Below are 57671 nucleotides of genomic sequence, written 5' to 3' on the forward strand. Positions count from 1 at the left end.
GGGCCAATGCGTGAAAGCGTAAAAAAAGCACAAATACTCAGGAGCACTCTCAATTATGTTTAAGAATGCATTTGCTAACCTGCAAAAGGTCGGTAAATCGCTGATGCTGCCAGTATCCGTACTGCCTATCGCAGGTATCCTGCTGGGTGTCGGTTCTGCAAACTTCAGCTGGCTGCCAGCCGTAGTTTCTCATGTGATGGCGGAAGCAGGCGGTTCTGTTTTTGCTAACATGCCTCTGATCTTCGCTATCGGTGTTGCGCTGGGCTTCACCAATAACGACGGTGTCTCCGCGCTGGCTGCCGTGGTGGCCTACGGCATCATGGTTAAAACCATGGCTGTGGTTGCACCGCTGGTTCTGCATTTACCTGCTGAAGAGATTACGTCTCAACACCTGGCGGACACCGGTGTTCTGGGCGGTATTATTGCCGGTGCGATTGCAGCGTACATGTTTAACCGCTTCTATCGTATCAAGCTGCCTGAGTATCTCGGCTTCTTTGCGGGCAAGCGTTTCGTGCCGATCATTTCTGGTCTGGCCGCGATTTTCATGGGCGTGATCCTCTCCTTCATCTGGCCACCGATCGGTTCCGTTATTCAGACCTTCTCTCAGTGGGCGGCTTACCAGAACCCGGTTGTCGCGTTTGGTATCTACGGCTTCATCGAACGTTGCCTGGTGCCGTTCGGTCTGCACCATATCTGGAACGTTCCATTCCAGATGCAGATTGGTGAATATACTAACGCTGCAGGTCAGGTGTTCCACGGCGATATCCCTCGTTACATGGCAGGCGACCCAACTGCAGGCAAACTGTCTGGCGGCTTCCTGTTTAAAATGTACGGCCTGCCGGCTGCTGCGATTGCCATCTGGCACTCTGCGAAGCCAGAGAACCGTGCGAAAGTGGGCGGCATCATGATCTCCGCCGCGTTGACCTCGTTCCTGACCGGTATCACTGAGCCGATCGAGTTCTCCTTCATGTTCGTTGCGCCAATACTGTACATCATTCACGCGGTACTGGCTGGCCTGGCGTTCCCAATTTGTATCCTGCTGGGTATGCGTGACGGTACGTCCTTCTCTCACGGCCTGATCGACTTCATCGTCCTGTCGGGCAACAGCAGCAAACTGTGGCTGTTCCCTATCGTGGGTGCAGGCTACGCTGTTGTTTACTACACCGTCTTCCGCGTGCTTATCAAAGCGCTGGACCTGAAAACACCGGGTCGTGAAGAGGCGTCAGAAGAGACGAAAGCGGGCGCGACCAGTGAAATGGCGCCAGCGCTGATTGCTGCATTCGGTGGCAAAGATAACATCACTAACCTGGACGCGTGTATCACTCGTCTGCGCGTGAGCGTTGCTGACGTCGCAAAAGTTGACCAGCCTGGCCTGAAGAAATTAGGCGCAGCAGGCGTAGTTGTTGCAGGTTCTGGTGTTCAGGCAATCTTCGGTACCAAATCCGATAACCTGAAAACCGAAATGGATGAGTACATCCGCAACAGCTAAGTGGTGAGCAGGGGAGACTAAGGCAGCCGAATGGCTGCCTTTTTTACTGGCGACGCACACAAAAAAGGGAGCCATTCGGCTCCCTTGTCCATCCTTGACCCATCAGAACTGATAGCTTGCGGTTACGCTAACGTTACGCGGATCGCCGTAAACCAGCGCGCCCTGAACGTTGGTATCATAGGTCTTATCAAACAGGTTATTCAGATTACCCTGTACAGAGAAATTCTTCGTGACCTGATAGCGGGTAAACAGATCGACCAGCGCGTAGCTGCCTTGTTTAGCGCGCCAGGTGCCGTAAGGCGTTGCAACATCGCTGTAGACACTGTTTTGCCAGTTAACGCCACCGCCTACTGTGAGCGCAGGCAGAGCAGGCAGACGATAACGGGTAAACAGCTTAACCGTAGTGCGCGGTAGGTACGGGTTGACGTCTTTTCCGTCGCTGTCCTGGGCAATAAAGCGTGTTGCGCCAAAGGTCATCTGCCAGTTATCGGTCAGCGCGCCGTTGAGTTCAAACTCCACGCCTTTACTCACGGTGCCGTCGGCGCCTTCGTACGCCGTATCGGTTGAACCCTGAATGATGCGCCCGGTGCTTTGCGCGACATTATCCTGCTCAATACGGAAAATCGACAGGGTGGTGGTCAGGCGGCTATCCATCCAGTCTGACTTCAGGCCCACCTCGTAGTTATTGCCGGTAATGGGATCAAGATATCTACCGGAACTGTCGCGATAGTTCTGCGGCTGGAAGATAGAAGTATAGCTGGCGTATGCCGACCAGTTATCATCAATGTCGTAGACGAGTCCCGCATAGGGCGTGGTATGGTTTTTCTCCATGCCATAGGTCAGCGTGTCGATGCTCCAGTGGGTATAGCGGGCGCCAAGGATCAAATGCAGCGGGTCAGCTAATGAAATACGTGTCGCAGCGTACAGCGATTTCATGTTGGTTTTGTCGTCCTGAGCCAACGCCTGAGATCCCCACTGAGTTTCCGGGAAACGCCCATCGTAATCGTAGAAACTACCGAACTCATCGGGGTAGACGTTGGCCCACGCGTTAGTGTAGCGGTTGGTTTGACGGCTCAGGCTGCCGCCGACCATGACGGTATGCTGGCGACCAAAGAGATCGTATCCGCCATCGGCAAACAGATCGACAGCGTCGACTTTACGCTTACCGCTGTTCCAGCCCGTTCCGCCAATATAGCCATAGTCAGGACCATAATTTGAATAAGGCCCGACCAGCATCCCCGTGGATTTATCCACGTAAGCATCGAGATACAAGGCTTTGCTGTCGAATTTCGCTTCGGTATGGGTGGCATTAAGGGTGGCCTGCCAGCTATCGGCAAAGCGCTGTTTGAAGGTGGTGAATACCTTATTGAACTCTTTGTCGTTGTAGGCCCAGTCAGGCGCAGTGCTGTGTGAGCGATCGTAGTGCCTTACGCTACCGTCGGTATTCCAGCGCGGTAAGCCGCCCCAGGTTTGGTTATTAACGTCAATGCGTTGATACTCATAACCTGCTGAAAACGATGTGGTATCGCCCAGATCGGCATCGATAATGCCTGAGAAGAAGGTTCGTTTTTGATTGTAGTCATCGAGCCATGAGTCGTTATCCTGGTAGCCCGCTACGATACGACCACGCATATTGCCATCGTCCGTTAACGGGCTTTGCAGATCCATAACGTAGCGCTGTTTATTCCAGCTACCGTACTCCGCAGAGAGATTACCTTTAAACTCGTGACTGGTAGCATGTTTTCGCACCATATTGATGGCAGCAGACGGGTTACCCGTTCCGGTCATCAAACCGGTTGCGCCACGTACAACCTCCACGCGTTCGAAAAGAGCCGTATCAGAGGCAGCATCACCCAAATTCCAGCGTGATTCAAAGTAGGTCGGGATGCCATCAATCATGTAGTTGTCTATCTCGAAACCACGTGAGTAATAGCTGCTACGATCGGAATCGGCGGTGTTTTTACTGATCCCCATCGTGTTATCCATCACGTCTCCCAGCGTCTGTAACTGCTGGTCTTCCATGCGCTGTTGGCTAACGATAGTGACGGATTGCGGGATATCGCGCTGAACCATCTGCATTTTAGTGCCGATGGTCGTGGTTTTAACGCTGTAATCCTGGTCGCTGGATGATTCTGACGGAGAAGTACCGTCGACGACGAGTGTTTCCTCGTTTGTCGCGGCGAAACTTGCAGTAGGCATCAATGCCATAGCAATGCAGGCTGCCAGCAACGAAGGTGTTGCGACAGGCTGGCGTTGCCCATCCCTGGTGTGATTAATGAAAGACATCATCAAACCCTTTCTGAATGGTGAAAGTTGTGTGCATCAGTCCCGCGAGTACGGGCTGAGGTCGTTTTCTATGTTTAAAATGCGCATGAAAATGCAAATGCGAAATATACGCATTGTGATTAGCGCTGTAAACAGATGTTTCAAACGTAAATGAAATTATGTTTCAACGGTTTTACCCATGAGAGCGGTCACTCTCCAGCCAGCTAATGAGGAATAAGGAAAGAAATCGAGGGATAAAGTTGAAAGGACAAGAGAAACTCGCTCATACTCTTCAGTTGTGTCACACAATTGCACAGGCGTTTATTATAGAGCGGACGCATCACGCCAGATTAAACAAAAAAGGAAAAGGTCATGGCTGAAGAAACCATTTTCAGTAAAATTATTCGCCGCGAAATCCCGTCGGATATCGTCTATCAGGATGAGCTGGTGACGGCTTTCCGCGACATTTCACCTCAGGCACCGACGCACATCCTTATTATTCCCAATATTCTGATTCCTACCGTCAATGACGTAAAAATCGAGCATGAAGTGGCGTTAGGTCGTATGCTCACTGTGGCCGCGAAAATTGCCCGGCAGGAAGGGATTGCGCAGGACGGTTACCGTCTGATCATGAACTGTAATCACCACGGTGGTCAGGAAGTCTATCATATCCACATGCATCTTCTGGGTGGCCGTCCACTGGGGCCGATGCTGGCACATAAAGGTCTTTAACATGTTTCGTGGGCGTATTGCAGCGCTGGTAATAGCAATGATGATGGTTGGGTGCAGTGCGCGTCCTGCAATCCCGGTCAGCGATGAACAGACCCTGGTGATGGAGGCCACTGTACTGGCCGCAGGTATCACGGCAGAGCAGCCTGTGTTAACCATCAGTGAAATCCAGTCTTCTGCTTCTTCTACGCTCTTTAACGAAAGAAACGAGCCAGTGACGGTGCACTACCGTTTTTACTGGTATGACGTAAGAGGCCTTGAAATGCATCCACTTGAAGCGCCACGAAGCGTCACCCTTCCGGCCGGTAAATCGGTAACGCTCTATGGCAGCGCCAACTATTTGGGCGCACATAAGGTGAGACTTTATCTTTATTTGTAAGGGGTGAATCTTGATTAAAAATATGAGCCGTTATGCGCTCGTGACGGCATTTGCACTTTTTTTAGCCGGGTGTGTAACCCGTACCGATCAACCCGCACCTGTCGATGAGGTAAAACCGGGCACTGAGCAGCCCACTCAGCCGTTGCCAACCGTACCGTCCTTACCGTCGATTCCGGCACAGCCTGGCCCGATTGAACATCCGGATCAAACGTCCCAGCCAACGCCGCGCGTGCGTCACTATGACTGGAACGGTGCAATACAGCCGATGGTGAGCAAAATGCTGCAGGCACAGGGCGTCACCGCGGGCAGCGTGCTGCTGGTGGATAGCGTAAATAACCGGACTAATGGTTCCCTGAATGCCGGGGAAGCGACGGATACGCTACGCACTGCGCTGGCTAATAACGGTAAGTTTACGCTGGTCTCAGCCCAGCAACTGGCGATAGCAAAACAGCAACTGGGTCTGTCGCCTCAGGACAGCCTCGGTTCGCGCAGCAAGGCGATGGGTCTTGCCCGCAACGTTGGCGCGCAGTACGTGCTTTACTCTAACGCCACCGGCAACGTGAATACGCCAGCCCTGCAAATGCAGCTGATGCTGGTTCAGACAGGCGAGATTATCTGGTCAGGTAAAGGTGCCGTTACGCAACAATAACCGCCCACGCGAAGTGATCCTGTCGCGTTATTTTCCGCAATATCGTCTTATCGCGCCGCAGGCCCACTCCGGGCTTGGCGGCGCGAGCGCTATTATTGCGCAGGGCGAGCAGCGTCTGGTTCTGCGCCATCATCACGATCTCCGCGCGCCAGCGTCGCATTTTCGTCGTCAGTTTCGCGCTCTCAAACGACTCCCGGCCGATCTCGTGCCAAAGCCTTCTTTTTATCGACAGGGCTGGATGGCCGTGGACTTTCTTGCGGGCGAGGTCAAAAACGACCTGCCGGAAACGTTACCCCTTGCCGCTATGCTGTATCATCTGCATCGTCAACCCCGCCTGGGGTGGCGGGTCACGCTTTTGCCGTTGCTGGAACAGTACTGGCAGCAAGCCGCACCGGACAGACGAACGCCGGAGTGGCTTGCCAGGCTAAAACGCCTGCGTAAAGCGGGAGAGCCGCGGCCATTACGGCTTTCACCCTTGCATATGGATGTTCACGCCGGAAATATTGTCCATACCGCAAGCGGGCTAAGGCTTATCGACTGGGAATACGCAGGCGACGGGGATGTGGCGCTGGAGCTGGCGGCGGTGTGGGCAGATAACGGCGTGCGCCAGCGGCTCATTGACGATTATGCAGCCCTTGCGAAGCTTAATGCGGACCGCCTGACACGCCAGGTGAGGCGCTGGCGACCCTGGGTATTAATGCTGATGGCGGGCTGGTTTGAAGTCCGCCTGCAGCAGTCGGGTGACAAACAATTTATCGCGCTGGCAGATGATGTCTGGCGTCAGTTACATACCAAAGGATAAGAGAGGTTCGTGTGGGTCCAGTCATGTTGGATGTCGAAGGGTTTGAGCTGGATGCGGAGGAGCGCGAAATTCTGGCGCACCCGCTGGTGGGGGGCTTAATCCTGTTTACCCGCAATTATCACGATCCGGAGCAGCTGCGTGAACTGGTCCGCCAGATCCGTAGCGCATCGCGCAACCGTCTGGTGGTGGCCGTCGATCAGGAAGGCGGACGCGTCCAGCGTTTTCGCGAAGGCTTTACCCGCCTGCCGGCAGCGCAGTCGTTTCATGCGTTATTAGGCAAGGAAGAGGGCGGTAGGCTGGCCCAGGACGCGGGCTGGCTGATGGCCAGTGAGATGATCGCCATGGATATCGACATAAGCTTCGCGCCCGTGCTGGACGTAGGGCATATCTGCGCCGCGATTGGAGAACGCTCATACCATGAGGATCCGTGCACTGCGTTGGCGATGGCGACCCGTTTCATTGACGGTATGCACAATGCGGGAATGAAAACCACCGGTAAACACTTTCCCGGCCACGGCGCAGTGACCGCGGATTCCCACAAAGAGACACCGTGCGATCCGCGCCCTGAGGCGGATATACGCGCGAAAGATATGTCGGTATTCACGTCGCTGATTAGCGATAACAAGCTGGATGCCATTATGCCTGCGCATGTCATCTATAGCGACGTCGACGCGCGCCCGGCCAGCGGCTCCCCGTACTGGCTGAAAACGGTATTGCGCCAGGCGTTGGGCTTTAACGGCGTCATTTTTTCCGACGATCTGTCGATGGAAGGGGCGGCGATAATGGGCAGTTACGCACAGCGTGGTCAGGCGTCGCTGGATGCAGGTTGCGATATGATCCTGGTCTGCAATAATCGTAAGGGTGCCGTCAGCGTGCTCGATAACCTGTCGCCGATCAATGCAGAGCGTGTTACGCAATTGTATCATAAAGGTTCATTTAGCCGTCAGGAGCTGATGGACTCGGCGCGCTGGAAAGCGGTTAACGCTCAGCTTGAAGCACTGAATGAGCGCTGGCACGCACATAAAGCCAGCCTGTAAATCTTTTGAAAGGCGTAGCGTGGTGATAAGACAATGATCATCTATTTACACGGTTTTGACTCAAACAGTCCTGGTAATCATGAGAAAGTCATGCAACTGCAGTTTATCGATCCGGATGTACGGTTGATCAGTTACAGCACCCGCCATCCGAAGCATGATATGCAGCATTTACTCAAAGAAGTGGACAAGATGTTGCAGTTGAATGTCGACGAACGTCCGCTGATTTGTGGCGTAGGTCTGGGCGGGTATTGGGCCGAGCGCATCGGGTTTTTGTGCGATATACGCCAGGTTATTTTCAATCCTAATCTGTTCCCGCATGAGAACATGGAAGACAAGATCGACCGCCCTGAAGAGTATGCCGACATTGCGACGAAATGCGTCAGCAACTTCCGGGAAAAGAACCGCGATCGTTGTCTGGTGATCCTGTCTCGCCATGACGAAGCGCTCGATAGCACCCGTTCCGCTGAAGAACTGCATCACTACTATGAGATAGTCTGGGACGAAGAACAGACCCATAAGTTCAAGAGTATCTCCCCGCATCTGCAGCGCATTAAAGCCTTTAAAACGCTGGGCTAAACGGCAGCGTTTACTGGCTCAAACCCGGCCGTTAACGCGTGCCGGGTTTTCTTTTGTCCAGAATTGTCTACTTTTAAGCCATCAAAACTTGATGCATGTCAATTTTGGTATGACCAATGCGCCTGACGTGCTATTCTCAATTCACCTGAATGGTTTCAGTTCTGTAACCTATTGTTAATTAAGGGTTATTATTATAACTTTTAATTAACAATTGGTTAATAATTTGAGGGGGTCACGTTGACTACGCCATTGAAAAAGATAGTGATTGTCGGCGGCGGTGCTGGCGGGCTGGAGCTGGCTACACAGCTAGGTAAAAAGCTGGGACGCGGTAAAAAAGCCAAAATTACGCTGGTGGATCGTAACCACAGCCACCTGTGGAAGCCGCTGCTGCACGAAGTAGCGACCGGCTCGCTGGACGAAGGCGTGGACGCGCTGAGCTATCTGGCGCACGCGCGCAATCATCATTTCCAGTTCCAGCTGGGTTCAGTGGTCGATATCAACCGTGAGAGCAAAACCATTACGCTTGCCGAGCTGCGTGATGAAAAAGGTGAACTGCTGGTCCCTGAGCGCAAGCTGGCGTATGACACGCTGGTGATGGCGCTGGGCAGTACCTCGAACGATTTCAATACCCCGGGGGTGAAAGAGCATTGCATCTTCCTTGATAACCCGCACCAGGCGCGCCGTTTCCATCAGGAGATGCTCAATCTGTTTCTGAAATACACCAATAACCTTGGTGCGAATGGCAAAGTGAATATTGCCATCGTCGGCGGTGGCGCCACAGGCGTTGAGCTCTCTGCTGAATTGCATAATGCGGTTAAACAGCTGCACAGCTACGGTTACAAAGGGTTGACTAACGACGCGCTGAACGTGACGCTGGTTGAGGCAGGGGAGCGTATTCTCCCTGCGCTGCCACCGCGTATCTCCGGCGCGGCGCACAGCGAGCTGACCAAACTGGGCGTTCGCGTTCTGACCCAAACCATGGTCACCAGCGCAGATGAAGGCGGCCTGCATACCAAAGAGGGCGAGTATATTGAAGCCGATCTGATGGTCTGGGCTGCGGGTATTAAAGCCCCTGATTTCATGAAAGATATCGGCGGTCTGGAAACCAACCGTATTAACCAACTGGTGACTGAACCGACGCTGCAGACGACCCGCGATCCGGATATTTATGCTATCGGTGACTGTGCTTCCTGCGCGCGTCCGGAAGGCGGATTCGTGCCTCCGCGTGCGCAGGCAGCGCACCAGATGGCGAGTCTGGTACTGCACAATATTCTGGCGCAGGCCAAAGGCAAACCGATGAAGGCTTATGTCTATAAAGATCATGGTTCACTGGTGTCGCTCTCCAACTTCTCCACCGTAGGTAGCCTGATGGGTAACCTGATGCGCGGGTCAATGATGGTAGAAGGGCGTATTGCCCGTTTCGTGTATATCTCTTTATACCGTATGCACCAGATCGCGCTACACGGCTATTTCAAAACCGGGTTGATGATGCTGGTCGGCAGGATCAACCGCGTGATCCGCCCACGCCTGAAGCTACACTGATCTTCTTTCCCTCCGGGCTCTCCGGAGGGTTTTTAGCATTTCATGCTATCGATATGCTGATCGGTGCTTAAGAGTTCTCTTAAACAACCATCTTCTCTTCTCTGTGTCCGCTTTTTGAGCCTTTTTCTGATTGGCGAAACCCATTCCTGATTGCAAAATTGTTACTAATAGCAACAAAGGAGGAAGTCCCGTGAATAAATCAATGTTGGCGGGTATAGGGATTGGAGTTGCGGCTGCGTTAGGTGTGGCTGCCGTTGCCAGTCTCAACGTGCTTGACCGTGGCCCACAGTATGCTCAGGTCGTGTCCGCTACCCCAATTAAAGAAAGTGTTAAAACACCCCGTCAGGAGTGCCGTAACGTTGCGGTGACGCATCGTCGTCCGGTACAGGATGAGAACCGCATTGCCGGCTCTGTTCTGGGGGCGGTGGCGGGGGGCGTGATTGGTCACCAGTTCGGCGGTGGTCGTGGTAAAGACGTTGCGACCGTGGTCGGCGCGCTGGGCGGGGGCTATGCCGGTAACCAGGTGCAGGGCGCTATGCAGGACAACGACACCTACACCACGACGCAGCAACGCTGTAAAACCGTCTATGATAAGTCGGAAAAACTGCTTGGCTACGACGTGACCTATAAAATTGGCGACCAGCAGGGCAAAATCCGCATGGATAAAGATCCAGGCACCCAGATCCCGCTGGATGGTAATGGTCAACTGATACTGAATAACAAAGTGTAAAAAAGACGTTCTCTGAATTTAGCTCCTCACGCGCTCAGGCTGAGGAGCTTTTTTTTGGCGGATAACCCGTCCTTGACGTCAAATTTTCAGCAGTTCAGGCCAGAGACGCATTGTGGTTTGGGTGATGCTTTGCAGCTTTTCAAGCGTAGCCCCTTCACGGGCGCTGATCGACATCCCTTGCAAAATACAGCTCAGGTATTGTGCCAGCGCCTGCGGCTGGCAATGCGCCGGGAGCTCCCCGCGCTGCTGACGCTTAGCGAGGAACATCGCGAGCGTCTCTTCCTGCATGGCATGGCGGGATTTCACCGTATTGGCAATCTCTTTAGAGGAGGCCGCAAGCGTGGCGGAGGTGTTGATCATGAAACAACCCGCAGGCGTGTCTTTACTGGTGTAGCAGGTGGCGATGGCACTGAAATAGTCGCGTAAAGCAAGCTCAACCGTTTTTTCTTCACAGAAAAGTTGTGCTTCGTGTTGGGCCGCAAACCGCAAGATGTATCTGTCCAGCACCGCCCTGAACAGCCCCTCTTTGTTGGTGAACTCCGCATACAGCGTCGGCGCTTTGGCGCCGGTGGCTTCTACCAGATCGGAAAGCGAGGTCGCTTCATACCCATGCTGCCAGAAGAGCGTCATGGCCTTATCAAGCGCTGCATCTCTGTCGAACACTTTTGGCCGGCCACGGCTTTTCTTAGCGCAACGCGTGATGTCGGTTGTCATGTGCCGTAGGTCCTCCGTTGTTTTGTTGAATAATCATTATAAAAATAAACGTCAACCATCACCAGCGCTGATTGATGAAAAATAAATTAATCGTATGCATATGAAAAATAATGAAATTTAAATTAATATAATGATCGTTATAAAAATACATTGACGTGTGATATGGATCACCTTTATCATTTATGTATCGATCGTTAATTAAATCAATAACGACCTTAAATTCATCTGCCTGAAGGTATAAAAACATGAAAAACGTAAAAACTCTGATCGCTGCGGCTGTACTAAGCTCGCTGTCATTTGCAAGCTTCGCCGCTGTTGAAGTGCAATCTACGCCGGTTGAACAGCATAAAGTCGGGACGATTTCCGCAACTGCCGGGACTAACCTGGGCTCGCTGGAAGAAAAGTTGGCGCAAAAAGCCGACGCCATGGGGGCGAAATCCTTCCGCATCACGTCTGTGACGGGTCCTAATACCCTGCACGGTACCGCTGTTATCTACAAATAAGCCTAGCTAAACCCTCATTAAAGCCACTGCAAAAAAAACGCCCTGCTGCTGCGGGGCGTTTTTGATTGTGTTTTAGAAGGAGTGGTGAACCTGTGTGAAATGTCGCGTGACGTCTGTTGGCATGCCGGACCGCGCCGTCATCGCGCGCTCCATAACCGCTCCGTCTGTGCCGGGGTTAGTTTTGAAACTCACCATTGCCGCATTCAGGTTAATTGGCAACGTTTGCGGATCATCTCCGATGTTTTTCGATAACGGCTGGTGGATTTCAACCAGGCGTACTCCGCCAGGCTCTTCTGAGACCTTGATCGGTGTGTTAATAATATTGACCTTTGTACCCAGCGCCAGGACGTTGTAAAGCTTTTTGATATCGTCATCGCGCAGACGGATACAGCCTGAGCTGACGCGCATACCGATGCCGAAATCAGCGTTGGTGCCATGCAGGAGATAAACACCACCGTATGCGGCGAGACGTATCGCATGCTGCCCCATAGGGTTATCCGGGCCCGCCGGGACCACTGCCGGCAGATCTATACCCTGGGCTTTATAGCGGGCACGAATATTGGCAGTCGGTGTCCAGGTTGGATTTGCACGTTTCTGCGATACGGTCGTCACCATGGTGGGCGTGAGCGTGTCGCCGCCCAGTTGACCAATTCCGATAGGGAAGACGGTCACTTCATGTTTATCCGGCGGGTAATAATAGAGCCGTAGCTCGGCGAGGTTAATCACCAGCCCTTCACGCGGCGCATCCGGCAAAATTGCCTGCAGCGGAATGGTCAGCACGCTTCCGGCCCGCGGGACATAAGGGTCAACGCCAGGGTTCGCCTGCAGCAAGGCAAGGAATCCAACGTTATATCTTTTGGCAATTGCTTCCAGCGAACCACCATTGTTTTCAACCACATGAAAACGATTTTGCCCCACCACGTTGCTGCCAGGCGGAGGGAGCGGCCAGGTATTTGCGCGAGCAGGAAGCGCAATCGCCACCGCGGCTACCAGCGCAAACCACGTTAACCAGCGGGTAAAACGGATAGAGGTCATTATCACCATGTCCATATAAATATTAAGGTTATTGTTATATAAGGAATTATAGCCATTATGGCTAATGTGCGTGTCGGGAAGAGGGGGTGAAGTGCAAAGAGTTTGTAAATTGTCGTCCCCGGCGGCCGGGGACGACAGGGCAGATCAAGCGATGGCGTTTTCTTCAAGCTGATGCATAAAGTGACGCACCCACTCCATACGCGTTTTGCGCTCCGCCAGGTCCTGGGTAAATTTCAGACGCGTTGGTCCATCCAGACGGAAGTGCTGCGGTTGTTTTTGCAGTAAGCCGATCAGCCACACCGGGTTGACGTGGTTTTTCTCCGCGAACTCAATCATGCCGCCTTTTTCATTGCCTTCGAGCTTACGGATCCCCAGTGTCTGCGCCTGCTGGCGCAGTCGTGCGATATCCAGCAGATTTCTCGCCGCATCGGGCAACAGCCCGAAGCGGTCGATCAGCTCAACTTTGATCTCTTCCAGCTCGTTTTCGTTTTTCGCACTGGCAATACGTTTATAGAATGACAGACGGGTATTCACATCCGGAATAAAATCATCCGGCAGCAGAGAAGGCATGCGCAACTCGACTTCCGTCTGTTGGCTGGTCAGGTCCTCCAGTGAAGGCTCACGCCCGGCCTTGAGAGCATCGACCGCATTCTCCAGCAGTTCCATATACAGCGAGAAGCCGATGGTTTCCATGGAACCGCTCTGGCCTTCGCCCAGCAGTTCACCGGCGCCGCGAATTTCAAGATCGTGCGTGGCCAGCGCAAAGCCCGCGCCCAGGTCTTCCAGCGAGGCGATCGCTTCCAGACGTTTTTGCGCGTCGGTGGTCATTGCCTTGGGATGCGGCGTCAGCAGCCAGGCATACGCCTGGTGATGCGAACGCCCGACGCGTCCACGCAACTGGTGAAGCTGCGCAAGGCCGAAGTGGTCGGCACGTTCAATGATGATGGTATTCGCCGTCGGGATGTCGATCCCGGTTTCAATGATGGTGGTACAGACCAGCACGTTAAAACGCTGGTGGTGGTAATCGTTCATTACCCGTTCAAGCTCGCGCTCGCGCATCTGCCCGTGACCGATCGCAACGCGCGCCTCCGGTACCAGCTCCGCCAGTTTATCCGCCGCTTTCTGAATGTTTTCCACATCGTTGAAGAGGTAATAAACCTGACCGCCGCGCAATACCTCGCGCAGAATAGCCTCGCGCACCACCAGGGGATCGTACTCGCGCACAAACGTTTTTACCGCCAGGCGACGTGCCGGTGGCGTGGCAATGATAGACAGATCGCGCATGCCGCTCATCGCCATATTCAGCGTACGCGGGATAGGCGTCGCGGTCAGGGTCAGAATATCGACGTCGGCGCGCATCGCTTTGATGCGCTCTTTATGGCGAACGCCGAAGCGATGTTCTTCATCAACGATTAACAGCCCCAAATCTCTCCACTTAACGTCGCTTTGCAGCAGCTTGTGCGTCCCGATCAGAATATCAACCTTGCCCTCGCTGGCCTGGTGCAGAATCTGCGACTGCTCTTTGGCGCTGCGAAAACGTGACAGCATCTCAATGCGCACCGGCCAGTTGGCGAAGCGATCGCGGAAATTGTCAAAATGCTGCTGGGCGAGGAGAGTCGTTGGCACCAGCACCGCAACCTGCTTGTTATTCTCCACCGCAAGGAAGGCGGCGCGCATCGCCACCTCGGTTTTACCAAAGCCGACGTCACCGCACACCAGCCGGTCCATCGCCAGCGGCTGGCACATGTCGCTCAACACGGCATTGATAGCCTGCGCCTGATCCGGGGTGGTTTCAAACGGGAAGCTGTCGCAGAACAACTGATACTGCTCTTTATCATGCTTAAAGGCATAGCCCGCTTTGGCCGCTCGCTGGGCATAGATATCCAGCAGCTCGGCGGCCACATCGCGTACCTTCTCTGCGGCTTTCTGACGCGCGCGCGCCCAGGCGTCACCGCCCAGTTTATGCAGCGGGGCGTTGTCTTCCGCTCCGCCCGCGTAGCGGCTGATCAGATGCAGAGACGACACCGGCACATAGAGTTTGGCGTCATTGGCGTAGGTCAGCATCAGGTATTCCGCTTTAATGCCGCCCGCTTCGAGCGTGGTCATCCCCTGGTAACGCCCGACGCCATGTTCGAAGTGCACAATCGGCTGACCCGGGTGCAACTCCGCCAGGTTGCGGATCAACGTGTCCGGGTTGATGGTCCGGCGGCTGTCCTGACGGCGGCGCGCCACGCGTTCTCCCAGCAGGTCGCTTTCGCAAATGAACGCGAGGTTATTCAGCGTATCCACAAAACCGTGCTCGGCGGCGCCAATCATCAGGTAGCGGCCCGTACCGATGGCTTCGCTTAGCTGCAAAATGCGCTTCGGCGCGACTTTGATGCGCCCCAGTAGTTCGCTCAGCGCTTCACGGCGGCCTTCACTTTCCACGGAAAACACCACCGGGCCGGTAAAGGATTCCAGGAACTTACGCAGGTTATCCAGAGGCGATTTTTGCTGTGCCTGAACGGCAAGATCTGGCAGTTTCTGGAAGGCCAGGTTGGTATTAGCGGCTTTGTCGGCAAGGCTCTCCGTTTTGAGCTGAATGCGCGGCCAGCGTTTAAGCTCTGCGTTCAGCTCGTCGGTACGCAGCCATAACGTTTCCGGAGGTAACAGTGGACGCATCGGATCCACGCCCCGATTCTCAAAGCGGGCGCGAGTATCGCTTTCAAAGCGGCTGGCGCTGGCGTCGGGATCGCCGGTATTCACGATAAGCGTATTCGCCGGGAAGTAGCTGAAGAGAGCAGGCAGCGGCTCGTTAAAGAACAGCGGCTGCCAGTATTCGATCCCCGCCGGCAGCGTACCTTTGCTCACCTGCTGATAAATATGTTCCGCGTCGCGTTTTACGTCGAACCTGTCGCGCCACTGGCTGCGAAACAGCTCGATGGCGGTTTTATCAGTCGGAAACTCATGGGCGGGCAGTAAATTGATGGATTCCACTTCTTCCAGCGTGCGCTGCGTATCGGCGTCAAATACGCGCAGGCTGTCGATTTCATCATCAAAAAAGTCGAGGCGATACGGCTGGTCGCTGCCCATCGGATAGAGATCCAGCAGTGCGCCGCGCGTCGCATACTCGCCATGCTCCATTACCTGATCGACATGACGATAACCGGCGCTGTCCAGCTGCGCGCGCAGGGCGTCGCGCGACAGCCGCTGCCCTTTTTTCATCACCAGCGCATGACCGTGCAGGTAGTTGTGTGGGCACACGCGCTGCATCAGCGTGTTCACCGGTACGATCAGCACGCCGCGCTGCAGGGTCGGTAATTGATAAAGCGTCGACAGGCGCGAGGAGATGATCTCCTGGTGCGGGGAGAAGCTGTCATAAGGCAGCGTTTCCCAGTCGGCCAGGCTGAAGACCCGATTATCGGTGAACTGCCGAATTTCATCGTACAGGCGCAGGGCATTTTGCATATCCGGGGCAACCAGCACCACCGGGCCCGGATGGCGCTCTGCGATTTCTGCCACCAGCGTGGCGCACGCCGCGCCCGTGAGTTCGCCCAGCTGGCGCTGGTCGCCCGCTTTGACGGGCAAGGAATAACGATAGTGTTCAGGCATGGCTATGTCAGAGTCTCTTAAGGATATACCCACAGTATTGGGGCATATTACTGATACGCAATGTCTTTATTATCCTTGATCGTTTTCCATAAGCAAACCGGAACCGCACAGAGGGGAAATTTGCCCCCGTAAGGGGGCAAGGAGAGCGTTAGCGGGTGGCCGGAGCCGCAGAGGGTCGGGTCGGCGGGGAGAAAAAGAGGTCGCCGAACAGCGCCGTAGAGATTTTACGCATGCCAAGGCCGGCAAGGGTACAGACCAGCAGGCTGACAAACGGATAGATAACGATCAGCGTTAATTCCGCCCAGACCGGCCAATATGCGGCATTCATTTCCGCAATCAGGAACAGACTGAAGGCCTCAATCAAAATTCGATGGGTGGTGTAAATCGCGATGGTATTCGATCCAATAACGTTAAGCAGGTTGCCGGAACGAACGGCATAACGCTGCTCAATGCTATAGAAAAGCTTCATGATCGCGACAATCGACAGCAGAGAGAGCAGGAGCGGGACGTTAGCGAACCACAGCGCCACCGAGACAATGCCAAAGGCGACCACCGCCAGCCACAGGCGACGCAGGTCGACTCCTTTCATCCATGTCATTAGCTGTGCGCCATACCACGCGCCCATGCTGTAATAGATCATATTGCGCACCACGCTGTTCATGCCCCACCACGGTAGCGGCACAACGTTAATGGTTACGCTCGCTACCGCCAGCAGGCCCAGTACCGGCAGCTTCCAGCGGCTCAACAGTTTACACAGCGTGAAATAGACCAGCAGGGCGTACAAATACCACAGGCTGGTGCTGGCGGTGAGCATGCCGCGTAAAAACCCAGAAATGGAATCGGCATAGGCCGCGTTTGACGAGGTGGCCAGCACACGCTCAGGGGCAAGCCAGGCATTGAGATGACTGAGTGCCTGCCACTGCAATACGCCCCATAGCGCCAGTACCCAGAGGATGCTCCAGATGCGTTTGTCGACGCTGGTGCGCCAGTTCACCTCGTCAATATAACGCCGGATTAAATAGCCCGAGATAAAGAAAAATACCGGCATGCGAAACGGTGCGAGATAAAGATTAAAATAGACCCAGCATTTGGCGAGAAGGCCAGACAGGGGGTGTTGCAGCCCGCTAAGGTGCGGATAAAACGTAATCACCGAGTGGTAAATCACCACAAGGCAGATGCACAGACCTTTTATCTGATTAATCCATAACGCTTTTTGTTTCATCGGTAGCCAGGACCTATTGTCATAAACGAAAGCGCTATTGTTCTTAAACGAAACCGGGATGTAACGGGTAACAGTCTGTATCAGGCGGTTTTTCGGAAAAGGTGGAGGGTGCGCGCACAGTGATCGGCAAGTAGTACCTTGATGTATCTGATTTTTTCGGAATAATGATTACCAAAGCTTACGGTTTCAGTCATTTACGCTTAACGGATTCGCTTATATACTCGTGGGTCTGCTATCAGCAACCAGACGGATTTCATGTACCAACCTGTCGCACTCTTTATAGGCTTACGTTACATGCGTGGGCGCGCCGCGGACCGCTTCGGTCGCTTTGTCTCCTGGCTTTCGACTATTGGCATTACGCTTGGCGTGATGGCGCTGGTGACGGTGCTTTCCGTCATGAATGGCTTTGAGCGCGAGCTGCAAAACACTATTCTGGGGCTGATGCCGCAGGCCGTTCTCTCATCAACCAGCGGTTCCGTTAACCCGCAACACCTGCCTGAAAGCGCAGTGAAGTTACAGGGCGTCACGCGTGTTGCGCCGATAACGACGGGCGATGTGGTGCTGCAAAGCGCCCGCAGCGTGGCCGTTGGCGTGATGCTGGGCATCGACCCCGCTCAACACGATCCGCTGACGCCATTTCTGGTCAACGTTAAGCAAACCGATCTGCAGGCCGGCCAGTACAACGTTATTCTGGGTGAGCAGCTTGCCGGACAGCTTGGCGTCAACCGCGGCGACCAGCTTCGCGTGATGGTGCCGTCTGCCAGCCAGTTTACCCCGATGGGCCGCCTGCCGAGCCAGCGTCTGTTTAATGTGATAGGCACCTTCGCGGCAAATAGTGAAGTGGATGGGTATCAGATGCTGGTCAACATTCAGGATGCTTCACGCCTGATGCGCTACCCGGCTGGCAATATTACCGGCTGGCGGCTGTGGCTTGACGCTCCCCTGAAGGTGGACACCCTCAGCCAGCAAACCTTGCCGGAAGGAACTAAATGGCAGGACTGGCGCGATCGTAAGGGCGAGCTGTTCCAGGCCGTGCGCATGGAAAAGAACATGATGGGGCTGCTGTTAAGCCTGATCGTGGCCGTCGCCGCGTTTAACATTATCACCTCGCTTGGCCTGATGGTGATGGAAAAACAGGGCGAAGTTGCTATTTTGCAAACGCAAGGGCTTACGCCGCGCCAGATCATGGCGGTATTCATGGTCCAGGGGGCCAGCGCAGGGATTATCGGTGCGCTGCTCGGCGCGTCGCTGGGCGCGCTGCTTGCCAGCCAGTTGAATAATTTAATGCCGATCATCGGTGCTCTGCTGGATGGCGCGGCGCTGCCGGTGGCGATTGAGCCGCTGCAGGTAGTCGGTATTGCGCTGGCCGCGATGGTCATTGCGCTGCTTTCTACGCTTTATCCTTCCTGGCGCGCTGCCGCCACTCAACCCGCTGAGGCTTTACGTTATGAATAAGATCCTGTTGCAATGCGACAACCTGTCCAAACGCTATCAGGAAGGCACTGTGCAGACCCACGTGCTGCACAACGTGAGTTTTAGCGTGGCCGAAGGTGAAACAATGGCGATTGTCGGCAGTTCCGGCTCCGGTAAAAGCACCTTGCTGCATCTGCTGGGCGGTCTGGATACGCCAACCGAAGGTGACGTGATCTTCTCCGGCCAGCCGATGAGCAAAATGTCCTCTACCGCGAAAGCGGAGCTGCGTAACCGTGAGTTAGGTTTTATCTACCAGTTTCACCACCTGCTGCCGGACTTCACGGCGCTGGAAAACGTCGCTATGCCGCTGCTGATTGGCAAAAAGAAGCTGGGCGAAATTAACACCCGCGCCAGCGATATGCTGAAAGCGGTAGGGCTTGGGCACCGCGGCAACCACCGCCCATCCGAGCTTTCTGGTGGTGAGCGCCAGCGCGTGGCGATCGCCCGGGCCCTGGTCAACAACCCGCGTCTGGTGCTGGCGGATGAACCGACCGGTAATCTGGATGCGCGCAATGCTGACAGTATTTTCCAGCTTCTGGGCGAGCTCAATGCCTCGCAGGGAACCGCGTTTCTGGTGGTCACTCATGACCTGCAACTGGCAAAACGGATGGGACGCCAGCTTGAAATGCGTGATGGTCGCCTGAACACCGAACTGACCCTGACGGGAGCGCAGTAATGGCGTCACCGTTATCGTTACTTATTGGGTTGCGCTTTAGCCGCGGCCGCCGTCGCGGCGGTATGGTATCGCTCATCTCTGTTATCTCGACCATTGGTATTGCGCTGGGCGTGGCGGTGTTGATCGTCGGCTTAAGCGCGATGAACGGCTTCGAGCGTGAGTTGAATAACCGAATTCTGGCAGTGGTACCGCACGGTGAAATCGAACCGGTTAACCAGCCATGGACAAACTGGCGCGAATCCCTCACTAAAATTGAAAAGGTGCCGGGCATTGTTGCCGCTGCACCCTATATCAACTTTACCGGCCTGGTCGAGAGCGGCGTGAATCTGCGCGCTATTCAGGTGAAAGGGGTGAACCCGTCGCAGGAAGCGCGTCTGAGCGCACTGCCGAACTATGTGCAGAACGGCGCCTGGGCGAACTTTAAGGCCGGTGAACAGCAAATCATCATCGGTAAAGGCGTCGCCGATGCCCTGAAGGTGAAGCAGGGTGACTGGGTATCCATCATGATCCCGAATGCCAGCGCCGACCATAAGCTGCAGCAGCCCAAACGCGTGCGTCTGCACGTCACCGGTATTCTTCAACTGAGCGGCCAGCTCGACCACAGCTTTGCGATGGTCCCCATGGAAGATGCGCGTCAGTATCTGGACATGGCGGATAGCGTAACCGGCATTGCCATCAAGGTAAACGACGTCTTCAATGCCAATAAACTGGTGCGAGATGCCGGCGCAGTGACCAATAGCTATGTTTACATCAAAAGCTGGATCGGCACTTACGGGTATATGTATCGTGATATCCAGATGATCCGCGCCATTATGTATCTGGCGATGGTGCTGGTGATAGGCGTAGCCTGCTTCAATATCGTCTCGACCCTGGTGATGGCGGTGAAAGACAAGAGCGGCGATATTGCGGTGCTGCGTACCCTGGGGGCCAAAGACGGTCTTATCCGCGCCATCTTCGTCTGGTATGGCTTGCTGGCGGGGCTGTTTGGCAGCCTCTGCGGCGTGGTAATTGGGGTGGTGGTTTCACTGCAGTTGACGCCCATCATCAACGGGATTGAAAAGCTTATCGGCCACCAGTTCCTGTCGGGTGATATCTATTTTATTGACTTCCTGCCGTCTGAATTGCACTGGCTGGACGTTTTATATGTGCTGATTACAGCACTTTTACTGAGTCTGCTGGCAAGCTGGTATCCGGCGCGTCGCGCAAGCCGAATTGATCCGGCGAGGGTATTAAGTGGCCAGTAATTACGTCGTGGTATAGCGGTCTTTGGCCTGCTATATCAAAAAGAGGAATGCACTATGTATTATGGATTTGATATTGGCGGCACAAAAATTGCGCTGGGCGTGTTTGATGAAAACCTCACTTTGCTGTGGGAAACCCGTGTTCCCACCCCGCGCGAAAGCTATGACGCATTTTTAACGACCATTGCCGGGCTGGTGGCACAAGCTGACGCGCGCTTTAAGGTGAAGGGCAGCGTCGGCATTGGTATTCCGGGTATGCCGGAAACCGACGATGGCACGCTGTATGCCGCGAATGTTCCGGCTGCCAGCGGAAAACCGCTGCGCGCTGATCTCTCTCGCCTTCTTGAGCGCGACGTGCGTTTAGATAACGATGCCAACTGTTTTGCCCTCTCGGAAGCCTGGGACGATGAATTTCGCCAGTATCCGCTGGTGATGGGGCTGATCCTCGGCACGGGCGTTGGCGGGGGGATCGTCATCAACGGCAAACCGATTACCGGGCGCAGCTATATTACCGGCGAATTCGGTCATCTCCGTCTGCCGGTAGATGCGCTGGACGTGGTAGGGCGCGAATTTCCGCTTACCCGCTGCGGCTGCGGCCAGCACGGCTGCATTGAAAATTATCTCTCCGGCGGTGGGTTTGCATGGCTATATGAACACTTCTATCATCAGAAACTTGATGCCCCCCAAATCATCACTTTGTGGGAGCAAGGGGACGCCCGGGCGTGTGAGCACGTCGAACGCTATCTCGATCTGCTGGCGGTGTGCCTGGGGAATATCCTCACCCTCGTCGATCCGGATCTGCTGGTGATTGGCGGCGGGCTGTCAAACTTTACTGCGATCACGGAAAGGTTGTCCGGGCGTTTGCCACGACACTTATTGCCGGTCGCCCGCGTGCCGCGTATTGAACGCGCGCGGCACGGGGACGCAGGAGGCATGCGCGGAGCCGCATTCCTCCATCTCACCGATTAGTTTTACGAGGTTACTATGCTGTCGCGTCGCCAGGGTCGACTCAGCCGTTTTCGCAAAAATAAACGCCGCTTGCGCGAGCGCTTGCGTCAGCGGATCTTTTTCAGAGACAGAATGATGCCAGAAGCAATGGATAAACCCAGAGTGGTGGTATTGACCGGCGCGGGAATTTCCGCAGAGTCCGGCATTCGTACTTTCCGTGCCGTAGACGGACTATGGGAAGAGCACCACGTAGAAGATGTGGCGACACCGGAAGGGTTTGCCCGCGATCCGGCGCTGGTGCAGGCGTTTTACAACGCCCGCCGCCGTCAGCTCCAGCAGCCAGAGATTGCGCCAAATGCGGCGCATCAGGCGCTGGCGACGCTGGAAGAGGCGCTCGGGGATCGCTTTCTGCTGATCACGCAGAATATCGATAACCTTCACGAAAGAGCCGGTAACAAAAACATCATCCATATGCACGGTGAACTGTTGAAAGTGCGTTGTGCTTCGAGCGGGCAGGTGCTGGACTGGGAAGAGGATGTCCTGAACGAAGATCGATGCCACTGCTGCCAGTTTCCATCGCGCCTGCGTCCGCATGTGGTTTGGTTTGGTGAAATGCCGCTAGGGATGGATGAGATTTACAGCGCGTTGGCCATGGCGGATGTGTTTATCGCAATCGGTACGTCCGGGCATGTCTATCCGGCGGCGGGATTTGTCCACGAAGCGCGTCTTCAGGGGGCGCATACGGTGGAACTTAATCTGGAGCCGAGCCAGGTGGGCAGCGAGTTTGAAGAGAAGCATTACGGTCTGGCAAGTTTAGTGGTGCCGGCGTTTGTCGACAAACTACTCAAAGGGCTGTAACGGCTTTTCGATTGTAAAGCGCACCCGCAATCGGGTGCTTTATTTATTGATTCTGTCCTGGCCAATGTAATTATTATGACTCGCCGTGATAAACCCTGATAATAAGTGTGGTTGCTTCTCATTTGTGCGTTAACTAAAAATAGAACTCGTTATATCTCTGAAAAAAGAAGATGCTACCCGGCAGATAATTGTTAAGGAGGGCGGAGAATGTACGCATTTATCGCGCGACAACCCATTTTAAACACCGAGATGAAAACGGTAGCCTATGAACTGCTTTTCAGAGATGGGATGACCAACCGTTTTCCAGATGTGTCGGCGGAATATGACCCTATATTGCGATAGTAAAGTTTGATGTCAGAAATTATACCTTAGCGCAAATTGAAAATTATCTTAAACAGCGCGCAAACCTCACTGGATATATTCAGTATCTTGCTGAAAAAATTGAAACTAAAGAGGAGTTTAAATTATATCGGGATGCCGGGTTCACGCTGTTCCAGGGATATTTTTTCTGCCGCCCGGAAGTCATTAAGTATAAACGGTTGTCGCAAAATCAGCTCGCCATTTTTCGCCTGCAGGTGGAGGTGGGGCTCAATAAACCCGATTTTCGCATTATCGAGTCGTTGATTAAAACCGACCTTACGCTGTCCTATAAAATTATGCGCTATATGAAGCATACCGCATTCAAATACGCCGGGGAGTGCAATTTTAATAAGTTAACGCTGAGCGAAGTCCTGATGTATCTCGGTGAAAATCAGCTCAGGCGCTTTGTGGCCGTAGTGGTGTTGGCAAGCGCCGGAAACGACACCGTCAGCGAACTTTATCCCCTGAGCATGATGCGAGGAAAATTCTGCGAGCTGATTGCAGAAAAAATGAACGAACCGCAGCGTGCAGAGAATGCCTTTATCTGCGGCCTGTTTTCACTTCTTGATACCCTCCTCGATCTGCCGATGACCGAGCTGATGAAGCAAATCGCGGTGCCGCGGAGCGTGAGTCATGCGCTGTGCCACCAGCAAGGGTGGTTAGCGGATATTGTTACGCTATGCCGTCTATGAACAGCAGGAGTGGGATGCGGCGCTGAGGATGGGGCACGCGCTGGGTCTGGCGGACGAGGATGTGGTTGAGGCCATGCGGGGGGCAACGATCTGGGCCAGCGAAAATACGGTGAGTTAAACCTTCCTCACCCACACGGGAGCGAGGAAGGTGGACGGCTTATCGGCCCGCTTTTAACTTCTGGTAATACTCTTCGTAAAGACGGCTTGCATCACCGACGTCGTTCTGCCATTCACCCTTGCTGATGGTTTGCGCGTCAGGATACAGCGAGGTGTCGTTCGCTACCGTCGGGCTGAGGAGTTTGCGGGCAGCCAGATTTGGCGTGGGGTAACCGATGGTTTCGGCAACCTGTTTCGCCACCTCCGGGCGCAGCAGGAAGTTAATCAGCTTCAGCGCCCCCTCAACGTTTTTCGCATTTGCAGGAATGGAGAGGCTATCCATCCAGAAGATCCCGCCTTCTTGCGGCCAGACCACTTCCAGCGGCGTGCCGGCCTGACGGGCAACATACGCCGAGCCGTTCCACACCATCCCCAGGTTCACTTCGCCTTCCATATACGGGTTTGCCGGGTTGTCGGAGTTGAACGCGGCTACATTAGGCATCAGTTTTTTCAGTTCGTTATAGGCCGCTTCAATCTCTTTTGGATCCGTCGTGTTACCGGAGTAGCCCAGCTTACGCAGCGCTACCTGGAACACTTCCCTGGCATCGTCGGTCATCAGCAGGCTGCTTTTGTACTCGGGTTTCCACAGGTCGGCCCAGCGGGTAACGGTTTTGGGATCGATTTCATCGCTGTTGATGCCAATGGCCGTCGCGCCCCAGATGTAGGGGATGGAGTAGTCATTGTTTGGGTCAAACGGCTTGTTGAGCATCTGCGGATCGAGATTGCTGAAGTGGGTCAGCTTTGTTTTGTCGATCTTCTGGATCATGCCCTCTTTACGCATTTTGTCGACGAAATAGGTTGAGGGAACCACCAGATCGTAGGCGCCGTCCTTGTAGGTTTTGAGCCTGGCGTACATGGTTTCATTTGACTCGTAGGTGGAATAGATAACCTTGATCCCGGTCTCTTTGGTGAACTGCTCCAGCAGGCCCGGCGGGACATACTCGGTCCAGTTATAGAAATAGAGCGTCTTGCTGTCGTCTGCATGTGCACTACCCATCCCGAGTACCAGCGCTGCGGCGGCTAACATTTTTTTCATTTCATTGTCCCCTGAGATTTTGTTTTATCACGAGCAATAAGCTGGCTGGCAATCACCAGAACCAACGAGAATACCAACAGAATGGTCGCCAGCGCGTTCACCTCAGGTGACACACCAACTTTTACCATCGAATAGATCTTCAATGGCAGAATTTCATAGCTCGGCCCGGTCACGAACGATGAGACCACAACGTCATCCATCGACAGGGTGAAGCTCAGCAACCACCCGGCCGCAACGGCAGGCATCGCCAGCGGCAGGATGATTTTACGCAGAATCGTCATCTCGCTGGCGCCAAGGTCTTTGGCGGCCTCGAGCATGCGCACGTCGAAGCCTTTCAGGCGCGCAAAGACCGTTACCACCACAAAAGGCAGGCAGAAGGTGATGTGGGAAAACAGCAGTGACCAGAAGCCAAGCTGCACGCCCAGCAGCATAAACAGCACCAGCAGAGAAATGGCCATCACGATATCGGGTGACATCATCACTATAAACAGCATTCCACCGACGAACGGCTTGCCGCGAAAACGGTAGCGATACAGCGCCACGGCGGTGAGCGAGCCAATCAGCGTTGCGAAGGTGGCGGATAACACCGCCATCGTCAGTGAGTGCTGCGCGGCCTGAAGCAGGCTGTCGTTGTTTATCAGCAGGCTATACCAGCGCGTGGTAAAGCCTTGCCAGTTGATCCCGAAGCGGGAACTGTTAAACGAGTTCACGATCAAAATAATGATCGGAATATAAAGATACGCATAAATAGCGGTCATAAAACCGCCGCGAAGCAGTCGACCGATCATTCGAGTTCTACCCTCTTGTTCAACAAGCGCGAGGCACGCCAGTACACCAGCAGCATGAGACCCATTATTACCGTAAGCGTAATGCTGGTCGCGGAGCCAAACGGCCAGTCGCGAATGTTCAGGAACTGGCTCTTAATCACGTTACCAATCAGCAGGTTTTTTGCCCCGCCCATCAGGTCAGACACGTAGAATAGCCCCATCGCCGGTAGCATCACCAGCAGACAGCCCGCGACGATACCGGGCATGGTCAGAGGAATAACGATGCGGATAAACGTTTGTAGCTTGCTGGCGCCCAGATCTTTCGCCGCTTCGAGCAACGGTTTATCGAGCTTTTCAATGCTGGAGTAGAGCGGCATCACCATAAACGGCAGCAGGATGTAAACCAGACCGACGATCACCGCTCCCGGGGTGAACATGATGCGTATCGGCGTGTCAATTACCCCGAGCCACAGCAAAAAGGCATTGAGGTAGCCTTTGGTGCTGAGAAAAATTTTTAACCCGTAAATGCGAATTAATGAGTTGGTCCAGAATGGAACAATCAGTAAAAACAGCAGCAGCGGGCGTACCTTTCGTGGCAGTCGTGCCAGGAACCACGCGAAAGGATAGCCCAGCAGCAGGCAGGCGAGAGTGGCGATCAGCGCCATATTGAGCGAATGCAGTAGCACGTCAAAATAGAGCGGATCGAGCAGGCGCGCGTAGTTATCCAGCGTAAAGACCAGCTTAACGAAGTGGGTATCGTCGCGGGTCAGAAAGCTGGTCACAATGATCATCAGGTTGGGGAGAAAGACAAATAACACAAGCCAACCGACGATCGTGGCAATCACCACATTCTGGAATTTACTTGTGTTCTTCATCAGCCAGTACAACCTCCCAGCTTTCTACCCAATTGATAACCATTTTCTGGTCGAGAGAGTGGTCAAAGTCCGGATCGTCTTCGTTAAAAAACTCGCTGACCATCACCATCTTACCGTTTTCCAGCTCGACGACAGACTCCAGGGTCATGCCCTTATAGTTCCGCTCGCGGATATAGCCGATAAGGCCTTCAGCCTCTGCGTTATCGTGTATTTCATCCACACGCAGATCCTCCGGACGCAGCAGCACGTTAAGCTGTTGTCCCTCCTCTACGGCAAAATGGACGGTGATATTACACTCGCGGCCTTCGACGCTTGCGCGAACACGCTGCGCATCCAGACGCTCGATCACCGTGGCGTGGAAAATATTGATCTCGCCGATAAAGCTGGCGACGAACAGATTTTTCGGCTCTTCGTAGATTTCACGCGGCGTACCATCCTGCTCGATTTTGCCGTCTCGCATCACCACGATGCGATCGGACATGGTGAGGGCTTCTTCCTGATCGTGGGTGACAAAGACAAAGGTAATCCCCAGCTTGCGCTGCAGGGCCTTAAGCTCGTTTTGCATCTGCTTGCGCAGTTTATAATCCAGCGCGGATAGGGACTCATCAAGCAGCAGCAGGCGCGGTTTGTTGACGACCGCACGCGCAATGGCCACACGCTGTTGCTGGCCGCCGGAAAGTTGATGCGGTTTACGCTGGGCAAATTCGTCAAGCTGCACCATGCGCAGGGCTTCACTCACGCGGGAAGGGATCTCGCTGGCCGGCGTTTTCTGCATCCGCAGTCCAAAGGCCACATTCTCATACACGGTCATGTGTGGGAACAGAGCATAGCTTTGAAAGACGGTATTGACGTGACGATCTTCGGCAGGAACCTGGGTGATGTCCTGGTTCTCAAGGTGGATGTGGCCGTTATCGACGCTTTCCAGCCCGGCGATAAGGCGCAGTACGGTGGTCTTGCCGCAGCCGGAGGGTCCCAGCAGGGTCAGAAACTCACCATCGTTGATGGTCAGATTGAGGTCGGATATCACCATTTTGCCATCAAAACTTTTACGGATTCGTTCCAGTTGCACCAGTGGCGCACGTGAACGGGGTTGTGTATTCAATTTTCGCGCTGTCCCATATAGACGCCTCAGGCAGCAGACTGAAGCGGGGTTTGTGTGTAACCACCTTGGTGACTCGTAACGAGGGCGGACATTCTACGGTAATCCCCGGCAATCGCCAATCCTTGTCACTGATTCATAAGCTACATTTATTAACGCAATGCGATTTAAACGGAAAAAATTCTCGATTGCGGGATAAAAGTGACCTGACGCAATATTTGCGTTTTGATGCTTATTGATAATGTTGTCACAAAAAGTGAGGGTGACTGCATGGATAAATTACTTGAGCGTTTTTTACAGTACGTTTCGCTGGATACCCAATCTAAACCGGGTGTCCGTCAGGTCCCGAGCACCGAGGGTCAGTGGAAGTTATTAAACCTGCTCAAAGAGCAACTGGATGCCATGGGGCTGGTTAACGTCACGTTAAGCGATAAAGGCACGGTGATGGCAACGCTGCCTGCCAATGTCTCCGGTGATATTCCGGCGATAGGCTTCATTTCACATGTCGACACCTCACCGGATTTTAGCGGAAAAAATGTGAACCCGCAGATTGTTGAAAACTATCGCGGCGGCGACATCGCGCTGGGTATCGGTGACGAAGTGCTCTCTCCGGTGATGTTCCCGGTTTTGCACCAGTTGCTCGGCCAGACGCTTATCACCACCGATGGCAAGACGCTGTTGGGGGCAGACGATAAAGCAGGCGTTGCCGAGATCATGACGGCGCTGGCGGTACTGAAAGAAAAAAATATTCCGCATGGTGATATTCGTGTTGCCTTCACGCCGGACGAAGAGGTGGGGAAAGGGGCGAAGCACTTTGACGTTGAGGCCTTTAATGCCCGGTGGGCCTACACCGTCGATGGGGGTGGGGTCGGTGAACTGGAGTATGAAAACTTTAACGCGGCATCCGTGACGATCAAAATTGTCGGCAACAATGTTCACCCGGGTTCCGCAAAAGGGGTGATGGTTAATGCGCTGTCGTTGGCTGCTCGTATTCATGCTGAAGTCCCGGCAGAAGAGAGCCCGGAACAGACCGAAGGCTATGAAGGCTTTTATCATCTGACCAGCATTAAAGGCACCGTTGATAGCGCACAGATGCACTATATCGTCCGCGATTTCGAGCGCAAAGCCTTTGAAACACGTAAACGCAAGATGATGGAAATCGCGAAGAAGGTCGGCAAAGGCCTGCACCCGGACTGCTACATTGAGCTGATTATCGAAGACAGCTATTACAATATGTGCGAGAAGGTCATGGAGCACCCGCACATTCTCGATATCGCCCAGCAGGCCATGCGCGATTGCAACATCGAACCCTTGCTGAAACCTATTCGCGGCGGCACCGACGGCTCGCAACTGTCGTTTATGGGATTACCCTGCCCGAACCTGTTTACCGGCGGATACAATTACCACGGCAAGCATGAGTTTGTAACGCTGGAAGGGATGGAGAAAGCGGTGAACGTGATTGTCCGAATAGCGGAGTTAACGGCGAAGCGATAGCGGTAGTAAGCCCGGTAAGCAAAGTGCCACCGGGCAAGGTCATGCCTCTTAGTCCTCGAAGAACCAGTATCCGTTGTTCACCAGCGCGGCCAGCATGGCAAGGAAGGAGGGGTCTTCCAGCGCATCGCCAAAGGTATTGGCACTCAATACCATATGGCTGGCGATGGCTTCCAGGGCCGGACGGTGCGGAGAATCGAGCTTGTCACCGTTAACAAAAACATCTTCACCAATACGCAGCACGCGCAATCCGCCCAAACGAACCAGCTTGTCGCCCTGTTGTAGCGCATCATAAATCTCGTCGGCCTGGTAGGGTGGCTCTGCTGGCGCAACATCCAGCTCGTGGCGAGACTGGCTGATAAACTCGCCAAACCACTGTCTGAAATGCGCTGGTTCGTTGATCAAGTCCAGCATCATACCGCGCAGCTTATCCAGCTCGGCGGGCAGGATATCGGCCGGATGTTCACGGGCCGGGACATCCGGATCGCTGTAGCGATAGCTACCCAGCTCGCGCTGCAGCACATAATCGGCAAAACCGCTGATCATTTCGCGACCGTTAGGGGCGCGGAACCCGACAGAATAGTTCAGTGAATTCTCCAGGGAATATCCCTCGTGCGGGAATCCTGGCGGAATATAGAGGATATCACCCGGCTCGAGCTCTTCATCGATAATCCCCTCAAACGGATCGACCTGCAGCAGATCGGGGTGCGGACAGTGCTGTTTCATCGGCACCTTTTCACCCACGCGCCAGCGGCGACGGCCCGTCCCCTGAATGATAAACACGTCGTATTGATCCAGATGGGGACCCACACCGCCACCCGGCACGGAGAAAGAGATCATCAGATCGTCCATTCGCCAGTCCGGCAGGGCGCGGAAAGGACGCATGAGTGCGGCGGTAGGCTCATGCCAGTTGTTAACGGCCTGAACCAGCAACGACCAGTTGTTTTCACCCAGATGATCGTAGCTTTCAAATGGACCATGGCTGACCTGCCATTTCCCGTCCTGATGGCTGACCAGACGGCTGTCGACTTCGTTTTCCATCGCCAGACCCGCCAGTTCGTCAGGCGAAAGTGGGTCGATGAAATTGCTGAACCCGCGTTTAAGAACGACCGGGCGCTTTTGCCAGTAACGTTCAATAAAATCGGGCCAGTTGAGTGTTAAGTGATAATCCATATTTTTTTATTCCGCAGGCTCTAACTGAGTCGGATTATAACGGAAGCGCGGGAGCCTGGGGGCAAGAACCACGCATTTTTCACATAACGGGTTAACTCTCGCCGGATACGGGCTGCTGACGGCCAAAAATGACTTCCATTCTGGCGCCGCCCAGCAGGCTTTCCCCGGTTTCGATCCTGCCACCGTATTGCTCGACAATCTCTAGCGCAACGGATAACCCGACGCCCTGGCCGGGGCGCAACGTGTCTGCCCGTTGCCCGCGGTCGAAAACGATATCGCGTTTATTGCGCGGAATGCCGGGGCCATCGTCTTCCACGATAATATGTAATTCATTGTCTGTGACGCGCACGGAAACTTCCACAAATTCAAGGCAGTATTTGCAGGCGTTATCCAGCAAATTCCCCATCACTTCCATGAAATCGTTTTTCTCACCCACGAAGCTGATCTCTGGCGAGATATCGAGGCTGATGTCCACCCCTTTACGCTGATAGACCTTATTCAGGGCGGAGGTGAGGTTATCCAGTAAAGGCGCAACCGGGTGCAGTTCACGACTCATCAGCCCGCTTCCGGAACGCATACTGGCACGGTGCAGGTAATAGCCAATTTGCTGTGAAATGCGGCTTATCTGCTCCAGCATCACCGGTTCGGCATCGTCGACGCTCAGCTTAGCGCTGCGCATGGAACGCAGGGTGCTTTGCATCACGGCAAGCGGTGTTTTCAGGCTGTGGGTCAGGTCGGTAAGCGTCGTGCGGTATTTATCGTAGCGCTCGCGTTCACTTTTCAGCAGACGGTTAAGATTACGCACCAGGCTTGTCAGCTCGCGGGTAGTTTCCGGGTTGAGCTTCTCACGGTGATGTTCTTCCAGTTCGCGAACCTCCTTCGCCAGAGACTCAATTGGGCGCAGGCTCCACCAGGCGGCAACCCACAGCAACGGGATCACCAGCAACAGGTTAGCGGCCAGAACATACACGAACCAGCTCCAGACCATATAAGAACGTTTAAGCTCCACCGGAATGGTATCGATAACCACAATAGTCAGCTGCGGCATGCCCAACGTTGCCGGGTAGATGTTAATTGCAACGGAGTGCGTCATCTCTGTTGCAGCGTCATCCTCGCGGATCTCATCCAGTTTTTGCTGTAGCGAGCGATCGTCACGCAGCAATGAGCTGGTGGTATTGAGATCGGCTTCGATTTCATGGAAGCCGTTGGTCTTCAGCCATTCCGGGCGGATGCTATTCACCAGCCAGGGAACTTCCCGCTGGGACCACAGAAGATTCCCCTTTTCATCATAGATAAGCGCCAGCGTCGGGCTTTGCTGGTTAAGATTTTCCGGCATATCAACGGTGATTTGGTTGTTTTCCCACTTAGCGAGAGTGTAAAACAGGTTACTTTCGCCACGCAGTAGACGAAAGGTCGTTTTATCAAAACTGACGCTGTAGCCAACCAGAGCCACCATGCCATAGGAGAGCGACAACACCAGCACAACGGCTGCTGTTGCCAGTAAAAAGCGAACCCGCAGAGAGAGGGGCAGGATATGGCGTAAAATCCGTTTCATTTAGCGTAATTCGAACAGGTAGCCCTGACCACGGACGGTGGTTATCACATCCTGGGGGAACTGCGCCTGGATTTTTTTGCGCAAACGGCCCATTAATACGTCAATGGTATGGCTCTCACGCAGTTCGGCATCCGGATAGAGCTGGAGCATAAGGGAATCTTTGCTCACCACTTTGCCGTTGTTACGGATAAGCGTCTCAATGATGGTATATTCGAATGCCGTCAGCTTGATCACTTCCTCATTAATTGAGAATTCACGGCGCGAGAGATCGACCTGGAAAGGGGGAAGGGTGATAACCTGTGAGGCCAGCCCGCTGTTACGGCGTAATAACGCCTGCATACGCGCAGCCACTTCTTCGATGTGGAACGGCTTGGTGACGTAATCATCGGCGCCAGCGCTTAGCACCTCAACTTTGTCCTGCCAGCCTTCACGGGCGGTCAACACCAGCACCGGAAGGGACACGTCATGGCTGCGCCAACGACGGATCAACGACAAACCGTCTTCATCAGGCAAGCCTAAGTCGACGATGGCGATATCCGGCAAGTGTTCATTGAGATAATAATCGGCTTCTTTTGCGTCTTCAGCATCATCCACCTGATGTCCCATCTCCTGAAGCTGAACCTTCAGGTGATGGCGTAGCAATGCGTTATCCTCAACAACCAGTACGCGCATCATCTTTTCTCCCAGTATTGAAATTGTGAATAGTGTAACGCTGATTATGTTGCTGTGGGGATAAACATTGATTAAACCGGGAAAAAGCAGCCCCCTTTACGGACAGAAAGGGGGAAGGGGAGTTACTTAAGCTCATCAACCATGGTTATTGCACGACCAATATAATTCGCCGGGGTCATCGCTTTCAGGCGAACTTTCTCTTCTTCGGGCAGCGCCAGACTGTCGATAAACTGCTTCATACCTTCGGCATCAACGCGTTTGCCGCGGGTCAGCTCTTTCAGTTTTTCATACGGTTTTTCAATACCATAACGGCGCATCACGGTCTGAATTGGCTCTGCCAGCACTTCCCAGTTGTGATCCAACTCGTCCAGCAGACGGTCGCGGTTCACTTCCAGTTTGCTCACCCCTTTAAGGGTAGCCTGATAGGCGATCAGCGCGTAGCCAATGCCCACGCCCAGGTTACGCAGTACCGTGGAGTCGGTCAGATCGCGCTGCCAGCGGGAAACCGGCAGCTTGCTCGCCATATGTTGCAGCATGGCGTTTGCCAGCCCCAGGTTGCCTTCTGAGTTTTCGAAGTCAATAGGGTTCACTTTGTGCGGCATAGTGGACGAACCAATCTCACCCGCGATCGTTTTCTGCCTGAAGTGGTTGAGGGCGATGTAACCCCACACGTCGCGATCGAAATCGATCAGAATAGTGTTGAAACGGGCAATACAGTCAAACAGTTCGGCGATATAGTCATGCGGCTCGATCTGGGTGGTGTACGGATTCCACTGAATGCCCAGAGAGGTCACGAACGCTTCGCTGAACTGATGCCAGTCGACTTCCGGGTAGGCTGCGATGTGGGCGTTGTAGTTACCTACAGCACCATTGATTTTGCCCAGAATTTCAACCTGCTCGAGCTGACGATACTGACGCTCCATACGGTACGCCACGTTAGCCATCTCTTTACCCATTGTGGAGGGCGTAGCAGGCTGGCCGTGAGTACGGGAGAGCAGCGGGATATCACGATACTCAACGCAAAGGGCTTTTACCGCATCAATGATTTTACGCCAGTAAGGCAGCACCACCTCTTTACGCGCGGTCGAGAGCATCAAGGCGTGCGACAGGTTGTTGATGTCTTCAGAGGTACAGGCGAAGTGAATAAATTCTGACACCGCGTGCAGCGCCGGGACGCTAGCCACTTTCTCTTTCAGAAAGTACTCAACCGCTTTCACATCATGGTTGGTGGTGCGCTCGATAGATTTAATACGCGCAGCATCTTCTTCATTGAAGTCGGCCACGATTTTATCGAGGTAATCGTTTGCCTTTTCGTCAAAAGCAGGAACTTCCGTGATTGCTGCCTCGGACGCCAGCTTTTGCAGCCAGCGTACTTCAACCTGTACGCGAAACTTCAGCAGGCCATATTCGCTGAAGATCTCGCGCAGCGCGCTGACTTTATCGCCATAGCGTCCATCGACAGGGGATACGGCGGTCAGTGAGGATAATTCCATAATTCGCAACTCCGGGAGGTTAACAATGAGCAAGAATTTGTTTTGCCTGAGTTGTCAGGCGAGTACGAGAAAACATTAACTGTAGGCGGCCCCCGCCAACCTGATGCCACAGCACCGCGGCGCGAATGCCCGCCAGCAACGAGGCGCGAACCTTGGCCTGAACCTGAGGGCTTTGCAGCACGGCAGGAGAACCGGTGACCTGAATGCGTGGCCCCAGGGGGCTAATCACATCAACATAAATCCCGGCCATCGCGCTCAGCAGCGTTTCGGACTGGAGATCAAAATGATCGAGCTGACGCTGCAGCCCGGCGATGCTATTGCCGAGTGTATCCATCGCCCCTTTGGCCGCGTTCAGCTTTCGTTCCAGCACCATCAGGCTCAGCGTGTAGCGGGTAAGCTCTGCGTTTAACCCCTGACGGTTACTGGCGTTGAGCACGGCGAGCAGGGTTTCAAGGCCGAGACGGAGATTGGCTTCACTGCCACCAAATACGCCCAGCGTTGAACCCGGGTTGAGATCGATAACGCTGTTAAGCGAAACGTGCAGCGCGTCAGCGTCGCAATGGCCCTGGTGCGCCAGCTGTTGCACCAGACGGGCTGACTGGCAAATTCCCGCCAGCGCCAGGGTGATGTCATAATAGTTCTTCGCCACACGCTCTCCTTTATGTGTGCAATCGTGTTAAACAGCAGGCAGCGGCAGGCGCTGTTCAATGATCCCACCACCCAGGCACACTTCTCCAGTGTAGAAGACAGCGGACTGACCAGGGGTGACGGCAGAAACCGGTTCATCAAAGCGCACGTCAATACGCTCGTCATCCAGCGCGGTGACGGTGCATGGGATATCCGTCTGACGGTAGCGTGTCTTCACCGTGCAGCGCAGCGTGCCTTTCAGCGGCTCACGATCGACCCAGTGCAACTGTTGCGCGATAAGCCCAACGGACATTAGACGCGGATGGTCGTGACCCTGGGCGACAATCAGAATGTTATTTTCGACATCTTTGTCGACAACGTACCACGGATCTTCACTGCCTTCTTTTGTCCCGCCAATCCCCAGGCCTTTACGCTGGCCAAGGGTGTGGTACATCAGCCCCTGATGTTGACCAATCTCTTCGCCATCGACGGTAACAATTTTGCCCGGCTGTGCAGGCAGGTAGCGGCCGAGAAATTCGCGGAATTTACGCTCACCGATGAAACAGATGCCGGTAGAGTCTTTTTTCTTCGCGGTGACGAGATCCAGCGCTTCGGCAATTTTACGCACGGCGGGCTTTTCCAGCTCGCCAACCGGGAACAGACTTTGGGCAATTTGTTCATGACCCAGTGTATACAGGAAATAACTCTGATCTTTATTGCCATCCAGACCGCGCAGCAGCTGGCTTTTGCCGTTAACATCGGCGCGGCGTACGTAGTGTCCGGTCGCGATATAATCTGCGCCCAGGTCTTCGGCGGCGAATTCCAGGAAGGCTTTAAATTTGATCTCTTTGTTGCACAGAATGTCTGGATTAGGGGTACGGCCTGCTTTGTACTCTTCGAGGAAAAGTTCAAAAACATTGTCCCAGTATTCTGCGGCAAAGTTGACGGTATGAAGCTCGATGCCGAGCTTGTCGCACACGGCCTGCGCATCAGCAAGATCAGCAGACGCAGTACAGTACTCCTCGCCATCGTCTTCCTCCCAGTTCTTCATGAACAGGCCTTCCACCTTATAGCCCTGTTGCTGCAACAGGTAAGCGGAAACGGAGGAGTCGACACCGCCGGACATGCCGACGATCACTTTTTTTGGGCTTTCTGACATTGGAATACTCACGACATTGAACTTCAAGGCGGCGTATTCTATCACGCGCCCCCACCATTGGCACCCTCTGTAAACGGCCAGTGAAATTCGCCGATGACATCGAGCGGCAAGCGCGCGGCAGACTGCCAGCAGCGAATGCTTTCGGCAACCAGCGGCGAGCGCAGGTTTGGCGCGTTGAGGATCGTTTCAGCTGTTACCCACAGGCAGCGATCGATATCGTCATCGTGGGGTTCAGTGGCGCACATTTCGCTAAGCTCAATGGCGAACAGGAAGCGCAGGAAAGGGGTGTGATCGGGGGCAATCCACTGATGCATGCGGATAAAATGCTGTGGCTCGGCGCGTATGCCCGTTTCTTCCCACAGTTCGCGTTTTTGCCGCCTGTAGCAGCGTTTCGTTTGCTTCAAGGTGACCGGCGGGCTGGTTCCAGAGAGCCTTACCGTTGATGCTCTCTTCTACCACCAGAAATTTACCCTGAGCATGAACCACGCAGGCGACCGTAACATGAGGTTTGAACATAATGTCTCCTTAAGGGGCAACGTCTCGCCATTCGCCGTTTGCCAGCGAATCCAGCGTGTAATTGCCCATGGCATAGCGAATAAGGCGCAGGGTAGGGAAGCCGACATGGGCAGTCATCCGTCGAACCTGCCGGTTACGACCTTCATAAAGGGTGATCTTGAGCCAGCTAGTCGGAATGGTTTTGCGTTCGCGAATGGCGGGGTTGCGCGGCCATAGCCATTCCGGCTCGCTGACGCGTTCGATTCCGGCAGGCAACGTTGGGCCATCGTTTAAGGTGATACCGTTGCGTAATTGCGCCAGTGTGTCTTCTTCAGGCTCGCCTTCGATCTGCACGAAGTAAATTTTACCAGTACGTTTGCCCGGTTGGGTAAGTTTTGCCTGCAACGCCCCATCGTTGGTTAAGACCAGAAGCCCCTCGCTATCCCTGTCCAGCCGCCCTGCGGCGTAAACCCCCTGTACGGGAATAAAATCCTTTAGCGTCCTGCGCCCGGCCTCGTCGGTGAACTGCGGCAACACATCGAAGGGTTTATTGAACAGAATAACTCGCGTCGGCTGGGATTCTTGCGCTTTTCTGGCATCGCGTGGTGGGCTGTACCTTCCACACCGGTGGTTTCGAACATTACGCATAAACTGCCTCCTCAACGCGATAAAAGTATCAAATCGGTGTGTGTTGTTATTGGGTACATACGTAACTCGTTAATAAAGGGTCAAAACACCCGAAAACTCACCCCCGTAAAGTGGATAAGCCTATTTTACATCGATTAGGGCGACCTGATAAGCAATGCAGTATAAATTGTATGATTATTGTTAATCAGGTGAACGGCGTATGGTGGCGCTATGTGTAGGGGATATTATTACGCCAACTGATGTGGTTGACATATTCTGCCTGTAGACTAAAGAGATTTTTTGTTATGTCTTTTAACCTCGAAAATGGATGTTCTCCCGCCACAACTCGCGACAACCGCATTAACCCTATCTTATTTGCCCTGTGATGCAGAACTATTTCTGCAAGGGAACCACTGTCAGAGGGATTTTCATATGGTCAAAAGTATTATAAGTGCGCTCATGCTATTGATCCTGCTCTCTTGTGAGTCTAATTCGGCAATTAAAGAGGGCAAACAATACGTTGTTTTACAAAATCCAGTTGCTGAAGCACCCCACGTTATCGCGTTCTTCTCATTTTATTGCGGGCCTTGCTATCAGTTTGCGCGGCAGTACCCGGTCAATGATGCCATTGAGCCTATCCTCCCTGCAGGCGAAAAGGTTATTAAATACCATGTAAGCGTAATGGGAAAACTGGGAAATCAGTTGACCGAAGCCTGGGCTATCGCGATGGTCATGGGCGTCAACGATACTGTTGAACTTCCGCTGTTTGAGTTAATGCAAAAAACGCAAGGCCCGGTCAGTCCCGATGACATTAAATTAATTTTCGCCCATGCAGGGGTGACGCCAGAGCAATACCAAAGCGCTCAACACAGTCTGGTAGTGAAGGCGAGAGTCGCGGAGCAGGATACGGCAATGCAAAAATTTTCGGTGTCGGGCACTCCTTCATATTATGTAAAGGGTCGTTATGGGGTTAACCATTCTGGCATTATTGCCGACACGCCGGAGGCGTATGTTGACAGTTTCGTCCAGGTGATAAGCTATCTGTTGAAGAGATAGGGGACCTCAATTCTCCACGCTGAATAACCGTTATGATGATCTGCTATAGGGTTTATACCTTATAGCGATTGCTTATCTTCGCAGATTACATTTAATTATCAATTAAGGGGTGTGGTATGACAAATTTAGAACCTGGTTCTACTCCTGTTCTGGCTAAGAAGGACGTAATATCACCCAGGGATGTCATTGACTGCATGATAAATATTTATAGATTGGGAGGGGTTACTCTGTCCAGTCGACAGCTTTATGCGCACGTCCTGAATTTGTTGGTGAAGGCACTCACTGAAACCAATAAAGATTTTTATAATAAAAAAGGGAAGTGTTTAAATCTTGATGATATAGGTGGCTGTAAGGTCTCCTTTGCATCTTGCGACCAAAAACCACACCATATTACCCTGGAAGTGGTTAAAGGCGCCTATATCGGGAGGGTTGATATTGACAAAAATGTATTTAATGAGGTGTGCCGAGCACTCAAAATACGACATGAATTAGCGTTAAAACAAATCCTGCCGGTCCTGACTCATAGCGGTAAAGTTAACTTATGCGGTGTCAACCTGAGTCACAGAAATTTGAAAGGAATGAATCTAAGAGATGTGGACTTAAGCGGAGCGACTTTAGTTAATACGGTGTTATCCGGAGCGGACCTCACCCGTGCGCTATTTTCGCATGCTAAGTTATCCTTTGGGGATTTTTCAGGTGCCCACGCCATCGGCACCATTTTTTTAAATTGCGATGCAAGTAACGCGATCTTCACTAATACGCATTTACCCCACGCTGTGTTTTCACACTCTGATTTATCTCATGCTGATTTTTCAGGCGCGGATCTCACGGGGGTCCGTCTGGAGAATAATATGATAAGCAAAGAATTTTTCATCCGCCTGGGGAAAGTGCCTGGAGCGCAAATGAAAAACATAATTTATCTTGACTGACCATAATATTTATTCAACTCTACCTTTTGCTATTTTTGTTCTCATCCTCAGATATCAGAAACGCCAGGTGGCTGAAAGATTACCGGCGATTGAGTTATAGCCAGAACGAGAGAATTCGCTTTCTATGCCGATGCCCAATTCCGCATCAGCGTTAATTTTATAGCTCATTCCAGCCTTAATCCCCAGAGCGTCACGGCCAGTCACCTGATTTATGCTATTAAACCCTGTGCTGCGATAGTTGGCGAAAGCGGCTTGTTGCACCAGGTGGTTATTCATCAGTTCATGGTCCCAGGTAAGCTGCGACGCAACTGAGATCGATGCGCCTGAAGCGAGCGGCGCATTCCAGTTACCCTTCATCCCGATACTCGATCGCAGAGAATCGTAGGTCTGGGAACTCAGCATCAGCCGACTGCCATCATTGCCGCTTTCCTGCACGGCAGGGCGATGTAATGTGGTGTAATTTAATGACGTTACCGGCCCGGCGTTCATATTATCAGTAAGCGCCCAACGATAGCCCCCGCCCGCCGAAAGAGAGCCTGACAATCCAGTCCAGCTTGCAGGGTGGGTTGTTCTGTAAGTTTCTACATAAATGCTTCGTTCCAGCCGGCTATCTTCAATGCCAAATCGACCATTGCCGAATAAATACATCCCTTCGGACCTTTCAACCCCGTAACGGGCATGAATACCAATATCGAAAGCAGTCGTTTTCCCGTTCGCGATTTCGGGTGATTTCACTGTTACCGATTGGCCGCTGACCGCACCATGGAAGCCATAAATCCAGTTAGGTTCTTGCTTTTTCTGTTTTTCAGCGCCGAACACCATGCCATAACTGCTGGCATCGTATCCTACGCTCCGCCCCTGGCGCTGCTGCCAGAAGCCGCCTCCAAAGGGTAGGGCAAAGCTGCGCCATTCGTCTTCCGCTGACGGCTTCGGCGTAACAATAAGATTACGGCCGTCGATGATCCGCGTTATCTGCTGTTCACGGTGAAGGGAACTGGAGAACATGGCGCTGTAAGCTTGCGCAGAGAGTTGCTGCAGGGCATTGCTGATACTTCCGCCATCAGCGGCTGAGAAATCCAGAGTACGGTACAGCGGTTGTATATCCGAATTGGCTTGCATCACAATGTTATCCAGCGCCAGCCCCACCTGCCGCGCATTATCGTCCTGCGCATACTGGCTGTACGCGTTGTCAGCGCGCCGCATCGAGAGCTGCCAGCCATTCTCTCCCTGTGGCGTTGTCTGTAGCGCCAGCGTGGGTGAGCGAAGCAAGCTGTTTACGGCACTGAATTCGCCGCTGTATGAGTCTGTTTTTAGCAAATCTTGTGAATCAAGCCGCCAGTTTGCCGCATACCAGTCCGGCTGTGGCGCAAACGTCAGTTGACCGTTAAATTGTGCGTGACCGTCCACTCGCAGAGTATCATGCCTACCGCGGCCGTCGACTTGCAGCAGTAACTGTCCGGAATCCTCCTGTTGAAAAGCGCCTGTTATTTTGATTTGCCCAAATGAATTGCCCGGTACCAGAATACCGTTATTTATAAAGCGTCCTTCTTCGCTCAGGATGTAGCTGCCGTTGCCGGATAGTATGGCACCGGGCGCGATAGTCATGCTGTAAATCTGAACGTCGCCATTAAGCGAGGTTTTACCTCCATGCGCGATCAGTGCCAGATTATTAATGCCTTTGATATTTCCATGGTAAGTAAAGCTGAAATCAGAATCAGTACTATCCGTCGCCTGCCCATGCGCATTGGCTTTTCGACCGAAGGTAAGCTGCGTCAACCGCTGTTGTCCGTAGGCATCCCGCTGGGCGTAGCCCGAGTAAATATCACCTTCCAGCCGGGCGCCATTTAATATGTTTATATTACCGACCAACGCATTTGGCGAAATATAAATCGCGGCACCTTTACCGACAACCCGCCCGCTAATGTCGGCATTGTCTACCAGAGCTCCCTGTAACTCGGGTAACAATACGTAGTTATTCCCGTACACAGTGTGGAGCCATGACCCACGATAGTCCACTTCGTTACCCAGAAGATTATTGCCAAAATCAAAACTGATAGCGACACCATTGGCTCCCTGAGCCTCAACATCACCACGCTGAATAAGGTTATGCTGTTTACCATAGGCAAACATTACTCCACGGCCATTCAACCCATCGGCGTAGATCCGTGTTCCGGGTTCGATGCTTAGGGTGTTATTTTGCCCATCGATACGGATACCCGCGCCGCCAGCTCCCTGTGTTAACAGATCCGCTAACTGAAAAATACGGTTATGACTGCCATACACATGCAGGCCAACCCCCAGCGTTGCGGTATTATATTGACCGGCCAGGTAGCCATTCCCCTGCTGGTTACGTAGAAAATAGCCATTGTGGTTATTGAAAGTTTGCCCATTGCCATATAACGAAAAACCGAAAAAATTACGTCGATCAATCTCATACCCCATGTCCTGTAGCAACGCCAGTTCCGCTTCCATAAAAGTTGTGTAATTGCGGTAATTTTGATGGCTCATCATGCTATTCTTCAGCTCGATATGGCTCATGTAGTTATCATCGACCCAACCGTAGTCTCCCAACATTTTGACCGGCACCCCAGGCATGGCGCCTGCAAGCACTTCATCTACGTAGCTACCGGTGAAATAGCCTTTATCAAGCCGTACATCAAAGCCTTGCGAATTCCATGGATTATTGCATCCATTACACAGTATTACTTGACCTGGTCGGGCTGGATTGCCATGCGCGTCGCGCAGATGGCTGGTCCAGAGGCCAAAAGGCTGAGTTTTGAACGCGGGCGTGTATGTGCCCCATCCCCGCAGGTCGCTGACCATATTGGATATTCCTAAACCATGGGCCAGTTCATGAATAGCGGCGTTGACCAAATCATTCTTTCCAGTACGGGGCAATTGTGAAGGCACATAGGGTATGTCGTCAAAATCCAGTTTGCCCATGATGAACTGGCCATGGGAGCCGAATGTCAGCGTTCCGGTATCAATGCCGTTCAAAGCCCCCTGTAGCTGCGTCAGGCTAATAACACCGTCATCTACTAAGGCGCTGGATCCCGCTGCATTGTGAACATCAAACGTACCGACATTGATAATAGCTGGCAACTGCCCCGGTATGGAGGAGATAACTTCAGCCCAGTAACGCATACCGTAGAGTATTTTTTGTTCCTGTAACGGAGCCAGATTCCAGGTTGACTCGGAAGGTTTCGGCCAATCCCGCATAAACGGCCCGTCGCCAACATCAAAGAAATGCACTTTAAATACAGCAATGTTTTGCGGATTATAGACCAGGTAGCATTCTCCAGCATATGAATTATAACAGGCTAATAAACCAGTAAATGCAGCCTTCATTAAAAACCTTTTCACATTAGCCCTCCTTGCACAACTAAAAAGAGTAAGTGCCTACGGTCGTCTAAATAACTTAATTTCTGATATCATTACATCACAAATAAATAAAAAGTTATCAGGTGATACCTCTAAGTAATTGATTATGACTAATATGTCGGTTCCGTCGCAATGAAACGCGATCGAGTGATCTACAGCGCACAGGTTCTGCGTTTAATTACATGAAAGGGGGGCAATGTTGCTCCCCTGGTAAGCAAAGAAGCAGGGTAGGGTGAAATACAGCGATGGTGCCGATGGGCGAGCGATAAATCATTGCTGAGAGTATGAACGTTATATTATGGGCCAATAACATTCCTATCTTGCTATGCTCCACAGCCTGAAAACCACAGCTGTGGAGGGGTCTACGAACTCTCAGTCTCACAGACTGGCTTTTATTCCAAAATAAGAGACGTTAACTAGCCCGGTATCATTGGACGCCATAAATGATGTCTTACTCTGATCGCTATTTACTGGGGTACGACGGTTCACAAAATTTATATCTCTTTCAAAGTTCTCTGCAACCTCGCCCAGCATTTTTGTGAATTCCTGAACTTCTGCCGGGGACGTGAACGGGAGCACACAAGAGTGTGTCTCACCCTTCCTGGTAACGATCTGTATCGTAGCGTTACAATCTATATCAGAGCCATACCAATTTTTCACATTGCTGAGCGCGCTTTTATAAGCCTCCAACCCTTTTTTGGTAATGTCATAACTTGAGATTGCATTAGTGACGTTCTCAGTAGCTAACTCTTTAGAGATGTTATCATTAAATGTATTTTGAGCACAGTTGAGAGTTTTTTCAACATGGTTGATAATTTTTTCACTATAGGGTTCCAGGTCTCTCCTGATGTCGTCATTTTTCCCGGCAAGAAATGTTTCGAGCAAAGAGGCCGCCTGTGAAGAATTATTTGGACTGAGAATTGATTTCAAGCGGTTATTGTTATCATCCCCGGCAGCCTGTTCGTCTTTTTGCATCATGGACGTTAACATGACCGCGGTTGTCTCGATCAGGACGTCTAGTGCGCAATTCTTTTCTTCTTCGGCCTTCATGAGTTTGTTGTTGTTTAAGTAAAATTTCACGTCCACTGACGCCAGGTCGTTCGTGTAAGGTGGATGTAGTGAACATTTGGTTTTATTTCCACTGATAATATCTTCTATGGACTGTGGTATTTCTTTCTTGAATTGTTGCACCGCAGGTAGCGCAGTAGTGAATGCGTCGGCGCGATTTAGCGTTATGTTTTCCCCGTAATAGATAAATGTGAAGATCCAGGAAAATAATTTTCGCACGGACGAATAAAGTTGGCTATGACAGCTATCAAACCGCTGCGCCATGGTATCTGCATCCATTTTTACTTTATCTAACAGTTCGCCTAAGGATATTTGCTCCGTTATATCGTTGGTAATATCGTCCCTTACAAGAAAGGTAGGATAAGTTGTCACAGGGCCTGATACTGGTGTCATGAGATTCTCCTCATTCGTTATTATTAATACTGTAGAAATTAAGCGATTTTCGTATCGCTTTCCGGCAGCATACTCATCTTCAATAATTCGCCAATCGCGGAACCGTTTTCTTCCGCTGGTAACCTGCGCATCGATGTTGTTTCCTTCGTGTTAATGCCGCAGCGTCCTGATATCAATCCTTAAAATGCGTTGCAAAAAAGGCATACGCGCTTTTCTTGTTAGCCTTTCCCAGCCCTCCCTCAGCGATAATCTGCTTTGCGTAGTAAGCTGCAAAACGACCACAATCGTTCCCATTTAACAGACCCTGCTCCCCTCGATGCTCAACCGTCACCGAAAAATCATTGCCTGTTAACCCATCGTTGCGAAAGATCTCTGTTATACGTTCCGCGCCGCCATAAAACAGATCGACAAATCCACCTTTGGAATCATGAAGAACTGCGTTTTGTATAGTGCGATTATTCATGTCGACTTCTAATAAGGTGAAATGCCCGCGTGGGCCAGAAAACGCATAAGTATTGCTCTGAGCTACAGGAATTAGCACCTTAATCTGACCTTGTGGAAACGCTGCAGTTAAGGCGTTATATGTTTGAAGAAATGATCGCCCGCCCGCCATATGTGCGGCGCAAGAACCAGACTCGGCCAGGTCATGCGCAGGCGCACAGATGATATAGGTGGTCCCGGCTGATTCTTTCACTCTGAACAGAGTCTGCTCCACCCCCCCCACAGTGAAGCTTCCGTTCTTTGTCCAGCCCTTATCTTCGGAAAAAATTCTGTCCAGGCACCGATTTAATTGTCCCGGAGAAAGCTTTTCCCCAAAAACACCAATGAGTTTGTTGAGGAATGTATGAAACCATGTACAAAATCCTCTGCTTTCCGGGGCGTTAACAACGTTGGCAAACTGCTGATGATCTTGTTGCATTAAAGGCGTTTTTTCGCTATCAGATAATGGTGTGAAATGAGCCAATGCTTGCGTACGTGATTCTGGTGGAATATGCATACTTAACCTCACGAATATTATTGACGGGAAGGTATAACGGGGCAGTTTTGTAAACCCACCAATCCGCAGGAGGGTATATCAATACCACCCGAATTGATGCAATTATCTGTCCATGGCCTTCTTATTCACAATAGGGGTATCTACTGATAATTGCCCGTTTTATTCTTTAAATCAATTGGATACACTTATGCGATGCGCAGCCTGGCACGCATGCCACGAGTGTGAGTGGCAAAAACATTTGAACTGCAATCCGCTTTTTCTTTTCCTGGCTAAATTGAATATTAAGAGCCAGCGCCAGATTTGATTAAATGAATTATCATTGATTTTAAAATCGACACTACAATGTAAAAGGAAATATTTCTCTCATAAAACGATTATTTGAACAGCGCATTTGTCAGTTACCGGCCTGGTCAGCAGCTGTTGCTATTCTGTTTGTCGTTTATGCCCGGCAAATCTGTTTGTCACCATGCGATTTGATTATATTTTACTCAGCGCAATGTTCTTATTTAAAGTTAGGTAAAGAAAGGCATTCCTGTGTAAGTCCGCCTTGCTCCCATTCAATTCCAGGGTTGCTTGAATGTTGAGAGGTGGCGGCCGCTCGGTCTGTCTGGCTGCTTTACAGTGAAGTGCATTTTTCAACCGGCATTAAACAGCCATGCAAAACATGCTCAGACAAGTCTATTCGTTTTCGCTATCACAGGCATGCGCAGGTGAAGTGATTAAGTTTTCCTGATTTATTGTCAGGAACCGTAATCTGATGAAGATTAATCATTTTTTACAGTGGTGCTCTTTTAAATTTAAGATAAATCAGGTTTAAGCATTCCTTTGCGGTGGGTATATCTCGCGTCGTTAATTCATGGCCGTGATGCGCTTTATTTTATCGTTATTATCCGCTGTCGCGGAAGTTGTATTTATTCATGCAGGAACGCCTGAACCCGCTTTTAAATAGTAAAAGTGGAACTATTCACAACCAGTTTAAGGGTGCCTTTAATCACAATGACCGCTTTCTCCCGTAATCTGCGTGTATTTGCCTGGCTGAATGCCGTTATTCAGGCGGCCTTTCCGCTTGCCGTGGCCTTCACCCCTGCCATCGCTGCGGCCTCAGAAAAGGGCCGCTTCCTGCAGCAGGCTGATACCACACCCCTGCGAACCCGGGTCTATACCCTGGCGGCAGGCGAAACCGTGGCTACCGTGGCAGAAAAATACAATATGAGCCCGGCGGCACTGCACAGGCTCAATCAGTTCCGCACGTTTACCCGCAGCTTTGAAAACCTGCAGCCGGGAGATGAACTGGATGTCCCCCTGTCGCCGCTGCCTGCGGTGCAGTGGCAGGGGCAGGACAGCCCGCCCGCAGATACGTCACAGGCGCAAAAAATGGCGGGCGTGGCCACGCAGGCCGGGCACTTTTTCGCGGATAATCCGGGGCGGGATGCGGCAGCCTCCCTGGCCCGGGGCGTGGCCTCCGGGGCCGCAGAAAAGGAAATTCAGCAGTGGCTTGGCCAGGCCGGCACCGCCCGCGTGCAGCTTAACACCGACAGAAATCTCTCCCTCAAAAACGCGCAGCTTGACCTGCTTGTCCCTTTGTCCGAACAAAAGGACAGTCTGGTTTTCACCCAGAGCAGCCTTCACCGCACCGATGACCGGGGCCAGGCGAACCTGGGCCTCGGGTATCGCTGGTTTGCGGGAGACTGGATGGTGGGGGGCAACACCTTCCTCGACTATGACCTCTCACGTGACCACGCCCGGCTGGGACTGGGCCTGGAATACGGGCGTGACTTCCTGAAGCTCAGTGCTAACAGCTACCACCGCCTGACGAACTGGAAAGATGCGCCGGAACTTGAGGATTATCAGGCGCGTCCGGCCAGCGGCTGGGATATCCGGGCGCAGGGGTGGCTGCCGGCGCTGCCACAGTTTGGGGCAACGCTGACCTGGGAGCAGTACTACGGCAATGAGGTGGCCCTGTCCGGAACGAATAACCGCCAGCGTAACCCGTATGCCCTTACCGGCGGCGTGAATTACACTCCCTTCCCGCTGTTAACCTTCAGCGCAGAGCAGATGCAGGGGAAATCGGGTAGTAATGACACCCGGCTCGGGGCCGGGGTGAATTATCAGCCGGGCGTTCCGTGGCGCCAGCAGATTAACCCGGAGGCGGTGGCGGGTTTACGCTCGCTGGCAGGCAGCCGCTATGACCTGGTGGAGCGCAACAATAATATTGTGCTGGAATACCGTAAAAAGACCGTTATTCATCTGCGCAGCGCAGGGCAGGTAACCGGCTTCGCGGGTGAACAGAAATCGCTGGGGGTGTCGGTCACCACCAGGCATGGCCTGGAGCGCATTGACTGGTCTGCCGCCCCGCTGCTTGCGGCCGGGGGGAAAATCGTGGAGAACGGTACGGACTGGGCGGTAGAGCTGCCGGCGTGGAACACCGCGCCTGATGGGGTAAACAGCTATACGCTGACCGCGGTGGCGGTGGACACGCGGGGTAATGTCTCAAACCAGAGCACCACCCGGGTGACGCTGCAGGCGCCGGAAGTCAGTACGATAAACAGTGAATTTACGCCAGCGGCGAGCACGCTGCCGGCAGATGGCAGCAGCGTCAGTGTACTGACGCTGAGCATCAGGGACGGCCAGGGGAAAGCAATGGACGTCGCGCCCGGGGAGGTGGAGGTAACGGCCTCCGGCGTGAAAAGTGCGTCGGTATCATCCCCATCACGTCAGGGGCCGGGTGTCTTTGAGGTGACCGTCACCGCCGGAGAAGATGCGGAAACGGTGCACCTGACGCCTGTGGTGCGGGGCGAATCCCTGGCCCCGGCGACGGTAGTGATTAATGACGTGTCCCCGGTACCCGACCGGTCCTCGCTGGAGGTGGACCGCAGCCATTACGTGGCGGGCGAGGAGATGATGCTGACGGTGACCCTGAAGGATGCGCAGAATCACCCGGTGACCGGGCAGGCAGCCGCGCTGACTGAGGAGGCAGTAACGGCGCCCGGTGCGACCCTGAAAGCCGGCAGCAACTGGACTGATAACGGTGACGGCAGCTACACGGCAACCTACACGGCAATGACGACCAGCAGCGGGAAACCGGGCCACGCTGACCCTGGCAGGCTGGAGTACGGGTTCGCAGTCCGGTGAGTATGCCATCACCGCCGACAGCCCGGCATCGGTAAACTCGGCCATCGGACTGGACAGCACGACCTATATTGCAGGTTCAGATATGACGGTGACGGTGACGCTGAAGGATGCGCAGGATAATCCTGTGAGCGGTCAGGCTGCCGCGCTGACCGCCGGGGCGGTAACGGTGCCCAACGCGACCTCTGAAAGCCGGCAGCAACTGGGCTGATAACGGTGACGGCAGCTACACGGCAACCTACACGGCAATGACGACCAGCAGCGGGAACCGGGCCACGCTGACCCTGGCAGGCTGGAGTACGGGTTCGCAGTCCGGTGAGTATGCCATCACCGCCGACAGCCCGGCATCGGTAAACTCGGCCATCGGACTGGACAGCACGACCTATATTGCCGGTTCAGATATGACGGTGACGGTGACGCTGAAGGATGCGCAGGATAATCCCGTGAGCGGTCAGGCAGCCGCGCTGACCGCCGGGGCGGTAACGGTGCCCAACGCGACTCTGGAATCCGGCAGCAACTGGGCTGATAACGGTGACGGCAGCTACACGGCAACCTATACGGCAATGACGACCAGCAGCGGGAACCGGGCCACGCTGTGCCTGGCAGGCTGGAGTACGGGTTCGCAGTCCGGTGAGTATGCCATCACCGCCGACAGTCCGGCATCGGTAAACTCGGCCATCGGACTGGACAGCACGACCTATATTGCAGGTTCAGATATGACGGTGACGGTGACGCTGAAGGATGCGCAGGATAATCCCGTGAGCGGTCAGGCTGCCGCGCTGACCGCCGGGGCGGTAACGGTGCCCAACGCGACCCTGAAAGCCGGCAGCAACTGGACTGATAACGGTGACGGCAGCTACACGGCAACCTACACGGCAATGACGACCAGCAGCGGGAACCGGGCCACGCTGACCCTGGCAGGCTGGAGTACGGGTTCGCAGTCCGGTGAGTATGCCATCACCGCCGACAGCCCGGCATCGGTAAACTCGGCCATCGGACTGGACAGCACGACCTATATTGCCGGTTCAGATATGACGGTGACGGTGACGCTGAAGGATGCGCAGGATAATCCCGTGAGCGGTCAGGCTGCCGCGCTGACCGCCGGGGCGGTAACGGTGCCCAACGCGACTCTGAAAGCCGGCAGCAACTGGGCTGATAACGGTGACGGCAGCTACACGGCAACCTACACGGCAATGACGACCAGCAGCGGGAACCGGGCCACGCTGACCCTGGCAGGCTGGAGTACGGGTTCGCAGTCCGGTGAGTATGCCATCACCGCCGACAGCCCGGCATCGGTAAACTCGGCCATCGGACTGGACAGCACGACCTATATTGCCGGTTCAGATATGACGGTGACGGTGACGCTGAAGGATGCGCAGGATAATCCTGTGAGCGGGCAGGCAGCCGCGCTGACCGCCGGGGCGGTAACGGTGCCCAACGCGACCCTGGAATCTGGCAGCAACTGGACTGATAACGGTGACGGCAGCTACACGGCAACCTACACGGCAATGACGACCAGCAGCGGAAACCGGGCCACGCTGACCCTGTCAGGCTGGAGTACGGGTTCGCAGTCCGGTGAGTATGCCATCACCGCCGACAGCCCGGCATCGGTAAACTCGGCCATCGGACTGGACAGCACGACCTATATTGCCGGTTCAGATATGACGGTGACGGTGACGCTGAAGGATGCGCAGGATAATCCCGTGAGCGGTCAGGCTGCCGCGCTGACCGCCGGGGCGGTAACGGTGCCCGGTGCGACCCTGAAAGCCAGCAGCAACTGGATCGACAACGGTGACGGCAGCTATTCAAGGAGTTACACCGCGCAGGTTGCAGGGATGGGGATGCAGGCGGTGTTGCGCCTGAACGGCTGGAGCAGCGGCGTGGCGTCAGAAGCCTATGCCATCACGGCGGGTGAAATCGACGAGGGGCGATCGACATTGTCAGTAAGTGCATTAAAAATTGTTGCAAATAACAATGCAATGCAAGCCTACAACAGGGATAACGCCACGATATCTTTAAATATTGTGGATGCTTTTAATAATGGTGTAAAAGACCTTGCAGATAAAATTACATTTGTTGTTGTAAATAGTGGTGGGCAGATCGTGAATAACGGCGTGACTATCGATAACATCGCTTCTTCTTCGAATATAGCAGGTCAGTATACGGCGAGAATATATGGAAATGTTACTGGCACATATACGATAAAAGTTAAGGTTAATGGTGTCGATGTCGGGAATCTTAATGACAACCTAATACTTTATTCCTATGATTTCGTACTGAACACAACCCAAAGGTCAATAATTATTGACGGTACATATCAATTCCTTATACAAGCCACTGCAACCGATACAGGGATAGCAGAAAATGTATCCTCGAATGTGACCTGGCGCAGTGGAAATACTGCCGTGGCCAGTGTGACAAATGACGGTATTATTAAGGGCACAGGCGTAGGTACTACAACAATTACAGCGACGGGGATGCATGGCCTGGTAGCCTATACACTCACTGCCGAGTTAACTGTTAAAAGGGCGAATGAGTCACCTCGATATGGAACACCGAGAGCAGGTGATACGTCCACAACTTATATCATTGAACCTCCTAGTTACTCGATTTCCATTCGTAGCGGTTCAATTATAGATGCTGTCGGAACGACAGAACATATCACAGGAGGTACGGGCGGTAACCTGGCAACAATTAAAAATGTAAATGAAGTTATATCAATTGACATATATGAAGGTGCCTGGAATGGTGCACATACCGGCCCCTATATCACTCGGTTAGTGTTTAACATGTCAGATGGGTCGTCAATAACCTCGGGTAATCATGAAGGGGTAACTAATCCAACGAAGAGTACATATATCATCCCTGACGGCTTTGTCCTGCAAGGGGTAATCCCTGGTGGTAGCGATTATATTCGTACAATTCAATTCATATCCATGCCAAGGGATGTAATTGGATGATAAACAATATGTGCTTTGCGTAGGGAACTCCATTCCGGGATATTTAAACTCAGTTCAGTTTACCCGTTTAAAGACGGGTAAACGGTTACTGAATTTGACTTAAGGTTGTCCACTGTCAACGGTACAGGGTTATGACCCGGTAAAAGCTGCAGTGCTATCGTGGTAAAATTTCATGCTGAATAAAAAAAGGTGAAAAGATGTCAATAATTGTAGGGAAGGGAGGTTTCCGGTGAACTGGCTTATCCGGGTTATGAGCGTTATTAATCAGTCAATGAAAATAATAAAATACTTAATTTATGCATACCCACTGTACCGAAATGAAACTCATCCATTCACGGTCTTCGCTCATCATGGAAAGGGGAGCGCGTCCTGGGGCATTGCCATTCGTTGCTTCAAGCCGCAGCTATCACTTTTAGCTTCCCCCGGGTGCAAACGAAGGATGAGTTGCTGAATCGGAAATGTCAAACTTTGACCACTTCTAACTCTGTTAGTGTGTGCTGGTAGGGTTTTTTGTTAGGTGTAATCTGGTATAACTACTTGATGTCAGATTGATTTCTTAAAACAAAAAAAACGTTGATTCCTCTAAAAAGGGCTTTCATGAGGGGGGATGCAGGCTGATTTAGTGGCCGCATTATAGTCTAATAACGAAGACCTTTCATGGCGGCAGACAATCAGGTAGTATCGAAAGGCTCATTACAATTTATTAACATAAGATCAGTAACAACCAGAAGCGCTCGAAGGAGAGGTTAATGGAAAGCAAAGTAGTTGTTCCGGCGGAAGGTAAAAAGATCACCCTGCAAAACGGCAAAATTAACGTTCCACACAATCCGGTTATCCCGTTCATCGAAGGTGACGGTATTGGTGTGGACGTTACCCCTGCAATGCTGAAAGTGGTTGATGCCGCTGTTGAGAAAGCCTATAAGGGCGAGCGTAAAATTTCCTGGATGGAAATTTACACCGGTGAAAAATCTACTCAAGTTTATGGTCAGGACGTTTGGCTGCCAGCAGAAACGCTGGATCTGATCCGCGACTACCGCGTTGCAATTAAAGGCCCACTGACGACGCCAGTTGGCGGCGGCATTCGTTCTTTAAACGTTGCACTGCGTCAGGAGCTTGATCTGTATGTGTGTCTGCGTCCGGTTCGTTACTATCAGGGCACCCCAAGCCCGGTTAAGCGTCCTGAACTGACCGATATGGTGATTTTCCGCGAAAACTCAGAAGACATTTATGCCGGTATCGAATGGAAAGCGGACTCTGCTGATGCGGAAAAAGTGATTAAATTCCTGCGCGAAGAGATGGGCGTGAAGAAAATTCGTTTCCCTGAACATTGCGGTATCGGCATTAAGCCGTGCTCCGAAGAGGGTACTAAACGTCTGGTGCGCGCAGCAATCGAATACGCAATCACCAACGACCGCGATTCTGTAACCCTGGTTCACAAAGGCAACATCATGAAGTTCACCGAAGGCGCGTTTAAAGACTGGGGCTACCAGCTGGCGACGGACGAGTTCGGTGGTGAGTTGATCGATGGCGGACCATGGCAAAAGATTAAGAACCCGAACACCGGCAAAGAGATCATCATTAAAGATGTGATCGCCGATGCGTTCCTGCAACAGATCCTGCTGCGTCCTGCTGAATACGACGTGATCGCCTGTATGAACCTCAACGGTGACTACATTTCTGATGCCCTGGCGGCGCAGGTTGGCGGTATCGGTATCGCACCTGGCGCTAATATCGGTGATGAGTGCGCACTGTTCGAAGCGACCCACGGTACTGCACCGAAATACGCAGGCCAGGACAAGGTCAACCCCGGCTCAATTATCCTGTCCGCAGAGATGATGCTGCGTCATATGGAATGGTTCGAAGCCGCAGACCTGATTGTTAAAGGTATGGAAGGCGCTATTAACAACAAGACCGTGACCTATGACTTTGAGCGTCTGATGGATGGCGCTAAACTGCTGAAATGTTCAGAGTTTGGCGACGCGATTATCGCGAACATGTAATTCCGTTTCTGGATTAAACGAGAACGGGAGCCAATGGGTTCCCGTTTTTTTTATCATCACTTTTCACAAATATCGTGTTGGTGCTTTAAGGTTGAAGAGCTTGAGTCTGACTGCACGTGCTTAATCAATTTAATTTTGTCATGTGAATATTAACTCATTGTTTATTCATCATAAAATTGTCCACGACGTGGGAATTTTTATTAGGCGTAGTGTAAAAAATTACTTAGTGCTGCCAAACATACAAGCGCCATATGAACCATCAGTTAAATTTGAAAACTTGCTGCATATCTTTTCGCATTGAGTACTATTCCCTCCCGCTTGTGTGCAGGCATAAGCAGCAGCGGAGATGAAACTTAAGCTAACAAAAATGAAAACAAGAATTTTTTTCATATAGGCCTCCTTGTGAGTACTACATAAATATATATTCATATTTTAAACGGCACATCAATCAATTGAAGTTTTATAAATTAATAACAAGGTGAAAGACTGATTGCGAAAAAAGTTTAGCCAGGGGCTGTAAAAGTTATAAATAATAGTGCAGTTCAGAGGCTAACCTCGTGGATTGTGTCGAATCTTAAATAACTCAAAGTATTTCTACAGGGATACCTACTTCCTTCAATTTTATGTAAGTAAAACCCACGGCACCATAGAACGAGATAAAAAGGAAGATCAAAGCAAACAACATCACAAGGAAGTTAATGCTCCCTTTCGCCGACAGTTGGTACATTGCGAATAAAAATAGCATGAAAAAGGCTACTATTGATGAAAGTGCAAGCGTAGAAAAAAAGATGATCATTATTAGCTCTTCATAGCGTTATTGGATGAAACCATATTCTAACTATCGCAAGGCCGAAAACCAACCATGAATATGCTATAGCGTATTAACTTTACATATCAACATCGCGCTGTAGGGAGGAAACCACAGTAACCCTATTTACATTAACAATACCTATAACATGCTGTTGAGTATATTGGTTGGTCTTATAGGCCTGTCTCAATACTTAGGCATGCTGCAAGCTTACACTCCCGTCGCTCTGTACCCGCGCCATTTCTTTTAAGGGAATAGAGCCATTCAACGAGCATGAGAGCCGCTGGCAAAGCTGTGTAATGGTGCGGGTCATTTCGGTCTATTCTGCTCCATTGATGGCTCTGAGCGTTTTTAGATATTACTGTTACGCAATTCAGTATAAAGATAAATATCTTTCAAAATGGAGGTCTGCTATGACTAAAGTAACATCATACCCAAACACCGTCAGAACGCACGCTGAGGTAAAATTGAACGGTGTTAAAACTAAAAAAAAGACGATTAATACCACTTTAACGAAGATGTTGAAGAGTGTAGTAAATAGTAGCGCTAAGCTTAAAATGATAATTTTTAAACGATCATCCCAAAAAAATAATTCTGGTTATTTTAATTCATCTCATGACAACCTCAGGAAAACTGTGATTGATTCTAAAGTCACGAGAGAGTTAATCTCCCAAAAACTGAAAGAACTAGATTTAACTGGAAAGGCGAAAAAAGATCCCGTTTTTGCCAGGCAGTCGATCGATGCTGTGCTGGCCTCAGTCTATAGCAACAAGAAAGATTTCGTTTGCAGGGATATGATGTCAAACGACAAAGATATTTCAGGTTACCTTAAGGAAATTGGGCATGCTGCGCAGCAGGCGGGGCTTGAGGGTAAAGTAGATAATAATAATACCTTTATTCCAGCAGGCGCAGGAGCAAACCCATTCGTAACCCCTGTTATTTCAAATGTTCAACATAAAATTCCACATGTTTTTTTTAACAAAAAACAACAAGTTTACTTCAAGCAATATGTGGAAAAAAAGATTTCACACGAAGTGGGCGAAATATGTAAAGAAAAAGGGCGGATTTCTCCGGATGAATTCGCTACTCAGCTGGATAAAATTGCGAGTCGATATCTGTCAGGACAGGAATACCAGATGCCTGCTCTTTGAAAAATTTACAAAATTAGCCTCCTTTAAAGGGCAATTGTCGTCCATGCTTTATCATGATTATCACGATGTCTCGCCCAGGTTTGCGCCAGTAGCTGCAATTAAGAAGGTCAGCGATGGAGACACAGTGTTAATCCGAGTCCTGAAGCTTGATGTCAACATCAAGTTTCAGGCTATTCAATGCCAGGAATAAACGTAAGGATGTACTATGACTGATGTAAAATCTGATAGCGCTGTTGACTTGTCCCAATACCTCTATGCTCCGAATGAAGGCGTTTGCCCGGACACAGGGGAAGATCTCGCTGAGAAACTGGACGCACTATTTGATAAAAGCCACGCTATGCAAAAGGGTATCTACTTCCCTGAAGGCGTTTATCTCACCTCCAAAGATGCAATCATGAAGTCTCACAATTCGCTAAGGGGAGCAATGAGCGGAACGGTATTCAGGGGTATTTCCGCAAGTGGTAATGCTGTGATGTTTGGGGATGCCACTTACGAAAACACGGTCACAAATTTAAGCATCAGAAATATTATTTTTGATAACGCTCGCGTGCATTTCTACGGACGTAAAACCAATATTAATGTGAGTTATAACGTTTTCATCAATACCGTAACGGCCACGGATATGGCCCAGCTCACCTGTTCAACAAATGCCTATGTTATTAAGGGCAACGTATTCATGCGCGGCCGGGGGTATGCCGGTGTAGGGCTAAGCACATACGGTAATGCTCCTGGGCTGGTTGTTGAACAAAACTTCCTTGGCTCCGTGACCGATATCGACGCGGCGACACCCTGGATTGATGGAGAAACGCAAGCTATCCTCGCCACTCTGCTGGAACGTCGTGAAGCAGGTTTGATGACGTTTGACGATGCGCAGGGAGATTTTGTTGCTGGCTGGTATTCTACCAGTAACCTCAGGAAAGGGGTGTTCCGTAAAAACTTCTTCACAGGTAGCAAGGAAATGTTTCTCTATAATCCGGCAACCGGTGAAGAAGATATTCAGCGCGACCATAACATTTATATTAAGCAGTATGACCAGGTTGAAGTTGTTCAGAACTATTTTGCCGGCTGGCCTGGAGACCATCCCTCTGGACAGTTGAAATTCCGTAATGCAAAAGGTCTTGTGTTTGCCGGTAACTATCTACTGGGCACCTCGTTTAACGCGCGACCCTATAATACTGTCGCCGATCAATGGTTAATTATGCAAGATACCTACATTTTCAATAACTATCTTGATGATGGCATTATTAGCTACTGGCAAAACTTCGTGGACAGTGAAGTGGAGGCCATCAGAGTAGAAAACTATCTGGTGTTCGCTAACGAGTTTATCAACCGCGAAGCAACTGAAGCCTTTATTACTTCGCCAGCCAGAACGTTCTCGGCCGATCAATTTTTGTGTGCCGAAAACCGGTTCGTTGAGAGTGGAGCGTTAGTACCGGTTAGTGGTGTCTTTGTTGAGACCAATATTGAAACATTGCGAGCAATGTTGCCTGAATACGCTTCGCAGTATGTAGACATTGAGGTTATCAAACCCTAAGCCGTGTCACTCCAGGTTGCCCCGTACTGTACGGGGCAATTCGTCGTATCGGATGAGGATAATAAAGAATACCTACAGGCTGTCCGGGGGAGTGAATGTTTCCCGTTTTTTTATGCAATTAGGTATACTCGACGCCTAAGTCATCGACATTCAGACGAGAAATCTCCATGAACAACTCAATCCCGCTTAAATTTTATGACATCGTTGATGAATATTCGACGGAAACGGAACACCCCGTGGCTGAAACAGAGCGTGACGGTCTGGCGCATTATTTTCAGTTGCTGCTTACTCGTCTGACCAACAACGAAGAGATCAGTGAAGAAGCACAAAAAGAGATGGCTGAAGAAGCTGGTATCAACGCGCAGCGCATTGATGATATCGCGAACTTTTTGAATCAATGGGGAAACGAGTAACGTTTATCTGCTCCTACCCTGCTCAGGCTCTGTATGTTGGGCCTGCAGTACGTTTGCCAGCTCGCCTCGTAGCGATCTTCGTAAAGGCGAACCGAGATGTGTGAGAGGGCGAACACCACCGAAGAAAATGACGCCAGACCGGCATCACGGCGCGGGACAATCACGTAGAGAAACCAAAAAAAAGCCCACCTGGAAGTGGGCAAGAAATACTGGAAGCAATGTGAGCAATGTCGTACTGAATACCTGAGCATTTTGCTCAACTATTCAGTATTGAGAAAGATAATCTTTCTCAAGTGAACATGCAACCCCACGTTTCATGTGGAACGTTTTTTTTTACGGTTAATAAACGATCGGTTGGGCATTGTGATGCTTATCACAAATTTCCTTTCGCGGATCCTGTGCTATCCTTTTTTGTGTCGTTGATTTAATGACAAAAACCATACAGAGAGGAACGTTATGGGAATTTTATCCTGGATTATCTTTGGGCTGATTGCGGGGATTCTGGCGAAGTGGATCATGCCAGGCAAAGATGGCGGCGGGTTTATCGTTACCGTGATACTGGGTATTGTCGGCGCTGTGGTCGGCGGCTGGATCAGTACGTTGCTGGGTTTCGGCAGAGTTGATGGATTCAACTTTGGCAGCTTTGCCGTCGCGGTGATAGGTGCGCTGGTTGTTCTGTTTATCTACAGAAAAATCAAAAGCTAAGAGTATTTAGTGTTGAAAAAGGCTGCCTGATGGCGGCCTTTTTACGTTCAAGCATTACCACCAGCCAAATTGCGTTCCGGCAAGGGCCACAACGGCCACGATTAACATAATGACGGTCGTTTTTCTCATTTATGCCCCCGGTGCAGCGTAACCGCCGACAACAAACCATGCTAAAAATACCACCGCCGTTATAAAAATAACGACCGGGAAAATGATCCCTATTCTCATGTCATCACCTTTTTGCGTTTACATCATGCCGGAGAGTGTACGGGGTTAATCCGCCGGGAGAAAGCGTGTTTTGCTTTAGTCTCCGGCAATTCGGGCGCTGAGGCGCGTTTTCAGCAGAGTAATCTGCGTGGATTCATCGCCATCGTGACGATCGATAAAGGCAAAATTGCATTGCGCTTAAGA

47 protein-coding genes and 2 pseudogenes are annotated in these 57671 nt (G+C 52.1%); 27 read left to right on the plus strand and 22 right to left on the minus strand.

What is annotated here, in order from left to right:
- Positions 1 to 55 precede the first annotated feature (55 nt).
- Positions 56 to 1489: a PTS glucose transporter subunit IIBC gene (gene ptsG / locus NL510_RS09595; RefSeq protein WP_253384031.1), complete on the plus strand. Its 1434-nt coding sequence runs from the start codon at positions 56 to 58 to the stop codon at positions 1487 to 1489.
- 102 nt (positions 1490 to 1591) lie between these two features.
- Here the strand turns inward: ptsG and fhuE are convergent, their stop codons facing one another.
- Positions 1592 to 3775: a ferric-rhodotorulic acid/ferric-coprogen receptor FhuE gene (gene fhuE, locus NL510_RS09600; protein WP_253384833.1), complete on the minus strand. Its 2184-nt coding sequence runs from the start codon at positions 3773 to 3775 to the stop codon at positions 1592 to 1594.
- A 351-nt stretch (positions 3776 to 4126) separates the two neighbouring features.
- Here fhuE and hinT point away from each other — a divergent pair, with 351 nt between their 5' ends.
- From hinT to NL510_RS09640, 8 genes are all read left to right on the plus strand, one after another.
- Complete coding sequence (gene hinT / locus NL510_RS09605) at positions 4127 to 4486, plus strand: purine nucleoside phosphoramidase (RefSeq protein ID WP_253384033.1); 360 nt, start codon at positions 4127 to 4129, stop codon at positions 4484 to 4486.
- A gap of 1 nt (position 4487) precedes the next feature.
- Entirely contained in the window at positions 4488 to 4862 is a 375-nt protein-coding gene (locus tag NL510_RS09610) for a YcfL family putative periplasmic lipoprotein (protein WP_253384035.1), read from the plus strand.
- Between the two features lie 22 nt (positions 4863 to 4884).
- Positions 4885 to 5511 (plus strand): penicillin-binding protein activator LpoB, encoded by a 627-nt coding sequence (gene lpoB / locus NL510_RS09615; RefSeq protein ID WP_253384836.1) that lies wholly within the window; start codon positions 4885 to 4887, stop codon positions 5509 to 5511.
- Positions 5492 to 6313, plus strand: a complete 822-nt coding sequence (thiK, locus tag NL510_RS09620) for a thiamine kinase (protein WP_253384037.1) — start codon at positions 5492 to 5494, stop codon at positions 6311 to 6313. Before lpoB ends, thiK begins: the two co-directional genes overlap by 20 nt.
- An 11-nt stretch (positions 6314 to 6324) precedes the next feature.
- Complete coding sequence (gene nagZ / locus NL510_RS09625) at positions 6325 to 7350, plus strand: beta-N-acetylhexosaminidase (RefSeq protein WP_253384039.1); 1026 nt, start codon at positions 6325 to 6327, stop codon at positions 7348 to 7350.
- Between the two features lie 33 nt (positions 7351 to 7383).
- Positions 7384 to 7926, plus strand: coding sequence for an alpha/beta hydrolase YcfP (ycfP, locus tag NL510_RS09630; protein WP_253384041.1), 543 nt, complete (start codon positions 7384 to 7386; stop codon positions 7924 to 7926).
- 237 nt (positions 7927 to 8163) lie between these two features.
- The gene (locus tag NL510_RS09635) at positions 8164 to 9468 is read left to right on the plus strand and encodes an NAD(P)/FAD-dependent oxidoreductase (RefSeq protein ID WP_253384044.1); all 1305 of its coding nucleotides are present in this window, start codon (positions 8164 to 8166) and stop codon (positions 9466 to 9468) included.
- 190 nt (positions 9469 to 9658) lie between these two features.
- The gene (locus NL510_RS09640; protein ID WP_253384046.1) at positions 9659 to 10198 is read left to right on the plus strand and encodes a glycine zipper 2TM domain-containing protein; all 540 of its coding nucleotides are present in this window, start codon (positions 9659 to 9661) and stop codon (positions 10196 to 10198) included.
- A 78-nt stretch (positions 10199 to 10276) separates the two neighbouring features.
- On the opposite strand, the gene NL510_RS09645 is transcribed toward NL510_RS09640, so the two are convergent.
- Positions 10277 to 10912, minus strand: a complete 636-nt coding sequence (locus tag NL510_RS09645) for a TetR/AcrR family transcriptional regulator (protein WP_253384048.1) — start codon at positions 10910 to 10912, stop codon at positions 10277 to 10279.
- 245 nt (positions 10913 to 11157) lie between these two features.
- On the opposite strand from NL510_RS09645, the gene bhsA reads away from it, so the two are divergent.
- Entirely contained in the window at positions 11158 to 11415 is a 258-nt protein-coding gene (gene bhsA / locus NL510_RS09650) for a multiple stress resistance protein BhsA (RefSeq protein ID WP_253384049.1), read from the plus strand.
- A gap of 72 nt (positions 11416 to 11487) precedes the next feature.
- Here the strand turns inward: bhsA and ldtC are convergent, their stop codons facing one another.
- From ldtC to NL510_RS09665, 3 genes are all read right to left on the minus strand, one after another.
- Positions 11488 to 12453 carry a L,D-transpeptidase LdtC gene (gene ldtC, locus NL510_RS09655; protein ID WP_253384838.1) on the minus strand — a complete coding sequence of 322 codons (966 nt, stop codon included), beginning with the start codon at positions 12451 to 12453 and terminating at the stop codon, positions 11488 to 11490.
- 141 nt (positions 12454 to 12594) lie between these two features.
- A complete protein-coding gene (gene mfd, locus NL510_RS09660; protein ID WP_253384051.1) occupies positions 12595 to 16041 on the minus strand; it encodes a transcription-repair coupling factor in 3447 nt (1148 codons plus the stop codon).
- Positions 16042 to 16189: 148 nt separating this feature from the next.
- Complete coding sequence (locus NL510_RS09665) at positions 16190 to 17263, minus strand: acyltransferase family protein (protein ID WP_253384053.1); 1074 nt, start codon at positions 17261 to 17263, stop codon at positions 16190 to 16192.
- 255 nt (positions 17264 to 17518) lie between these two features.
- On the opposite strand from NL510_RS09665, the gene lolC reads away from it, so the two are divergent.
- The 6 genes and pseudogenes from lolC (at position 17519) to NL510_RS09695 (ending at position 23629) form a co-directional block, all read left to right on the plus strand.
- Positions 17519 to 18718 carry a lipoprotein-releasing ABC transporter permease subunit LolC gene (gene lolC / locus NL510_RS09670; protein WP_253384055.1) on the plus strand — a complete coding sequence of 400 codons (1200 nt, stop codon included), beginning with the start codon at positions 17519 to 17521 and terminating at the stop codon, positions 18716 to 18718.
- Positions 18711 to 19412, plus strand: coding sequence for a lipoprotein-releasing ABC transporter ATP-binding protein LolD (gene lolD / locus NL510_RS09675; RefSeq protein ID WP_253384057.1), 702 nt, complete (start codon positions 18711 to 18713; stop codon positions 19410 to 19412). The genes lolC and lolD overlap by 8 nt, the downstream gene beginning before the upstream one ends.
- Complete coding sequence (gene lolE / locus NL510_RS09680) at positions 19412 to 20656, plus strand: lipoprotein-releasing ABC transporter permease subunit LolE (RefSeq protein WP_253384059.1); 1245 nt, start codon at positions 19412 to 19414, stop codon at positions 20654 to 20656. Before lolD ends, lolE begins: the two co-directional genes overlap by 1 nt.
- A 54-nt stretch (positions 20657 to 20710) precedes the next feature.
- Positions 20711 to 21622, plus strand: a complete 912-nt coding sequence (gene nagK, locus NL510_RS09685) for an N-acetylglucosamine kinase (RefSeq protein WP_253384061.1) — start codon at positions 20711 to 20713, stop codon at positions 21620 to 21622.
- 15 nt (positions 21623 to 21637) lie between these two features.
- Positions 21638 to 22459 carry a Sir2 family NAD+-dependent deacetylase gene (cobB, locus tag NL510_RS09690; RefSeq protein ID WP_253384063.1) on the plus strand — a complete coding sequence of 274 codons (822 nt, stop codon included), beginning with the start codon at positions 21638 to 21640 and terminating at the stop codon, positions 22457 to 22459.
- A gap of 207 nt (positions 22460 to 22666) precedes the next feature.
- Positions 22667 to 23629: pseudogene (locus NL510_RS09695) on the plus strand (EAL and HDOD domain-containing protein).
- A 39-nt stretch (positions 23630 to 23668) separates the two neighbouring features.
- Here the strand turns inward: NL510_RS09695 and potD are convergent.
- From potD to potA, 4 genes are read right to left on the minus strand one after another with little or no spacing between them, the layout of a single operon-like run.
- Positions 23669 to 24703, minus strand: coding sequence for a spermidine/putrescine ABC transporter substrate-binding protein PotD (gene potD, locus NL510_RS09700; RefSeq protein ID WP_253384065.1), 1035 nt, complete (start codon positions 24701 to 24703; stop codon positions 23669 to 23671).
- Positions 24700 to 25491, minus strand: coding sequence for a spermidine/putrescine ABC transporter permease PotC (potC, locus tag NL510_RS09705; RefSeq protein ID WP_253384067.1), 792 nt, complete (start codon positions 25489 to 25491; stop codon positions 24700 to 24702). The genes potD and potC overlap by 4 nt, the downstream gene beginning before the upstream one ends.
- Complete coding sequence (gene potB, locus NL510_RS09710) at positions 25488 to 26345, minus strand: spermidine/putrescine ABC transporter permease PotB (protein WP_253384069.1); 858 nt, start codon at positions 26343 to 26345, stop codon at positions 25488 to 25490. The genes potC and potB overlap by 4 nt, the downstream gene beginning before the upstream one ends.
- Entirely contained in the window at positions 26329 to 27477 is a 1149-nt protein-coding gene (potA, locus tag NL510_RS09715; protein WP_253384843.1) for a spermidine/putrescine ABC transporter ATP-binding protein PotA, read from the minus strand. Before potA ends, potB begins: the two co-directional genes overlap by 17 nt.
- 237 nt (positions 27478 to 27714) lie before the next feature.
- Between potA and pepT the strand changes: the two genes are divergently transcribed.
- Positions 27715 to 28938, plus strand: coding sequence for a peptidase T (gene pepT / locus NL510_RS09720; RefSeq protein WP_253384071.1), 1224 nt, complete (start codon positions 27715 to 27717; stop codon positions 28936 to 28938).
- A 48-nt stretch (positions 28939 to 28986) separates the two neighbouring features.
- Here the strand turns inward: pepT and NL510_RS09725 are convergent, their stop codons facing one another.
- The 8 genes and pseudogenes from NL510_RS09725 to rluE all read right to left on the minus strand — a co-directional run bounded on the left by NL510_RS09725 (position 28987) and on the right by rluE (position 36757).
- Complete coding sequence (locus NL510_RS09725; protein ID WP_253384074.1) at positions 28987 to 30108, minus strand: ribosomal protein uL16 3-hydroxylase; 1122 nt, start codon at positions 30106 to 30108, stop codon at positions 28987 to 28989.
- 91 nt (positions 30109 to 30199) lie between these two features.
- Positions 30200 to 31663, minus strand: coding sequence for a two-component system sensor histidine kinase PhoQ (gene phoQ, locus NL510_RS09730; RefSeq protein ID WP_253384076.1), 1464 nt, complete (start codon positions 31661 to 31663; stop codon positions 30200 to 30202).
- Positions 31664 to 32335, minus strand: coding sequence for a two-component system response regulator PhoP (phoP, locus tag NL510_RS09735; protein ID WP_253384845.1), 672 nt, complete (start codon positions 32333 to 32335; stop codon positions 31664 to 31666).
- Positions 32336 to 32457: 122 nt separating this feature from the next.
- Entirely contained in the window at positions 32458 to 33828 is a 1371-nt protein-coding gene (purB, locus tag NL510_RS09740; RefSeq protein WP_253384078.1) for an adenylosuccinate lyase, read from the minus strand.
- A 19-nt stretch (positions 33829 to 33847) separates the two neighbouring features.
- Positions 33848 to 34477 carry a high frequency lysogenization protein HflD gene (gene hflD, locus NL510_RS09745; protein ID WP_253384080.1) on the minus strand — a complete coding sequence of 210 codons (630 nt, stop codon included), beginning with the start codon at positions 34475 to 34477 and terminating at the stop codon, positions 33848 to 33850.
- 27 nt (positions 34478 to 34504) lie between these two features.
- Positions 34505 to 35614 (minus strand): tRNA 2-thiouridine(34) synthase MnmA, encoded by a 1110-nt coding sequence (gene mnmA / locus NL510_RS09750; RefSeq protein ID WP_253384082.1) that lies wholly within the window; start codon positions 35612 to 35614, stop codon positions 34505 to 34507.
- A gap of 41 nt (positions 35615 to 35655) precedes the next feature.
- A pseudogene (locus NL510_RS09755) lies at positions 35656 to 36130 on the minus strand (NUDIX hydrolase).
- A gap of 9 nt (positions 36131 to 36139) precedes the next feature.
- Entirely contained in the window at positions 36140 to 36757 is a 618-nt protein-coding gene (gene rluE / locus NL510_RS09760; protein ID WP_253384084.1) for a 23S rRNA pseudouridine(2457) synthase RluE, read from the minus strand.
- Positions 36758 to 37168: 411 nt separating this feature from the next.
- Between rluE and NL510_RS09765 the strand changes: the two genes are divergently transcribed.
- The gene (locus NL510_RS09765) at positions 37169 to 37792 is read left to right on the plus strand and encodes a DsbA family protein (protein WP_253384086.1); all 624 of its coding nucleotides are present in this window, start codon (positions 37169 to 37171) and stop codon (positions 37790 to 37792) included.
- 116 nt (positions 37793 to 37908) lie between these two features.
- The gene (locus NL510_RS09770) at positions 37909 to 38721 is read left to right on the plus strand and encodes a pentapeptide repeat-containing protein (protein WP_253384088.1); all 813 of its coding nucleotides are present in this window, start codon (positions 37909 to 37911) and stop codon (positions 38719 to 38721) included.
- 54 nt (positions 38722 to 38775) lie between these two features.
- Here the strand turns inward: NL510_RS09770 and NL510_RS09775 are convergent, their stop codons facing one another.
- The 3 genes from NL510_RS09775 to NL510_RS09785 form a co-directional block, all read right to left on the minus strand.
- Positions 38776 to 42069, minus strand: a complete 3294-nt coding sequence (locus tag NL510_RS09775) for an autotransporter outer membrane beta-barrel domain-containing protein (RefSeq protein WP_436299131.1) — start codon at positions 42067 to 42069, stop codon at positions 38776 to 38778.
- A gap of 411 nt (positions 42070 to 42480) precedes the next feature.
- The gene (locus NL510_RS09780) at positions 42481 to 43563 is read right to left on the minus strand and encodes a hypothetical protein (RefSeq protein ID WP_253384092.1); all 1083 of its coding nucleotides are present in this window, start codon (positions 43561 to 43563) and stop codon (positions 42481 to 42483) included.
- Between the two features lie 172 nt (positions 43564 to 43735).
- Entirely contained in the window at positions 43736 to 44560 is an 825-nt protein-coding gene (locus NL510_RS09785; protein ID WP_253384095.1) for a hypothetical protein, read from the minus strand.
- Positions 44561 to 45556: 996 nt separating this feature from the next.
- Between NL510_RS09785 and NL510_RS09790 the strand changes: the two genes are divergently transcribed.
- From NL510_RS09790 to icd, 4 genes are all read left to right on the plus strand, one after another.
- Positions 45557 to 47692, plus strand: a complete 2136-nt coding sequence (locus NL510_RS09790) for an inverse autotransporter beta domain-containing protein (protein ID WP_253384097.1) — start codon at positions 45557 to 45559, stop codon at positions 47690 to 47692.
- An 82-nt stretch (positions 47693 to 47774) separates the two neighbouring features.
- Positions 47775 to 47900, plus strand: a complete 126-nt coding sequence (locus NL510_RS22795) for a hypothetical protein (RefSeq protein ID WP_301308596.1) — start codon at positions 47775 to 47777, stop codon at positions 47898 to 47900.
- A gap of 37 nt (positions 47901 to 47937) precedes the next feature.
- Positions 47938 to 50649: an invasin domain 3-containing protein gene (locus NL510_RS09795; protein ID WP_253384099.1), complete on the plus strand. Its 2712-nt coding sequence runs from the start codon at positions 47938 to 47940 to the stop codon at positions 50647 to 50649.
- Between the two features lie 749 nt (positions 50650 to 51398).
- Positions 51399 to 52649, plus strand: a complete 1251-nt coding sequence (icd, locus tag NL510_RS09800) for an NADP-dependent isocitrate dehydrogenase (RefSeq protein ID WP_253384101.1) — start codon at positions 51399 to 51401, stop codon at positions 52647 to 52649.
- 219 nt (positions 52650 to 52868) lie between these two features.
- On the opposite strand, the gene NL510_RS09805 is transcribed toward icd, so the two are convergent.
- Complete coding sequence (locus NL510_RS09805) at positions 52869 to 53039, minus strand: hypothetical protein (protein ID WP_253384104.1); 171 nt, start codon at positions 53037 to 53039, stop codon at positions 52869 to 52871.
- A gap of 831 nt (positions 53040 to 53870) precedes the next feature.
- On the opposite strand from NL510_RS09805, the gene NL510_RS09810 reads away from it, so the two are divergent.
- The 4 genes from NL510_RS09810 (at position 53871) to NL510_RS09825 (ending at position 57260) form a co-directional block, all read left to right on the plus strand.
- The gene (locus NL510_RS09810; protein ID WP_253384106.1) at positions 53871 to 54608 is read left to right on the plus strand and encodes a hypothetical protein; all 738 of its coding nucleotides are present in this window, start codon (positions 53871 to 53873) and stop codon (positions 54606 to 54608) included.
- Positions 54609 to 54813: 205 nt separating this feature from the next.
- A complete protein-coding gene (locus tag NL510_RS09815; RefSeq protein ID WP_253384108.1) occupies positions 54814 to 56142 on the plus strand; it encodes a glycosyl hydrolase family 28-related protein in 1329 nt (442 codons plus the stop codon).
- A 167-nt stretch (positions 56143 to 56309) separates the two neighbouring features.
- Positions 56310 to 56555, plus strand: a complete 246-nt coding sequence (locus NL510_RS09820) for a YmjA family protein (RefSeq protein ID WP_253384110.1) — start codon at positions 56310 to 56312, stop codon at positions 56553 to 56555.
- Positions 56556 to 57011: 456 nt separating this feature from the next.
- The gene (locus NL510_RS09825; RefSeq protein ID WP_253384112.1) at positions 57012 to 57260 is read left to right on the plus strand and encodes a GlsB/YeaQ/YmgE family stress response membrane protein; all 249 of its coding nucleotides are present in this window, start codon (positions 57012 to 57014) and stop codon (positions 57258 to 57260) included.
- A 129-nt stretch (positions 57261 to 57389) separates the two neighbouring features.
- Here the strand turns inward: NL510_RS09825 and NL510_RS09830 are convergent, their stop codons facing one another.
- On the minus strand, positions 57390 to 57488 hold the full coding sequence (locus tag NL510_RS09830) for a YoaK family small membrane protein (RefSeq protein WP_253384114.1): 99 nt from the start codon (positions 57486 to 57488) through the stop codon (positions 57390 to 57392).
- Positions 57489 to 57671 lie beyond the last annotated feature (183 nt).

It is taken from the genome of unidentified bacterial endosymbiont, from assembly GCF_918797525.1.
Taxonomy (GTDB): Bacteria; Pseudomonadota; Gammaproteobacteria; order Enterobacterales; family Enterobacteriaceae; genus Enterobacter.

Excerpts from the sequence above, each read along its gene's own strand:
- NL510_RS09830 (WP_253384114.1), bottom strand. The coding sequence starts at position 57,488 with ATGAGAATAGGGATCATTTTCCCGGTCGTTATTTTTATAACGGCGGTG.
- NL510_RS09795 (WP_253384099.1), top strand. The coding sequence starts at position 47,938 with ATGACGACCAGCAGCGGGAACCGGGCCACGCTGACCCTGGCAGGCTGG.
- NL510_RS09725 (WP_253384074.1), bottom strand. The coding sequence starts at position 30,108 with ATGGATTATCACTTAACACTCAACTGGCCCGATTTTATTGAACGTTAC.
- ycfP (WP_253384041.1), top strand. The coding sequence starts at position 7,384 with ATGATCATCTATTTACACGGTTTTGACTCAAACAGTCCTGGTAATCAT.
- bhsA (WP_253384049.1), top strand. The coding sequence starts at position 11,158 with ATGAAAAACGTAAAAACTCTGATCGCTGCGGCTGTACTAAGCTCGCTG.
- NL510_RS09770 (WP_253384088.1), top strand. The coding sequence starts at position 37,909 with ATGACAAATTTAGAACCTGGTTCTACTCCTGTTCTGGCTAAGAAGGAC.
- NL510_RS09825 (WP_253384112.1), top strand. The coding sequence starts at position 57,012 with ATGGGAATTTTATCCTGGATTATCTTTGGGCTGATTGCGGGGATTCTG.
- NL510_RS09820 (WP_253384110.1), top strand. The coding sequence starts at position 56,310 with ATGAACAACTCAATCCCGCTTAAATTTTATGACATCGTTGATGAATAT.
- lolC (WP_253384055.1), top strand. The coding sequence starts at position 17,519 with ATGTACCAACCTGTCGCACTCTTTATAGGCTTACGTTACATGCGTGGG.
- NL510_RS09785 (WP_253384095.1), bottom strand. The coding sequence starts at position 44,560 with ATGCATATTCCACCAGAATCACGTACGCAAGCATTGGCTCATTTCACA.
- fhuE (WP_253384833.1), bottom strand. The coding sequence starts at position 3,775 with ATGTCTTTCATTAATCACACCAGGGATGGGCAACGCCAGCCTGTCGCA.
- NL510_RS22795 (WP_301308596.1), top strand. The coding sequence starts at position 47,775 with ATGACGGTGACGGTGACGCTGAAGGATGCGCAGGATAATCCTGTGAGC.
- NL510_RS09775 (WP_436299131.1), bottom strand. The coding sequence starts at position 42,069 with ATGAAGGCTGCATTTACTGGTTTATTAGCCTGTTATAATTCATATGCT.
- NL510_RS09665 (WP_253384053.1), bottom strand. The coding sequence starts at position 17,263 with ATGAAACAAAAAGCGTTATGGATTAATCAGATAAAAGGTCTGTGCATC.
- NL510_RS09610 (WP_253384035.1), top strand. The coding sequence starts at position 4,488 with ATGTTTCGTGGGCGTATTGCAGCGCTGGTAATAGCAATGATGATGGTT.
- lpoB (WP_253384836.1), top strand. The coding sequence starts at position 4,885 with ATGAGCCGTTATGCGCTCGTGACGGCATTTGCACTTTTTTTAGCCGGG.
- rluE (WP_253384084.1), bottom strand. The coding sequence starts at position 36,757 with ATGCGTAATGTTCGAAACCACCGGTGTGGAAGGTACAGCCCACCACGC.
- potD (WP_253384065.1), bottom strand. The coding sequence starts at position 24,703 with ATGAAAAAAATGTTAGCCGCCGCAGCGCTGGTACTCGGGATGGGTAGT.
- phoQ (WP_253384076.1), bottom strand. The coding sequence starts at position 31,663 with ATGAAACGGATTTTACGCCATATCCTGCCCCTCTCTCTGCGGGTTCGC.
- mnmA (WP_253384082.1), bottom strand. The coding sequence starts at position 35,614 with ATGTCAGAAAGCCCAAAAAAAGTGATCGTCGGCATGTCCGGCGGTGTC.
- cobB (WP_253384063.1), top strand. The coding sequence starts at position 21,638 with ATGCTGTCGCGTCGCCAGGGTCGACTCAGCCGTTTTCGCAAAAATAAA.
- NL510_RS09805 (WP_253384104.1), bottom strand. The coding sequence starts at position 53,039 with ATGAAAAAAATTCTTGTTTTCATTTTTGTTAGCTTAAGTTTCATCTCC.
- potC (WP_253384067.1), bottom strand. The coding sequence starts at position 25,491 with ATGATCGGTCGACTGCTTCGCGGCGGTTTTATGACCGCTATTTATGCG.
- lolE (WP_253384059.1), top strand. The coding sequence starts at position 19,412 with ATGGCGTCACCGTTATCGTTACTTATTGGGTTGCGCTTTAGCCGCGGC.
- nagK (WP_253384061.1), top strand. The coding sequence starts at position 20,711 with ATGTATTATGGATTTGATATTGGCGGCACAAAAATTGCGCTGGGCGTG.
- hinT (WP_253384033.1), top strand. The coding sequence starts at position 4,127 with ATGGCTGAAGAAACCATTTTCAGTAAAATTATTCGCCGCGAAATCCCG.
- NL510_RS09810 (WP_253384106.1), top strand. The coding sequence starts at position 53,871 with ATGACTAAAGTAACATCATACCCAAACACCGTCAGAACGCACGCTGAG.
- NL510_RS09645 (WP_253384048.1), bottom strand. The coding sequence starts at position 10,912 with ATGACAACCGACATCACGCGTTGCGCTAAGAAAAGCCGTGGCCGGCCA.
- mfd (WP_253384051.1), bottom strand. The coding sequence starts at position 16,041 with ATGCCTGAACACTATCGTTATTCCTTGCCCGTCAAAGCGGGCGACCAG.
- ptsG (WP_253384031.1), top strand. The coding sequence starts at position 56 with ATGTTTAAGAATGCATTTGCTAACCTGCAAAAGGTCGGTAAATCGCTG.
- NL510_RS09790 (WP_253384097.1), top strand. The coding sequence starts at position 45,557 with ATGACCGCTTTCTCCCGTAATCTGCGTGTATTTGCCTGGCTGAATGCC.
- purB (WP_253384078.1), bottom strand. The coding sequence starts at position 33,828 with ATGGAATTATCCTCACTGACCGCCGTATCCCCTGTCGATGGACGCTAT.
- NL510_RS09780 (WP_253384092.1), bottom strand. The coding sequence starts at position 43,563 with ATGACACCAGTATCAGGCCCTGTGACAACTTATCCTACCTTTCTTGTA.
- NL510_RS09815 (WP_253384108.1), top strand. The coding sequence starts at position 54,814 with ATGACTGATGTAAAATCTGATAGCGCTGTTGACTTGTCCCAATACCTC.
- pepT (WP_253384071.1), top strand. The coding sequence starts at position 27,715 with ATGGATAAATTACTTGAGCGTTTTTTACAGTACGTTTCGCTGGATACC.
- NL510_RS09765 (WP_253384086.1), top strand. The coding sequence starts at position 37,169 with ATGGTCAAAAGTATTATAAGTGCGCTCATGCTATTGATCCTGCTCTCT.
- potB (WP_253384069.1), bottom strand. The coding sequence starts at position 26,345 with ATGAAGAACACAAGTAAATTCCAGAATGTGGTGATTGCCACGATCGTC.
- phoP (WP_253384845.1), bottom strand. The coding sequence starts at position 32,335 with ATGCGCGTACTGGTTGTTGAGGATAACGCATTGCTACGCCATCACCTG.
- icd (WP_253384101.1), top strand. The coding sequence starts at position 51,399 with ATGGAAAGCAAAGTAGTTGTTCCGGCGGAAGGTAAAAAGATCACCCTG.
- lolD (WP_253384057.1), top strand. The coding sequence starts at position 18,711 with ATGAATAAGATCCTGTTGCAATGCGACAACCTGTCCAAACGCTATCAG.